General features: G+C 72.1%; 51 protein-coding genes (2 of these 51 running past the window's edge). 28 read left to right on the top strand and 23 right to left on the bottom strand.

Translation table 11 applies throughout. The features are described 5' to 3' along the window. The 5 genes from FB047_RS07370 to FB047_RS07350 all read right to left on the bottom strand — a co-directional run. A protein-coding gene (locus FB047_RS07370; protein ID WP_136586561.1) for a SixA phosphatase family protein crosses the window boundary here: on the bottom strand, nt 1-48 show its start. Its footprint begins 417 nt before the window's first position; 48 of the gene's 465 nt are visible here — the first part of the coding sequence; the start codon lies at nt 46-48; its stop codon lies off the left edge, out of view. Then, complete coding sequence (locus FB047_RS07365; RefSeq protein WP_136586560.1) at nt 45-1,082, bottom strand: arginase family protein; 1,038 nt, start codon at nt 1,080-1,082, stop codon at nt 45-47. The genes FB047_RS07370 and FB047_RS07365 overlap by 4 nt, the downstream gene beginning before the upstream one ends. Next, the gene (locus FB047_RS07360; protein WP_136586559.1) at nt 1,079-1,432 is read right to left on the bottom strand and encodes a gamma-glutamylcyclotransferase family protein; all 354 of its coding nucleotides are present in this window, start codon (nt 1,430-1,432) and stop codon (nt 1,079-1,081) included. The genes FB047_RS07365 and FB047_RS07360 overlap by 4 nt, the downstream gene beginning before the upstream one ends. Nucleotides 1,433-1,509: 77 nt before the next feature. Next, nucleotides 1,510-2,784: a DUF445 domain-containing protein gene (locus FB047_RS07355; RefSeq protein WP_136586558.1), complete on the bottom strand. Its 1,275-nt coding sequence runs from the start codon at nt 2,782-2,784 to the stop codon at nt 1,510-1,512. Next, on the bottom strand, nt 2,784-3,947 hold the full coding sequence (locus FB047_RS07350) for an acyl-CoA dehydrogenase family protein (RefSeq protein WP_136586557.1): 1,164 nt from the start codon (nt 3,945-3,947) through the stop codon (nt 2,784-2,786). The genes FB047_RS07355 and FB047_RS07350 overlap by 1 nt, the downstream gene beginning before the upstream one ends. A 93-nt stretch (nt 3,948-4,040) precedes the next feature. On the opposite strand from FB047_RS07350, the gene FB047_RS07345 reads away from it, so the two are divergent. After that, nucleotides 4,041-4,445 (top strand): pilus assembly protein CpaE, encoded by a 405-nt coding sequence (locus tag FB047_RS07345; protein ID WP_136586556.1) that lies wholly within the window; start codon nt 4,041-4,043, stop codon nt 4,443-4,445. An 88-nt stretch (nt 4,446-4,533) separates the two neighbouring features. Here FB047_RS07345 and FB047_RS07340 read toward each other — a convergent pair whose 3' ends face one another. Beyond that, a complete protein-coding gene (locus FB047_RS07340; RefSeq protein ID WP_136586555.1) occupies nt 4,534-5,739 on the bottom strand; it encodes an MFS transporter in 1,206 nt (401 codons plus the stop codon). A gap of 565 nt (nt 5,740-6,304) precedes the next feature. Between FB047_RS07340 and nrdH the strand changes: the two genes are divergently transcribed. The 6 genes from nrdH (at nt 6,305) to FB047_RS07310 (ending at nt 11,997) form a co-directional block, all read left to right on the top strand. Further along, nucleotides 6,305-6,538, top strand: a complete 234-nt coding sequence (gene nrdH, locus FB047_RS07335; protein WP_055838040.1) for a glutaredoxin-like protein NrdH — start codon at nt 6,305-6,307, stop codon at nt 6,536-6,538. A 28-nt stretch (nt 6,539-6,566) separates the two neighbouring features. Then, the gene (gene nrdI, locus FB047_RS07330; RefSeq protein WP_136586554.1) at nt 6,567-7,007 is read left to right on the top strand and encodes a class Ib ribonucleoside-diphosphate reductase assembly flavoprotein NrdI; all 441 of its coding nucleotides are present in this window, start codon (nt 6,567-6,569) and stop codon (nt 7,005-7,007) included. Beyond that, on the top strand, nt 6,989-9,145 hold the full coding sequence (gene nrdE / locus FB047_RS07325; protein ID WP_136586553.1) for a class 1b ribonucleoside-diphosphate reductase subunit alpha: 2,157 nt from the start codon (nt 6,989-6,991) through the stop codon (nt 9,143-9,145). The genes nrdI and nrdE overlap by 19 nt, the downstream gene beginning before the upstream one ends. Before the next feature lie 37 nt (nt 9,146-9,182). Continuing rightward, nucleotides 9,183-10,157, top strand: coding sequence for a class 1b ribonucleoside-diphosphate reductase subunit beta (gene nrdF, locus FB047_RS07320; protein WP_076676657.1), 975 nt, complete (start codon nt 9,183-9,185; stop codon nt 10,155-10,157). A 110-nt stretch (nt 10,158-10,267) separates the two neighbouring features. Continuing rightward, a complete protein-coding gene (locus FB047_RS07315; RefSeq protein WP_136586552.1) occupies nt 10,268-10,846 on the top strand; it encodes a TetR/AcrR family transcriptional regulator in 579 nt (192 codons plus the stop codon). Then, the gene (locus FB047_RS07310) at nt 10,843-11,997 is read left to right on the top strand and encodes a GDSL-type esterase/lipase family protein (RefSeq protein ID WP_136586551.1); all 1,155 of its coding nucleotides are present in this window, start codon (nt 10,843-10,845) and stop codon (nt 11,995-11,997) included. Before FB047_RS07315 ends, FB047_RS07310 begins: the two co-directional genes overlap by 4 nt. An 85-nt stretch (nt 11,998-12,082) precedes the next feature. Here the strand turns inward: FB047_RS07310 and FB047_RS07305 are convergent, their stop codons facing one another. The 4 genes from FB047_RS07305 to FB047_RS07290 are packed head-to-tail and all read right to left on the bottom strand — an operon-like array spanning nt 12,083 to nt 15,377. After that, nucleotides 12,083-13,009, bottom strand: coding sequence for a nucleoside hydrolase (locus tag FB047_RS07305; protein ID WP_136586550.1), 927 nt, complete (start codon nt 13,007-13,009; stop codon nt 12,083-12,085). Next, on the bottom strand, nt 13,006-13,842 hold the full coding sequence (locus FB047_RS07300) for a PfkB family carbohydrate kinase (protein WP_136586549.1): 837 nt from the start codon (nt 13,840-13,842) through the stop codon (nt 13,006-13,008). The genes FB047_RS07305 and FB047_RS07300 overlap by 4 nt, the downstream gene beginning before the upstream one ends. 18 nt (nt 13,843-13,860) lie before the next feature. Then, nucleotides 13,861-14,346 carry a hypothetical protein gene (locus FB047_RS07295; protein ID WP_136586548.1) on the bottom strand — a complete coding sequence of 162 codons (486 nt, stop codon included), beginning with the start codon at nt 14,344-14,346 and terminating at the stop codon, nt 13,861-13,863. Nucleotides 14,347-14,351: 5 nt separating this feature from the next. After that, nucleotides 14,352-15,377 (bottom strand): FUSC family protein, encoded by a 1,026-nt coding sequence (locus FB047_RS07290; protein ID WP_136586547.1) that lies wholly within the window; start codon nt 15,375-15,377, stop codon nt 14,352-14,354. 306 nt (nt 15,378-15,683) lie between these two features. Between FB047_RS07290 and FB047_RS07285 the strand changes: the two genes are divergently transcribed. Next, a complete protein-coding gene (locus FB047_RS07285; protein WP_136586546.1) occupies nt 15,684-16,148 on the top strand; it encodes a DUF3817 domain-containing protein in 465 nt (154 codons plus the stop codon). A 23-nt stretch (nt 16,149-16,171) separates the two neighbouring features. Here the strand turns inward: FB047_RS07285 and FB047_RS07280 are convergent, their stop codons facing one another. The 4 genes from FB047_RS07280 to FB047_RS07270 all read right to left on the bottom strand — a co-directional run bounded on the left by FB047_RS07280 (nt 16,172) and on the right by FB047_RS07270 (nt 19,214). Next, nucleotides 16,172-16,816 carry a hypothetical protein gene (locus tag FB047_RS07280; RefSeq protein ID WP_136586545.1) on the bottom strand — a complete coding sequence of 215 codons (645 nt, stop codon included), beginning with the start codon at nt 16,814-16,816 and terminating at the stop codon, nt 16,172-16,174. A 210-nt stretch (nt 16,817-17,026) separates the two neighbouring features. Then, the gene (locus FB047_RS07275) at nt 17,027-18,130 is read right to left on the bottom strand and encodes a class I SAM-dependent methyltransferase (protein WP_136586544.1); all 1,104 of its coding nucleotides are present in this window, start codon (nt 18,128-18,130) and stop codon (nt 17,027-17,029) included. A gap of 97 nt (nt 18,131-18,227) precedes the next feature. Next, the gene (locus FB047_RS16880) at nt 18,228-18,377 is read right to left on the bottom strand and encodes a hypothetical protein (RefSeq protein WP_167494175.1); all 150 of its coding nucleotides are present in this window, start codon (nt 18,375-18,377) and stop codon (nt 18,228-18,230) included. A 24-nt stretch (nt 18,378-18,401) separates the two neighbouring features. Next, a complete protein-coding gene (locus FB047_RS07270; RefSeq protein WP_136586543.1) occupies nt 18,402-19,214 on the bottom strand; it encodes an EI24 domain-containing protein in 813 nt (270 codons plus the stop codon). 76 nt (nt 19,215-19,290) lie between these two features. On the opposite strand from FB047_RS07270, the gene FB047_RS07265 reads away from it, so the two are divergent. The 5 genes from FB047_RS07265 (at nt 19,291) to FB047_RS07245 (ending at nt 25,326) form a co-directional block, all read left to right on the top strand. Further along, nucleotides 19,291-20,121 (top strand): hypothetical protein, encoded by an 831-nt coding sequence (locus tag FB047_RS07265; RefSeq protein ID WP_136586542.1) that lies wholly within the window; start codon nt 19,291-19,293, stop codon nt 20,119-20,121. Nucleotides 20,122-20,208: 87 nt separating this feature from the next. Continuing rightward, nucleotides 20,209-22,734, top strand: a complete 2,526-nt coding sequence (locus FB047_RS07260; protein WP_136586541.1) for an ATP-dependent Clp protease ATP-binding subunit — start codon at nt 20,209-20,211, stop codon at nt 22,732-22,734. Nucleotides 22,735-23,041: 307 nt separating this feature from the next. Next, nucleotides 23,042-23,923, top strand: coding sequence for an LLM class flavin-dependent oxidoreductase (locus FB047_RS07255; protein ID WP_136586540.1), 882 nt, complete (start codon nt 23,042-23,044; stop codon nt 23,921-23,923). Further along, entirely contained in the window at nt 23,920-24,711 is a 792-nt protein-coding gene (locus tag FB047_RS07250) for an LLM class flavin-dependent oxidoreductase (RefSeq protein WP_136586539.1), read from the top strand. Before FB047_RS07255 ends, FB047_RS07250 begins: the two co-directional genes overlap by 4 nt. Nucleotides 24,712-24,720: 9 nt before the next feature. Next, nucleotides 24,721-25,326, top strand: a complete 606-nt coding sequence (locus FB047_RS07245) for a DUF1349 domain-containing protein (protein WP_136586538.1) — start codon at nt 24,721-24,723, stop codon at nt 25,324-25,326. Between the two features lie 49 nt (nt 25,327-25,375). Here FB047_RS07245 and FB047_RS07240 read toward each other — a convergent pair whose 3' ends face one another. After that, a complete protein-coding gene (locus FB047_RS07240) occupies nt 25,376-25,870 on the bottom strand; it encodes a GNAT family N-acetyltransferase (RefSeq protein WP_136586537.1) in 495 nt (164 codons plus the stop codon). A 148-nt stretch (nt 25,871-26,018) separates the two neighbouring features. On the opposite strand from FB047_RS07240, the gene FB047_RS07235 reads away from it, so the two are divergent. Further along, nucleotides 26,019-26,426, top strand: a complete 408-nt coding sequence (locus FB047_RS07235; protein ID WP_136586536.1) for a DoxX family protein — start codon at nt 26,019-26,021, stop codon at nt 26,424-26,426. A gap of 473 nt (nt 26,427-26,899) precedes the next feature. On the opposite strand, the gene FB047_RS07230 is transcribed toward FB047_RS07235, so the two are convergent. After that, nucleotides 26,900-28,564, bottom strand: coding sequence for a RecQ family ATP-dependent DNA helicase (locus FB047_RS07230; RefSeq protein ID WP_240752665.1), 1,665 nt, complete (start codon nt 28,562-28,564; stop codon nt 26,900-26,902). A gap of 193 nt (nt 28,565-28,757) precedes the next feature. Between FB047_RS07230 and FB047_RS07225 the strand changes: the two genes are divergently transcribed. Both FB047_RS07225 and FB047_RS07220 read left to right on the top strand, forming a co-directional pair. Then, a complete protein-coding gene (locus tag FB047_RS07225) occupies nt 28,758-30,302 on the top strand; it encodes an ATP-dependent DNA ligase (RefSeq protein WP_136586535.1) in 1,545 nt (514 codons plus the stop codon). Nucleotides 30,303-30,306: 4 nt separating this feature from the next. Beyond that, nucleotides 30,307-30,933, top strand: coding sequence for a hypothetical protein (locus FB047_RS07220; RefSeq protein WP_136586534.1), 627 nt, complete (start codon nt 30,307-30,309; stop codon nt 30,931-30,933). A gap of 296 nt (nt 30,934-31,229) precedes the next feature. Here FB047_RS07220 and FB047_RS07215 read toward each other — a convergent pair whose 3' ends face one another. Both FB047_RS07215 and FB047_RS07205 read right to left on the bottom strand, forming a co-directional pair. After that, nucleotides 31,230-32,096, bottom strand: coding sequence for an NYN domain-containing protein (locus FB047_RS07215; protein ID WP_136586533.1), 867 nt, complete (start codon nt 32,094-32,096; stop codon nt 31,230-31,232). 354 nt (nt 32,097-32,450) lie between these two features. Then, nucleotides 32,451-33,434 carry a Gfo/Idh/MocA family protein gene (locus FB047_RS07205; protein WP_136586532.1) on the bottom strand — a complete coding sequence of 328 codons (984 nt, stop codon included), beginning with the start codon at nt 33,432-33,434 and terminating at the stop codon, nt 32,451-32,453. Nucleotides 33,435-33,598: 164 nt separating this feature from the next. On the opposite strand from FB047_RS07205, the gene FB047_RS07200 reads away from it, so the two are divergent. The 9 genes from FB047_RS07200 to FB047_RS07160 all read left to right on the top strand — a co-directional run bounded on the left by FB047_RS07200 (nt 33,599) and on the right by FB047_RS07160 (nt 44,858). Beyond that, nucleotides 33,599-34,921, top strand: a complete 1,323-nt coding sequence (locus FB047_RS07200) for a M20/M25/M40 family metallo-hydrolase (protein WP_136586531.1) — start codon at nt 33,599-33,601, stop codon at nt 34,919-34,921. Between the two features lie 320 nt (nt 34,922-35,241). Beyond that, nucleotides 35,242-36,267 (top strand): LacI family DNA-binding transcriptional regulator, encoded by a 1,026-nt coding sequence (locus FB047_RS07195; RefSeq protein ID WP_136586530.1) that lies wholly within the window; start codon nt 35,242-35,244, stop codon nt 36,265-36,267. Between the two features lie 318 nt (nt 36,268-36,585). Then, entirely contained in the window at nt 36,586-37,689 is a 1,104-nt protein-coding gene (gene chvE / locus FB047_RS07190; RefSeq protein WP_136586866.1) for a multiple monosaccharide ABC transporter substrate-binding protein, read from the top strand. A 166-nt stretch (nt 37,690-37,855) separates the two neighbouring features. Continuing rightward, the gene (mmsA, locus tag FB047_RS07185; RefSeq protein WP_136586864.1) at nt 37,856-39,382 is read left to right on the top strand and encodes a multiple monosaccharide ABC transporter ATP-binding protein; all 1,527 of its coding nucleotides are present in this window, start codon (nt 37,856-37,858) and stop codon (nt 39,380-39,382) included. After that, nucleotides 39,369-40,646, top strand: a complete 1,278-nt coding sequence (mmsB, locus tag FB047_RS07180; RefSeq protein ID WP_240752664.1) for a multiple monosaccharide ABC transporter permease — start codon at nt 39,369-39,371, stop codon at nt 40,644-40,646. Before mmsA ends, mmsB begins: the two co-directional genes overlap by 14 nt. Before the next feature lie 76 nt (nt 40,647-40,722). Further along, nucleotides 40,723-41,970 (top strand): substrate-binding domain-containing protein, encoded by a 1,248-nt coding sequence (locus FB047_RS07175; protein WP_167494174.1) that lies wholly within the window; start codon nt 40,723-40,725, stop codon nt 41,968-41,970. A 79-nt stretch (nt 41,971-42,049) separates the two neighbouring features. After that, the gene (locus FB047_RS07170; RefSeq protein WP_136586528.1) at nt 42,050-43,387 is read left to right on the top strand and encodes a sensor histidine kinase; all 1,338 of its coding nucleotides are present in this window, start codon (nt 42,050-42,052) and stop codon (nt 43,385-43,387) included. Beyond that, the gene (locus FB047_RS07165) at nt 43,375-44,040 is read left to right on the top strand and encodes a LuxR C-terminal-related transcriptional regulator (RefSeq protein ID WP_136586527.1); all 666 of its coding nucleotides are present in this window, start codon (nt 43,375-43,377) and stop codon (nt 44,038-44,040) included. Before FB047_RS07170 ends, FB047_RS07165 begins: the two co-directional genes overlap by 13 nt. Then, nucleotides 44,037-44,858, top strand: a complete 822-nt coding sequence (locus FB047_RS07160; protein WP_136586526.1) for a DUF4097 domain-containing protein — start codon at nt 44,037-44,039, stop codon at nt 44,856-44,858. The genes FB047_RS07165 and FB047_RS07160 overlap by 4 nt, the downstream gene beginning before the upstream one ends. Before the next feature lie 25 nt (nt 44,859-44,883). Here FB047_RS07160 and FB047_RS07155 read toward each other — a convergent pair whose 3' ends face one another. Further along, complete coding sequence (locus tag FB047_RS07155) at nt 44,884-45,783, bottom strand: DMT family transporter (protein WP_136586525.1); 900 nt, start codon at nt 45,781-45,783, stop codon at nt 44,884-44,886. A gap of 39 nt (nt 45,784-45,822) precedes the next feature. On the opposite strand from FB047_RS07155, the gene FB047_RS07150 reads away from it, so the two are divergent. Beyond that, on the top strand, nt 45,823-46,317 hold the full coding sequence (locus FB047_RS07150) for a MarR family winged helix-turn-helix transcriptional regulator (RefSeq protein ID WP_136586524.1): 495 nt from the start codon (nt 45,823-45,825) through the stop codon (nt 46,315-46,317). 51 nt (nt 46,318-46,368) lie between these two features. Here the strand turns inward: FB047_RS07150 and FB047_RS07145 are convergent, their stop codons facing one another. From FB047_RS07145 to FB047_RS07135, 3 genes are all read right to left on the bottom strand, one after another. Next, a complete protein-coding gene (locus tag FB047_RS07145) occupies nt 46,369-50,655 on the bottom strand; it encodes a DUF3418 domain-containing protein (RefSeq protein ID WP_136586523.1) in 4,287 nt (1,428 codons plus the stop codon). A gap of 97 nt (nt 50,656-50,752) precedes the next feature. Next, nucleotides 50,753-51,922 (bottom strand): glycoside hydrolase family 3 N-terminal domain-containing protein, encoded by a 1,170-nt coding sequence (locus tag FB047_RS07140; RefSeq protein WP_240752663.1) that lies wholly within the window; start codon nt 51,920-51,922, stop codon nt 50,753-50,755. A 76-nt stretch (nt 51,923-51,998) separates the two neighbouring features. Beyond that, complete coding sequence (locus FB047_RS07135; RefSeq protein ID WP_136586521.1) at nt 51,999-53,252, bottom strand: LCP family protein; 1,254 nt, start codon at nt 53,250-53,252, stop codon at nt 51,999-52,001. 154 nt (nt 53,253-53,406) lie between these two features. Here FB047_RS07135 and FB047_RS07130 point away from each other — a divergent pair, with 154 nt between their 5' ends. Both FB047_RS07130 and FB047_RS07125 read left to right on the top strand, forming a co-directional pair. After that, nucleotides 53,407-54,243, top strand: coding sequence for an aldo/keto reductase (locus tag FB047_RS07130; RefSeq protein ID WP_136586520.1), 837 nt, complete (start codon nt 53,407-53,409; stop codon nt 54,241-54,243). 19 nt (nt 54,244-54,262) lie between these two features. Next, on the top strand, nt 54,263-56,080 hold the full coding sequence (locus FB047_RS07125) for a thioredoxin domain-containing protein (protein ID WP_136586519.1): 1,818 nt from the start codon (nt 54,263-54,265) through the stop codon (nt 56,078-56,080). A 135-nt stretch (nt 56,081-56,215) separates the two neighbouring features. Here FB047_RS07125 and FB047_RS07120 read toward each other — a convergent pair whose 3' ends face one another. Continuing rightward, nucleotides 56,216-56,445: the 3' end of an AAA family ATPase gene (locus FB047_RS07120; RefSeq protein WP_136586518.1), read on the bottom strand. The gene runs 532 nt beyond the window's last position; 230 of the gene's 762 nt are visible here — the last part of the coding sequence; its start codon lies beyond the right edge, outside the window; it ends in the stop codon at nt 56,216-56,218.

Here is a 56,445-nt window from a genome sequence, read left to right as displayed (position 1 = left end):
GTCGGCCCAGTCCGACTTCGCATGTCGTGCGAGCGCCAGTTGGATCATCGTCGTTCCGCCTTTCCTGCCAGGAGTTCCAGAACGCACAGGGCGGCCAGTCGCACCGTGCGGCCGTCGTCGGTGTCGGCCGTGGCATCCACCTCGACGATGTCGGCGCTGGTCACACCGGGGTCTCGAGCGAGGCCGCGCACCAGGGCGCGCAGCTCCCACGCGGCGAGTCCGCCCGGGACGCTCGCGGGACACCCGGGGGCGACGGAGCGGTCGCACACGTCGACGTCGATGTCGAGGTGGATGCCGCCGTGGTCTCCGTCGATCGAACGGGGGGCCGCGAGGGCCTCGGGGTCCGCCGGGAGTCCGGCGACCGCGGCGGCGCCGTCGGCGCGGGACGCTGCGGCGGTGCCCGCGTCGTGCCCCGTGGTCGCGGCCGGCGTCGGGGTGCCGGCCGCGGGATCGGAGCCCCCGCCCGCGACGTGCAGGGCGTGCGCGATGACGTCGTCGATCCCGCGACGGCGCAGCTCGTCGAGGGTGATGACGGTGATCCCCGCCTCGGCGGCACGACGCGCGTAGGCCGCGGAGTTGGCGAAGTCGGCGATCCCGATCTGCACGATGCGGCGCGGATCCAGGCCGTCGGCGATGAGACGTCGCACGGGCGACCCGTTGGATTCGCCGTCGCGCAGGTCGAAGTGTGCATCGAGCGTGATCAGCCCGCGCGCGCCGCGCCCCTGGGCGACCGCGTAGGTCGCCGAGTTGTCGCCGCCGAGGGCGATGATCAGTCGGGCCGCGGAGAGCGCCAAGACCGCCGCACGCACGCGCCCCTCTCCGTCGCGACCGTCGGGCTCGTCGACGTCGCCCGCGTCGGCGACGCGCAGCACCTCCGTGAGATCGAGTGCGGGCGGCCCGATCAGGGTGGGCGAGAAACGGCGCAGGGCGGCGCGGACCGCCGCGGGGGTCTCACCGGCTCCGGTGGGCGACAGAGAGGTGCGCCAGGCGGGAACTCCGAGGAGCACGGCGTCCACGGTTCCGGTCGGCGGGGGCCAGTCACCGGCGCGCGGCCAGAGGGGATCGACGGACAGAGTGCTCATGCGGCCACGTAGACCCAGGCGCGCAGGCCGCTCGCGAGCGTCACAGCGGCGCGACGGTACAGCGCGACCTCGTACTCGTCGGCCGCGTCGAGCTCATCGGCGGTGAGCCGCAGGACCCGGCCGAAGACGCGGTCGCGGGGGTCGTCGGTGCGGCGGAGGATGGGGTGCTTGTCGAGGCCCGAGAGCTGGGCGACCCGCTCGTCTCCCACATCGGTCCACTCGAGGCGGAAGCCCGGGAGCGCATCTTCGGCCCCCTCGAGCAGGCGGCCGAACGTGTCGAGCTGCACGTCGGGCAGCTGCAACGTCCCATAGGAGAAGAGGCACTCCTGCGGCCCCGAACCGTCGCTCACGAGGCTCAGGCTACCGAGGGTCGCGCGTGGTCGGGCGGTGCGACGCGGGATCGATCCGCGCGTGCGTTCACGGACCGTCACGAGCCCCAGGCGAAATGCGCGACCGTGAAGATCACGAGTCCCGCCAGCGCCCCCACGATTGTGCCGTTCAGGCGGATGTACTGCAGGTCGCGGCCAACCATGAGCTCGATCTTCTCGGTCGTCTCCTCGGCATCCCACCGTTCCACGGTGTCGGTGATGATCGAGGCGATGTCGTGACGGTAGCGGCCGACGACGAACACGGCCGCATCGGTGACCCAGCCGTCGACCCGCTTCTGAAGCGTCTCGTCGTGCTGCAGGCGCTCGCCCACCTCGGCCAGCGCGGCGGCCGCGCGGCGGCGCAGGGCGCTGTCGGGGTCGGCGAGCGAGCGCAGCAGCCCGGCCTTGGCCGTGTTCCAGGCGTCGGCGGCCAGCTGGCGCACGCGCGGGCTGTCGAAGACGGCGGCCTTGGCCTCTTCGAGCCGCACCATCGTGGCCGGGTCGTGCTGCAGGTTGTCGGCGAGGCGGGCGAGATAGCCGTCGATCGCGCCGCGCGCCTGATGCCGGGGATCGGCGCGCACGGCGTCGACGAACTGCACCGCTTCGCGATAGACCGTGTCGTCGACGAGGCGAGCCGCCATGCTCGGCACCCACGAGGGCAGACGGCGCGAGACCAGTCCCTGGAAGGTGTCGCGGTTGTTGCCGAGCCAGACGGCGATGTTGTCGAGCGCGAGATCGACCGCGCCGTGGTGCGCTCCGGAGCCCACCACGCGCTGCAACCACCCGCCGATCGACGGACCCCAGTCGGGGGAGAGCAGGTGCTCGCGCGCGAGGTCTTCGATCAGGCCCTGCACGTCGTCGTCGTCGAGGGCGGTGAGCACGCTCGTCGCGAGCGTGGCGCCCTCCGCGGCGACGCGTTCGGCGTGCGGGGGATCGGCCAGCCACGCCCCGGCTCGCGCCGACAGCGGGGTCGACTCGAGCTTGGCGCGCACCACGTCGCCCTCGAGGAAGTTGGTCTCGACGAACTCGCCCAACTGGCGGCCGATCTCGTCTTTGCGGCGCGGGATGATCGCGGTGTGCGGAATGGGCAGGCCGAGCGGATGCCGGAACAGGGCGGTCACCGCGAACCAGTCGGCGAGCGCCCCCACCATGCCGCCCTCGGCCGCGGCGCGGACGTACTGCAGCCACTCGACCTCTCGCTGCAGCGGGAACGAGACGGCGAAGACGAGGGCCATCGCGAGGAGCGCGCCGAGGGCCACGCCCTTCATGATGCGCAGGGCGCGGCGCCGCTCCTGATCGGCCGGGCTCAGCGCGGCCGTGGGCGTGCGGGCCATCAGCTCGTCACCGGACCGAGCCAGGCGGCAGCGGCCGTCGCGTGCGCGGACTCCGGGTCGGAGGGGTGGAACATGCCGGCCAGCACGTCGCGGTACAGCCGGCTCAGCTCGGTGCGGGAGAAGTAGGACGAGCCTCCGCCCACCAGGATGGCGTCGTCGACCACGGACTTGGCCGTCGTCACCGCGCGGTGCTTGACCCCGGCCAGCAGCGAGAACCAGCGTCCCCCGTGGTCGACCAGGGTGTCGACGTCGTGCGAGAGCACGGCGAGCTGCGGAGGAAGGGCGTCGTAGGCGAGCACCATGCCCGCCACACGGCGGCGGATGTCGGGATCGTCGGCGTAGACGGCGCCCGTCTTCTTCGACCGACGCACGGTCGCGGCCTCGACCGCGAGATCGAGGGCGCGGCGGGCGATGCCGGTGTAGACCGAGGCGAGCAGGATCTCGAACACCGCGAAGATCCCGAACACCAGCGCGTCGGGCTGCGGGCCCGGGTCGAGCCGCCGCACCACGCGATGCGCGGGTGCGTGCGCCCCGCGCAGCTCGGTGGTGCGGCTCTGCGTCCCGCGCATGCCGAGGGTGTCCCAGTCGTCGCGCGCGACGACGGCGTCGTCGTCGCGGTCGAGGAACGCGAACACCATCTTGGGCCCGTCGGCGGAGGTGCTGTCGAGCCCGTGCACGCCGAGGTGGTCCCACGCGGGGGAGAGGGAGGTGAAGATCTTCGTGCCCGTGAACCGGTACCCGCCCTCGCCGTCGGGCTCGGCGGTGGTGTCGCTGCCGAACAGCACGAGGTCGTTGCCGGCCTCGCTGATGCCGAACGCGAAGACCTCGCCGGCGGCAGCGCCCTGCGCGACGAACGCGAGGTCGTCGATGCCGCGGTCGTGGAGCACCTTGGCCACGCCCGTCCACACGAGATGCATGTTGATAGCGAGCGCGGTCGCGGGCGCGGCTCCGGCCAGGCGCTGCTGCAGCACCGAGGCCTGGGCCAGGCTCAACCCCGCTCCGCCCTGCTCCGTCGGGACGAGGATGCCGAGGTACCCCGCCGCACGCAGGTCGTCGAGGTCGTCGTGCGGGAACGTGTTCTCGCGGTCGTGCACCACCGCGCGCTCGCGGATGCGCGCGAGCAGATCGTCGGGCAGGTACCGAGCCGGATCGAACGAGGTCATGGCATCCATTCTGCTCGTGCCCACCGACATCGCGGCCGTGCGCCTGCCGCGGCGGCGACGCCCCGCCCGTCGATCGCCCCCAGAATGGATGCCATGATCTCGACCGAGATGGCCCTGGCCCTGCGCGAGGCGGGTCTGGTGTGGCATCCGCGTTCCGGCGACCGGTTCCAGCTCGACGAGCCCGAGTTCGAGGCCGACGTGTTCACCGTCAGCGACATGACCGTCGAGCCTCGGGATTATCCGACCGGACGCATCCTCGCGTTCAACGGCACCACCGAGTGGGCGTTGGACTCGGTCGCGACCGAGGAAGCGCTGTGGCTGCCGTCGGAGCTGCAGTTGCGCGAGATGCTGCGCTCGACCTTCCGCTCGCTGCGCCGGCTCTCGGACACGTACGAGGTCGAGATCTCGGTCGGCGGATCGACCCTCGTCTTCGACCACCCCTCGCCCGAGGACGCCTACGCGCTCGCCGTGCTGGAGCTGCTGCGCCGGACGCACTGAGCGGGAACCGGCGCCGCGGCGCCGGGACACGCGTCCTCGGAGCGTACGGGCCGGAAGGGGAGCGGATGCCGGGGTGCCCGGCATCCGGTCAGGTGATCGTCTCGACGGGTTCGGTGTCGGGGATCGGGCTCGAGTCGCGGTGGCGCAGGTCGGGGAAGCCGCGCACGAACACCGCGGCGACGACGAAGCCGGCCACGGCGAACGCCGCGGCGGCGATGTACGCGCCGGTGGGGCCGATGCCGTCGACGAGGAACCCCGCGACGGCCGACCCCGCGGCGGCGCCGATGAGCTGGCCCGTGCTGATCCAGCCGTAGGCCTCGGCGGTCTCGCTGAAGCGGACGCTCGCGGAGGTCATCGCGAACATCACGGCGAGGGCGGGCGCGATGCCGGCGCCCGCGACGAGCAGGGTCGCCCCCAGCCACCACGCGTTGAGGGAGACGATCGTGAGGGAGAGGCCGAGGGCGACGATCGCGAGACGGCGCGCCATGGCCCACGGGCCGATCGGGATGTGACCGAACGAGAGCCCGCCGGCCAGGCTGCCCACCGCGAAGACCGCCAGGATCAGGCCGGCCTCGAGACCGCCGTGGTCGAAGGTGGCGACGACACCGGCCTCGACCGCGGCGCACGCGCCGATGAGAAGGAACCCGGTGGCGGTGGCGAGGATGACCGGCGGCTTCGTGAGCACGCGCCCCAGGCCGCGGCGGCTGCGCGGGATGCGCACGCGACCGACCTCGGGGCTGAGGATGAACCACGCACCGCCGCCGAGCAGGATGACGACCACCAGCAGCAGCCCGGGGACCGTGCCGACCTGCGTCGCGACGAGCGTGATGAGCACCGGCGCGAGCACCCAGATGATCTCCTGCAGGGAGGCGTCGAGGGAGTACAGCGGGGTCAGCTGCTTCGAGTTGACCATCTTGGGGTAGATGGTGCGCACCGCCGACTGGATCGGCGGGGTCGAGAGTCCGGCGACGAGACCGAGGGTCATGTACAGCGGCAGGGGCATCTCGATCAGCGCGAGGGTCGCGATCGCCGCCGCGCACACCAGGAGCGTGACGGTCAGTACCCGGCGCATGCCCCAGCGGCCCATCCAGCGGCTCGTGACGGGACCCGCCACGGCCTGTCCGATGCTCGTGGCGGCCAGCACGAGGCCCGCGGCGCCGTACGAACCCGTGACGTGCTCGATGTGCAGGAGAACGGCGAGGCTCGTCATCCCGTTGGGGAAGCGCGCGGTCAGCTGCGCGGCGATGATGCGCCCCACGCCAGGGGTTCGAAGGAGTTCGCGGTAGCCGGCCACCGGTCAACGTTACAGCCGACCTCCCACATCCGTGCCGACGGGCGGTGTCGTGCCGGGGCCGGTCCGACGCGGATGCCGCGGCGCGCTGCGCCGTGCCGCGCTGCGCCGTGCCGCGGTCGGGGAGCGGATGCCGCGAGGTCACACGATCGGCGCGAGATCACACGGTGGGTGGGCGGCGGATGCGGTGTTCTCGCGCCGATCGCGTGATCTCGACGGGGCGGACGGTGCGCCCGGTCGGCGACACGCCGCGACACGCCGGAGGACGAATTCCACCGCCTGTGCAATGTCGGAACCCCCGTCTAGCGTCCGGTCTGTGGACAGATGGGCTCGACCGCGACGACAACCGCGGAATCGCGCCTGTTAACGACATCCGGGAAGGGGGTCGATCTGTGGATGGAATCGTGGACAACCTGTGTTGTACATGGGGAGAGACGGTGGAAAATCACACGGATGTAACTACTACCCCTTGTGGTTACTCCCGATGTCCGTCCCCATATGTAGTATTGAGGTCCCGGCGAGCCCTGCCCGCCCGGACGACGATTTTCCAGGGGAGAGAGAGAACGACATGGCGATCACGGTCTACACCAAGCCGTCCTGCGTCCAGTGCACCGCGACCTACCGCGCACTCGACTCGAAGGGCATCGAGTACAACGTGCTCGACCTGTCCGAAGACCCGTCGGCGCTCGAGCAGGTCAAGTCGCTCGGGTACCTGCAGGCCCCCGTCGTCATCACCGACGAGGACCACTGGTCGGGCTTCCGTCCCGACAAGATCGACGAGCTCGCGTCGCGCCTCGCCTGATCCGGCGACAGGCTCTCAGACCCCCGTCATGAGCGCTGTCGTGTCGGCGACCGAGGCCCCTCTGCTGGTCTACTTCTCGAGCGTGTCGGGCAACACCGCGCGTTTCATCGAGAAGCTCGGCAAGCGGGCCGTGCGCATCCCGCTGCGGCCGACCGATCCGCCCCTCCACATCGACGAGCCCTTCGTGCTGGTCACCCCCACCTATGGCGGGGGTGCCGGCCGGGGCGTCGAGAAGGGCGCGGTCCCCAAGCAGGTCATCCGCTTCCTCAACGAGGAACGCAACCGACGCAACATCCGCGGAGTCATCTCCGCGGGGAACACGAACTTCGGCGACGCCTTCTGCCTCGCCGGCGACATCGTCGCGCGCAAGTGCGCGGTGCCGCATCTATACCGACTGGAAGTTTTCGGCACCCCCGACGATGTCGAGCGGGTCACCGAGGGATTGGAACGATGGTGGAAGTTGAGCTGACCGACGTGGACTTCAAGACCGAAGCGCGGTTCGAGGGGCTGGATTACCACGCCCTCAACGCGATGCTGAACCTGTACGACGCCGACGGCAAGATCCAGTTCGACGCCGACAAGCGCGCGGCGCGGGAGTACTTCCTGCAGCACGTCAACCAGAACACCGTGTTCTTCCACTCGCTCAAGGAGCGCCTCGACTACCTCGTCGAGAAGGAGTACTACGAGCCCACCGTGCTCGCGAAGTACTCGATGGAGTTCATCCAGGAGCTCAACGACCGCGCGTACGGCGCGAAGTTCCGCTTCGAGACCTTCCTCGGCGCGTTCAAGTACTACACGAGCTACACGCTCAAGACCTTCGACGGGAAGCGCTACCTCGAGCGTTTCGAGGACCGCGTCGTCATGACCGCCCTCGCCCTCGCCGACGGCGACCAGCGCCTCGCGGTGCAGCTGGTCGACGAGATCATCTCCGGTCGGTTCCAGCCCGCGACCCCCACGTTCCTCAACGCCGGCAAGGCGCAGCGCGGCGAGCTCGTGTCGTGCTTCCTGCTGCGCATCGAAGACAACATGGAGTCGATCGCGCGCGGCATCAACTCCGCCCTGCAGCTGTCCAAGCGCGGTGGCGGCGTGGCCCTGCTGCTGTCGAACATCCGTGAGTCGGGTGCGCCCATCAAGCAGATCGAGAACCAGTCGTCGGGCATCATCCCCGTCATGAAGCTGCTCGAAGACAGCTTCAGCTACGCCAACCAGCTCGGCGCGCGTCAGGGCGCGGGCGCGGTGTACCTCAACGCGCACCACCCCGACATCCTGCGCTTCCTCGACACCAAGCGCGAGAACGCCGATGAGAAGATCCGCATCAAGACGCTGTCGCTGGGTGTCGTCATCCCCGACATCACGTTCGAGCTCGCCAAGAACGGCGAGGACATGTACCTCTTCTCGCCGTACGACGTCGAGCGCGTGTACATGAAGCCGTTCGGCGACATCTCGGTGACCGAGAAGTATCGCGAGATGGTCGACGACCCGCGCATCAAGAAGACGAAGATCAACGCGCGCGAGTTCTTCCAGACCCTCGCCGAGATCCAGTTCGAGTCGGGTTACCCGTACATCATGTTCGAAGACACGGTGAACAAGGCGAACCCCATCGCCGGACGCATCAACATGTCGAACCTGTGCTCCGAGATCCTGCAGGTCAACACGCCGACTACGTACAACGAGGACCTCTCGTACGACAACATCGGCAAAGACATCAGCTGCAACCTCGGCTCGATGAACATCGCCCTGGCGATGGACGGCCGCGATCTGGGCCTGACGGTCGAGACCGCGATCCGCGCCCTCACCGCCGTGAGCGACCAGAGCCACATCGCCTCGGTCCGCTCGATCGAGGACGGCAACGACCGTTCGCACGCCATCGGCCTCGGGCAGATGAACCTGCACGGCTACCTCGCTCGCGAGCACGTCTACTACGGCTCCGAAGAGGGCATCGACTTCACGAACATCTACTTCTACACGGTGCTGTTCCACGCGCTGCGGGCCTCGAACCGCCTCGCGATCGAGCGCGGCACCTCGTTCGACGGCTTCGAGAACTCCACCTACGCGTCGGGCGAGTTCTTCGACAAGTACACCGACCAGGTGTGGGCTCCCGCGACCGAGAAGACGAAGGAGCTGTTCGCCGGCATCCAGATCCCGACGCAGGACGACTGGCGCGAGCTGAAGGCCTCGGTGCAGGCCCACGGCATCTACAACCAGAACCTGCAGGCGGTGCCCCCGACCGGTTCGATCTCGTACATCAACAACTCGACGAGCTCGATCCACCCGATCGCCTCGAAGATCGAGATCCGCAAGGAAGGCAAGCTCGGCCGCGTCTACTACCCGGCGCCGTTCATGACGAACGAGAACCTGGAGTACTACCAGGACGCGTACGAGATCGGTTACGAGAAGGTCATCGACACGTACGCCGCCGCCACGCAGCACGTCGACCAGGGACTGTCGCTGACGCTGTTCTTCAAGGACACCGTCACCACGCGCGACATCAACAAGGCCCAGATCTACGCCTGGCGCAAGGGCATCAAGACCATCTACTACATCCGTCTGCGTCAGCTGGCACTCGAGGGCACCGACATGACCGAGTGCGTCTCGTGCATGCTCTGACCCGCTGACCACCATCGATCAAGGACACAGGAACGACATGGCTGAGAAGCTGCAGTTGCTGAACCACGTGCAGGCCATCAACTGGAACCGCATCCAGGACGACAAGGACCTCGAGGTCTGGAACCGTCTGGTGAACAACTTCTGGCTGCCCGAGAAGGTGCCGCTGTCGAACGACATCCAGTCGTGGAACACGCTCACCCCCGAGGAGCAGACCCTCACGATGCGCGTGTTCACGGGGCTCACGCTCCTCGACACGATCCAGGGCACGGTCGGCGCGGTCTCGCTCATCCCCGACGCGATCACCCCGCACGAGGAGGCCGTCTACACGAACATCGCGTTCATGGAGTCGGTGCACGCTAAGAGCTACTCGTCGATCTTCTCGACGCTGTGCTCCACGAAGGAGATCGACGAGGCGTTCCGCTGGTCGACCGAGAACGAGTTCCTTCAGAAGAAGGCGCGCATCGTCATGGACTACTACCGTGGCGACGACCCGCTCAAGCGCAAGGTCGCCTCGACGCTGCTCGAGTCGTTCCTGTTCTACTCGGGCTTCTACCTGCCGATGCACTGGTCGAGCCGAGCGAAGCTCACCAACACGGCCGACCTGATCCGCCTCATCATCCGCGACGAGGCCGTGCACGGCTACTACATCGGCTACAAGTTCCAGCGTGGTCTCGAGACCGTCGACGAGGCGCGGCGCCAGGACATCAAGGACTACACGTTCTCGCTGATGTACGAGCTCTACGACAACGAAGTGGGCTACACGCAGAGCCTCTACGACTCGGTCGGACTGAGCGAGGACGTCAAGAAGTTCCTGCACTACAACGCCAACAAGGCGCTGATGAACCTCGGCTACGAGGCGATGTTCCCCGCCTCGGTCACGAACGTGAACCCGGCGATCCTGTCGGCCCTGTCGCCCAACGCCGACGAGAACCACGATTTCTTCAGTGGCTCGGGTTCGTCGTACGTCATCGGCAAGGCCGAGGCGACGGAAGACGACGACTGGGACTTCTGACCGCACCTTCATCGAGAGCCCCGCGCGAGTAATCGCGCGGGGCTCTTCTCGTCGGCGTTCACTCGTCCTATGAGGTAAAGCTCATTGCCTATTGCCTATAGGATGACATCATGAAACGCCCCCCGCTCACCCCGCGCTCCGTCATCGTCACGGCCGCCGACCTCGCCGATGTCCACGGCCTCACCGAGGTGACGCTCTCGGCCGTCGCCCGCGTCCTCGACGTGCGCACGCCGAGTCTGTACGGACACGTGCGCGACCTCGCCGCCCTGCGTGACGGGGTGACGATCCTCGCCCTCGGCGAACTCGCCGACCGCGCGGGCGAGGCGATCGCCGGGCGGTCGGGGCGCGAGGCCCTGCGCGCGCTGTGCGACGCGCACCGCGACTACGCGCGCACCCACCCCGGCCGCTGGGAGAGCCTTCAGCGCCGCGCCGCCGACGCCGTCGTGCGCAGCGACGAGGCCGCCCGATCGAGCCGGGCGCTCGCCGCGGTCCTGCGCGGCTACGGCATCGACGAGAGCGACCGCGTCCACGCGACGCGGCTGGTGGGGTCGTTCCTCAACGGCTTCCTGCACCTCGAGCACGTCGGCAGCTTCGCGCACAGCGCCCCACCGGCCGACGACTCCTGGGCACTGCTCATCGACCGCCTCGACGGGCTGCTGGCCCACTGGCACACGAAAGACGCGAAATGATCACCACCCCCCTGACCCTCGATCTCGTCCGCGGCGGCGCCGAGCTCGAACCGATCGAGCATGGCTCGCGCCTGCGCCTGCACCGACTGCCGCTGCCGTACCGGTCGCGCGAGGCCGACGCCCAGTTGACGATGGTGGAGCGCCAGCCGTCCGGCATCCATCTGCGCTTCCGCACGACCGCGACCGCGATCGTCCTGCGCCTGCACGCGACGCGGGTATCGTACCGGGGTCTCGAACGCGCGCGCGGCCAGGTCGACGTCCTCGTCGACGACGTGCTCGTGCAGCGACGGCCGCTCGAGGCCGGCGACGCCCTCGAGCTCGACCTGTCCACCGGCGACGCGACCCCGCGGCCCGGCGAGGACGACGTCGTGACGGTGGGCGCGCTCGCACCCGCGGAGAAGACCGTCGAGATCTGGCTGCCGCACAACGAGCAGGTCGACCTCGTCTCGCTCGACTCCGATGCCCCGCTCGCCCCCATCGACGACCCGCGACCGGTGTGGGTGCACCACGGCAGTTCGATCAGTCACGGCTCGAACGCCGCCGCGCCCACCGAGATCTGGCCGGTCGTCGCTGCCCGCGCCGCGGGCGTGCAGCTGCGCAACCTCGGCTTCGGCGGGAGCGCCATGGTCGACCCGTTCCTGGCCCGCGTGATCCGGGATCAGGATGCCGACCTCATCAGCGTCAAACTCGGCATCAACGTCGTGAACGCCGACGCGATGCGCGCCCGCGCGTTCGTTCCCGCGGTCCACGGTTTCCTCGACACCATCCGCGAGGGGCACCCCGACACCCCGCTCCTGGTGGTGTCACCGATCCACAGCGGCATCCACGAGAAGACCCCCGGACCGGGGGCGTTTGATCCCGACAGCCTGCGCGACGGGGCCGCCCGGTTCGTCGCGACGGGTTCGGCCGCCGAGGTCGCCCGGGGCGCGCTCACGCTCGAGGTCGTGCGCGATCTGCTGGCGGGGGTCGTCGCCGCACGGGCGGATGATCCGGCTCTGCACTACCTCGACGGCCTGTCGCTGTACGGCGCCGACGACGCGGTCGCCCATCCGCTGCCGGACGGTCTGCACCCCGACACGGAGACGCACCGGCTGATCGGCGAGCGTTTCGCGGCGGCAGCGTTCGCGGCGGGCGCGCCCCTCGGTCGCTAGGGGGAGCGAGGGTCCGGCCGACCACGCGCGCTGTCGGCGCGGGCACCGAGAGGGGAGCGCGGACGGATGACGCGGGGCGGTCGGTTCAGGCCGGCCACTCCCGGGCCTCGAGCCGCTCGAGCAGCAGCTCGACCGCCGAGCCCTCCATGCCGCGCACCCAGCGCTGCGTCTCGGAACCGCGCGACGACACGGTGCGCCCGCGTTCGCCGCGCTCGAGCCGCACCTCGACCTTCCCTGATGCGACGCCGACCCCGCGCAGCACGCCGGCGGCGACCATCGCGGCGAGGGGATCGTGCAGGGCGCACCGACGGTCGGGGAAGACGCGACCGGCGTAGAAGTCGAGGTACAGCGGCAGCATCGCGGCGAGCGCCTGCGGAAGGGCGCCGGGGATCGCCGCCAGACGCACGAGGTCCGCTTCGTCGAGCGTCTGCGTCATCGTGACGTCCAGCGGCACGAGCGTGGTGTCCCACTCCTGCTCGAACACGAGGGCCGCGGCTTCGGGATCGTTGTGGATGTTCGCCTCGGCCCACGGCGTGACGTTCCCCGAGTGCGCGAAAGCGCCGCCCATCACGACGAGGTGGTCGAAGGCGGCGACGCCCGGAGCTTCGGCGTAGGCCGCGAGATTCGTGAGCGGGCCGAGGGCGAGAACGACGAGATCCGGATGCCGCGTCGCCAGGTGATCGATGAGCTCGACCGCGGGGCGCGCGTCGTGGGCCCGCGCGGCGGCGGTCAGGGCGATCCCGCCGACGCCGTCGTCACCGTGCACGTGCGGAGCGCCTCCTGCGTACGCGCGCTCGCGGAAGTCGTGCGCACCCACGGCGACGGGGATGTCGTGCACCCCGGCGAGCTCGAACAGCGAGAGCGTGTTCGCGGCCGCGCGGGCGGCATCCGTGTTCCCCGACACCGTCGTGACCCCCACGACCTCGACGGCCGGCTCGGCCAGCAGATAGGCCAGGGCGAGGGCGTCGTCGATGCCGGTGTCGCAGTCGACGAGGATCGGGCGGCGGGTCATGCGCCCGCTCCGTAGGTGTCGAGGTGCGAGAGGCGGGGCTGCGACGCCGGGTCGGCGACCGCGGCCGCCCCCACCGCGCAGGCCCGCGCGAGGGCCTCTTCTTCGCCGTCACCGCGCAGGATCCCGCAGACCAGGGCGGCGCAGAACGCGTCCCCGGCGCCGACGGTGTTGACGACGGTCGCGGGGACGCCGGGGGCGGATGCCACGAGCTCGCCGTAGCGGTACAGGCGCGCCCCCGCGGCACCGAGGGTCACGCACAGCAGTTGGGCGTCGTGCAGCTCGGGGAGCTGGGCGTACTCGGTCTCGTTGACGATCACGAGATCGCATGCGTCGATCACCGACCGGGGGAGCGGGCGGGCGGGGGCGGCGTTGACGGCGAGGAAGCTCGACACCCGCGCGGCGGCGATCACCACGTCGTCCGCGACCTCGAGCTGGAGCAGGACCGCGCTGTCGGGCTCGATGCCGAGCCGCGATGCGTCGATCTCGGCGTTGGCTCCCGGGCACACCACGATCGAGTTCTCACCCGTCGCGTCGACGACGATCAACGCCGTCCCGGTCGCGGCCCGCACCGTCTGCACGCCCGACGCGTCGATGCCGTCGGCCGCGAGCTGCGCGCGGATGCCGCGCCCGTCGAGGTCGTCGCCCACCGCGCCGATCAGTCGGACCGCGGCGCCCAGACGCGCCGCGGCGACCGCCTGGTTCGCGCCCTTGCCGCCCGGGCCGCGCTGCAGCACGCCGTCGGCGACGGTCTCTCCCTCCGCGGGGGCGCGCTCGACGCGCGCGGTGAGGTCGACGTTGATCGCGCCGACGACGGTGAGGGAGGGGGAAGCCATGCGCGGCTCCTTTCGAGGTCAGTGCAGCAGCAGCTTCGCCACGATCAGCAGCGCCGACACCAGTGCGGCCCCGATCGCCGTCAGGACCACGCCGACGGGGGAGTATCCCCGCAGGCGCGCGCCCGCCGTCGCCACGACCACCAGGTACATCATCGCTACGCCGACGCCCCACAGGAGCGCGGTGGGCAGGTCGACGCCGAACGCCACGAGGAGGACGACCACCAGCAACGGAAGGAACGTCACCGACACCATCGGCGCGCTCACCGCGAGATGGTGGCGGAAGATCGCCCACGGGCGTTCCGCCGAGGTGTCGCCGAGGCAGTACGCGAACACGTGGGTCGCGAAGTAGACGAGGTTGGTCAGGGCGACCACCGCAACGACGACTCCGAGGTCGGATCCACTGAGGCCGATGAGCGTCGACGCCGAGACGAGCGCGCCGTAACAGCCGGCGCTGATCCGCTCGGCGGCGTCGTGTCCGAGTCTGCGCGGGGCCGTGGCATCCATCGCCGTCATCCTCTCGCCGCGCGCCGACGCAGGCCCGCCGACACGATCGCGACCACCGTACCGACCGCGACGCCGATCACCGTCTCGATCACGCGGTCGCGCAGCAGCAGGTCGGGGGAGGCGGGCGAGGCGAGCGAGATCATGAGCAGAGCGAGCGGGGTGATGAAGAGCATCGCGATGCCGTAGTTGCGTCCGACGAACAGCTCCGCTCCGGCCTGCAGCACCACCGCGACCACGATGACGAGCCACGGCGGGAGGTGCAGGGCCAGCAGCCCCGCCGCGATCAGCACCCCGAGCAGGGTGCCGACGAGTCGTTGGACGCCGCGGATCAGACGGGCCGTCACGTGCGCGCCGCCCACGGCCGCGACCGCGCCCACCATCGCCCAGTACCAGTGCGTGCCGACCAGCAGGGCCCCCGCGACGCCCGCGAGCAGGGCCGCGGTGCCGACGGTGGCCGTCATCTCCCACGCGACCGAGCCGATCGGCGGTCGCGGTCGGGTCGGGCGCGCCCACGACCCGCGGCGGGCGAGCACGAACACCACGGTGACGAGGAGGCTCCACAGCACGCTGGCCCCGCCGACCGCGACGACGGTCGCGAAGGTGGAGGCCGTCGCCGGGAAGCTGGCGGTGGCGCCGGCGGCGAACACGGAGAAGAGGGCACCGGGCGGATGCCACTGGGCCCGGTAGGCGAAGAGCGTCACGACCGCGGCGACCACGGCGACGACCGCGACGCTGACCAGCGCCGGGGTCGACAGGGCCGAGAGCGCCGTGCCCACGATCATCGAACCGACGAGGATCGCCCCCGCCGTCGCCTGCATGCGCACGCGGGTCCGCGGAGCGTCCGTGCGGCCGTAGAGGGCGGCGAACGCGCCGAAGCTGGCGTAGACCGCCAGGTCGAGGCGGTTCAGCAGCAGAAGAGCGATCAGGGGGATGCCGACGCTGAGCACAGCCCGCACCGCGACCCGGTGGTCACCGCGATGGGGTCCGACCCGGATGACACCGGTCCACACGCGCCCCCGGGATTCCGCCACCGGTCCAGCCTACGCGTCCGACGGTGCGTGCCCCGCTCTCCGTCGCGGCGTCAAGGCCGTGGCATCCGCGGCTTCATCTGGTGGGGTGGAGGAATGGATGCCGACCGCGAGAAGGGCCCCATCGAGCCCGGTCCCGAGCCCGACACGTCGACGGCTGCCGAGGGCGAGCGGTCCGACCCGACCCTGGACGGCGACGACCAGCCGGTCGAGTGAGCGACGGCGGGGTCGTCTCGACGTCGAACGGAGCAACGGGGCCGCGCACGCGCCCTGCGTAGGGTGGGAAGCCCCGACCGATCGAGGAGAGACGTGTTCCGCACGCCCCTGACCCTGTTCCGCACCCTCGCGATCGCCGAGGCGATCTCGTGGACGCTGCTCATCGCCGGCCTGATCCTGCGTGCCACGGCCGACCTGTCGGTGGCGGTGTCGATCGGTGGCGGCATCCACGGCTTCGTCTTCCTCGCCTACGGCGCGACGGCCGTGCTCGTGGCGCTGAATCAGCGCTGGGGTGTCGGCCCGGCCGCGGTCGCGATCGTCAGCGCGGTCATCCCCTACGCCACCGTGCCGACCGAGATCTGGCTGCACCGCACGGGACGGCTGCGCGGCGCGTGGCGCCTCGACGAGAGCGAGGATCCGCGCGACCGGCGCCCGCTCGACCGCCTGCTGCGGTTCTTCCTGCGGCGCCCCGCGATGCTGGGCCTGATCCTCGTGGCCGTCGTCGCGGTGGTCTTCGCGGTGCTGCTGATCCTGGGCCCTCCCGGCGGGAAGGGCTGACGCCTCCTTCGCCGTCGCGGGTTTCAGCGCACGTGGATGCGCACGCTCGCGGGGGCGATGCGGCACGTCGCGAGGAACGTCTCGACGGTGCCCGAGACGGTCGCCGCGGCCCGGCCGACGCCGAGGAACGCGACCGCGCTCTGGCGGGCGCGCTGACTCGCCGCGTGATCGATGAAACGCCGCATGACGCCTCCCGCGCGGCCCGAGTACGACACGTCCAGTTCGACGCCCAGCACCGGGCCGGTGACCGACTCGACCCTCCACTCGACCGCGGCGACGCCTCCGCCGCGGCTGGTCATGACGAGCGAGATCGACCCGCATTCCTCCCCGCCGACTTGCTCGGTGCGCAGAGGCTCGGATGCCGGGGTCGTGTCGGCCCCGCACAGTGAGATGGCGTGCAGTCGTGCGTACTCGCGGCCGGTCGCGGTGATGCTGGAGCAGTCGGCGAGCATCGGGGTCGAGGCGGTGTCGTCGAGGGGGTCGGCTCCGGTGGCGGCGCGGACCGGGGCGATGCCCGCGGCCAGGGGCGCCGTGCGGACCGCGGCGGTGGGGCCGGCACCGGGGGCGGAGGCGCCCTCGACCGCGCTCGCGCCGATCGGGGCGGGGGCGAGGCCCGCAGCCACGATAGCGGCGACGATCAGCGGGGTCGTGACGGCACGAGAGCGCACGGTCCTCACCTCCTCGTCGAGCGAGGTCGAATCTACGCCGCTGAGCTGAGGCGGCGCCATGGCATGGGTCGGGCGTCACGGGTCGGGCGTCACAGGTCGGAGGTCTCCGGTCGGACGTCGCGAGCTGGGCGAGGCGGGCCGGGCGGGGCGGGCCCGGGCACGGCGAGCCCGAGCGGGAGCGGCGTCGCGCGTCGAGCGTCGCCGCCGGCGTCACCGCGCGGTCGACGCCGTCACGGTGAACTTGCGGTCGCGGGCGATCTGCCGCGTGGGACCCACGATGCGCTCGAGGGCGGGGCGGTACTGCAGGGCGGAGTTCCACACCGTCCACAGTTCGCCGCCCGGTCGCAGCACGCGGGCCGCATCCGCGAACATGCGGGGAGCGAGACCGTCGGCGAGGGCCGCTCCGGCGTGGAACGGCGGGTTCAGCGCGATGAACGACGCGGAGTCATCGGCGTGCTTCGACAGCACGTCGTCGCGCTGCACGCGCACGCGGTCGGCGACGCCGTTGGCCGCGGCGGTGGCGCGCGCCGAGGCGACGGCGACGGCCGACTGATCGCACGCCAGGACGCGCAGGGAGGGATGCCGCACGGCCAGAGCGCTGGCGACCACGCCGGTACCGCACGCGAGGTCGATCGCCTCCGCGGCGCGGGGCTCCGGAAGGTGCGCGAGCAGCAGACGCGTACCGATGTCGATCGAGGCGCCCGCGAAGGCGCCGCCGAAAGCGCGCACGTGGATGCCGTCGACCTCCGCGGCTTCCGGGGTCGGTGCGGCCCCGTCGTGGGGTCCGCGCGCGAAGAGGACGCGCGACTTCTGGCGCGCGTGCGAGACGTCGACCCGGTCGAAGCGGTCGCGCAGCACGTCGTTCATCGCGAGGGTCATGTGCTTGAGACGACCGCCCGCGACCACGACGACCTCGGGGTCGGCGTGCAGGGCGATCAGCCCGGCGATGTCGGCCAGCGCGCGCAGCGATCGCGGCAGCCGCAGCAGCACGACGCGCGCGCCGCTCACGAGGTTCGCGTCGAGCGGGAGCGAGGCGTAGGTGCCGTCGAGCCCCGTGTCGGCCGCATTGGCGGCGAGGGCCCGCTCGCCGAGCAGTTCGTCCTGGTGCACCCGGATGCCGCGTGCTCCGGCAGCGGCGGAGGCCAGGGTGAGCGCTCCGTGCGTGTCGCCGATCACGACGAGCGCTCCCTGTGGAAGGTCGGCGCGCGCGGCATCCGACTCGTCGAGGATCAGCCGGTCGGCGGCATCGACGGCCCCCAGATCGGGGCCCTCGAGATCGGGGCGGCGACGGAGGGCGTCGAACGAGAAGGGCACCGTGCAACGGTACCGGGCGGGTCGGTTCGGTTCGCGCCTGAGCGCGCGTGCACGCACCGCGTCGGGAACGAGGGGGCGCGACCCGCGCCGGGAGCGCTTACCGGGTGCCGAAGTGGAAGGGCAGGGCCAGCGACGCCGACACCAGCAGGATGCCGAGGGCGAAGAACAGCGCGGGGGCCGCGAGCGAGAACGACAGTCCGGTCAGCAGCATGCCGCCGACGAACAGGATGAGCGAGACGATGAACATGGGGATCCCTTCGGTCGGTCCAGGCTATCGTGCCGCGTCACCCGAACCGGCCGCGCGACGGGCGGGTTGCGTCGCGGGGACCGCGGCATCCGCTCCCCGCGAAGGGGATGTCACGCGGCCGAGGGCGGCGTGCACCCACAGCGTGCTGCCCGCGACGGCGGCGGGCATGACCGCCACCGCCCCGAGCGGCACGAGGAAGCAGAGCTGCGTGGCGACGCCGAAGCCGAGCGCGCGGGCGCGGTGCGCGCGAATGATCGCGCGGCGGGCGCGACGGTCGAGGCCTCGAGCGGAGAGCGCCCGGGAGGTGAGCTCGTCGGCGAGCAGCCAGCCGGTCAGCAGCACTCCCGCGACGAAGCCCAGGGCCCCGCCGACGAAGGGGATGAGACCCAGGAGCCACGCGAGGAGGGCCGCCGGGATGCCGCGCAGGACGAGCAGGGCGCTGTCGCCCACCGCGCGCCAGAAGCCGTACTCGGCGTCGGGGACCTCACCGGTCGCGCTGTACTCGGTCGCGCGCCAGATGCGGTCGTAGAAGGGCTCGCCGACGGCGAGGGTCACGGCCGTGAACGACACGACGGCCAGCAGGAGGGCCGCACCGAACGACGCGACGCCGATCGCGGTGCGCAGCGCCCCCGCCCAGAACGGGACCCACCCGTCGGCGAACGGCGTCCAGTCGTCGACGAGGCCGGGGAGGGCGATGCCCCACGCCACCAGCGCGGCACCGAACACGAGACCCACGAGCGTCCCGGGGATGAGGCCGAGCGCCATGGCCCCCGGGGTGCGTCGCCACTGGCCGAGGCCGCGGAGCAGCAGGCCTGCCCCGGCGAGGAATTCGCGCATGCGGGAAGTCTGGCAGAGGCCACCGACACCGCGCGGTCGGTGCCCGGGTGTCGGAGGCCCCTGCCAGGATGCGGGTATGCGCATCCGCACGACCTCGACCCAGCGCACGTATCGCTACGTGCGTCTCGCGATCATCGGGGCGACGGTGTTCCTCGCGGTGGGCGTGGGGATCGAGCTGGTCGCCGGCGGCGCCCTCCCCTCGGTCAGTGCGTCGTACTACACCGCCGCGGGGCCGGTCTTCGTGGGGGCGCTCACCGCGATCGCCCTCGCGCTCCTCGCCCTCTCGGGCCGCAGCGTGGAGCAGGGGCTGCTCGACGTCGCCGCGGTGCTCGCGCTCGTGATCGCCTACGTGCCGACATCGGTCTCGTGCGGCACGGTCACGCGGTGCGTGCCCGTCGCGGTGCGCGCGACCGTGGCGAACAACGCCGCGGCGGTGGCATCCGTGGTGCTCCTGGGGGTGGTCGTGGCGCTGATCCTCGCGCGGGTGCAGGGCACGCTGAGTCGGGGAGTCGTGCTGACGGCCGCGGTGATCGCGGCGATCGTGGTCGCCGGAATCGTCTTCGGGGCGATGGCGCCCGAGGTCTTCTTCGCGGGGGCGCACGAGGTGGCGGCCGTCGCCTTCTTCGTGCTCATCGCGGTGGTCGCCGGCCTCGCGGCGTGGCGGCCGCAGTCGCGCGCCGCCGCGCACGGGCGGTTCCGGGCGGTCTACGCCGTCGTGGCCGCGGGGATCGCCGTGACGCTCCTGGCGCTGGTCGGGGGAGTCCTCGCGGGGGTGGATCGACGCGGTTTCCCTGTGGTGCTGGTGGGGGAGTCGGTCGCCCTGGTGCTGTTCGCGGTGTTCTGGATCGTGCAGACGGCCGAGCTCTGGCGCGAGGTCGACCCGGCGATCACGGCGCCGCGGGAATAGCCGCGAGGGTCAGGCGTTGAACTTGATACGACGGTGCTCAAGTTGCAGACTTGAGTCCACCGCACTCACGTATCACAGGAGACGGAATTGCCCGACAACTTCACCCCCGGCGCCGGGGAAGACGGCGCCCAGTCGTTCGACGAGTTCCTCGCGCGCTACCTCGCGGGCGAGCAGGCGCGTGCCGAGCGGTCGATCGATCTGAGCCGCTTCCTCAGCGCCCGCACGCAGGACGCCCTGCAAGAGGCCGGTCGCTTCGCGCTCGGCCGCGGTCAGCGCGAACTCGACGCCCTTCACGTGCTTCACGTGCTCGTGGGTCGCTCGCCCGCGAAGGACGCCGTCGCGCGCCTCGGGGCCGACCCCGCCGCGATCGCGCGGGCGGCCGAGAGCCGCCTCCCCGCCGCCGGTGCCCCGGCGCACGTCGACGGCGCCGTGGTGGCCGGATCCGTGCAGCGGGCCCTCTTCCACGCGTTCCAGGTCGCCCGCGCGGCCGGATCCACCTACGTCGACCCCGACCACCTGTTCTTCGCCCTGGTGCTCGCGCAGGACGCCCCCGCCGGGCAGATCCTCGCGCAGGCGGGCGTGACCGCCGAGGCCCTCACGCAGGGCGTGCGCGAGACGGTCGTGGGCGGCGAGCAGCCGGAGGCCCCGAGCGAGGCGGCATCCGCCACCCCGAACCTCGACCGCTTCGGCACCGACCTCACCGCGCGCGCCGCGGCCGGAGAACTTGACCCGGTCATCGGCCGTGCCGACGAGATCGAGCAGACCATCGAGATCCTCAGTCGTCGCACGAAGAACAACCCCGTGCTCATCGGCGAGGCCGGTGTCGGCAAGACCGCGGTCGTCGAGGGACTCGCGCGCGCCATCGTCGCCGACGAGGTCCCCGAGCAGCTCCGCGGCACCCGCGTGGTCGCCATCGACCTCGCCGCGATGCTCGCGGGCGCCCGCTACCGCGGCGACTTCGAAGAGCGCCTCACCCAGACGATGGACGAGATCTCGGCATCCGAGAAGCTCGTCGTCTTCATCGACGAGGTGCACACCCTCGTCGGCGCGGGCGGGAGCGGCGACGGATCGATGGACGCCGGCAACATCCTCAAGCCCCGACTCGCCCGCGGCGACGTGCACCTCATCGGTGCGACGACCCTGCGCGAGTACCGCACGATCGAGAAGGATCCCGCCCTCGAGCGGCGCCTGCAGCCCGTGCGCGTGGGCGAGCCCTCGATCACGGATGCCGTGGAGATCCTGCGCGGCCTGCGTCCGGCGTACGAGCAGCACCACGCCGTCACCTACACCGATGACGCCCTGCGCGCCGCGGTGGAGCTGAGCGACCGCTACCTCTCCGACCGCGTGCTGCCCGACAAGGCGATCGACCTCATCGACCAGGCCGGGGCGCGCCTGCGTCTGCGTCTGGGCGTCACGGTCGACACATCGGCGCTGCTCGAGCGTCTCGCGACCCTCGAGGCCGACAAGAACGCCGCCGTCTCGGCCGAGCACTACGAGGAGGCCTCGCGCCTGCGCGACGAGATCGCCGCGGTGCAGAGCCGGCTCGACGACGCCACGACCGCCCCGCGCGGTGCCGCGGTGGTGGACGAACCCGAGATCGCCGCGGTGATCAGCCGGGCGACCGGCATCCCCGTCGCCCGGCTCACCGCGACCGAGCGCGGTCGCCTCGCCGAGCTCGAGACCGAGCTGCACGCCCGTGTGATCGGGCAGGACGACGCGGTCGCCGCCGTCGCCAAGGCCGTGCGCCGCAACCGCACCGGCATGGGCGACGAGAACCGGCCCGTCGGATCGTTCCTGTTCCTCGGCCCGACCGGCGTCGGCAAGACCGAGCTCGCCAAGGCCCTGGCCGGCTCGCTCTTCGACGACGACGGAGCCGTGATCCGCTTCGACATGAGCGAGTTCGGCGAGCGGCACACCGTGTCGCGCCTGATCGGTGCCCCTCCGGGATACGTCGGTTATGACGAGGCCGGACAGCTCACCGAGCGCGTGCGTCGCAACCCCTACGCGGTCGTGCTGTTCGACGAGATCGAGAAGGCGCACCCCGACGTGTTCACCCTGCTGCTGCAGGTTCTCGACGACGGGCGCCTCACCGACGGCCAGGGACGCACGGTCGACTTCCGCAACACCGTGATCGTCATGACCTCGAACCTGGGCGCCGAGGTGCTGGCATCCCGCTCCGGAGCCATCGGCTTCACCACCACGGGACGCGAGTTCGCCGACGACGACCTGCGCGACCGCGTGATGGGCAAGCTGCGCGAGGCCATGCGGCCGGAGTTCCTCAACCGCATCGACGACATCGTGCTCTTCCGCAAGCTCGAGAAGGCGCAACTGCGCGAGATCGTCCGGCTGCTGCTGGGTGCCACCTCGCGTCGTCTGTCCGCGCGCGAGGTCACCCTCGAGGTGACGGATGCCGCCGTCGACCGTCTCGCCGAGGTCGGGTACGAGCCCGAGTACGGCGCGCGCCCCCTGCGTCGCGTCATCCAGCGCGAGATCGACGACCGCATCGCCGACCTCTTCGTCTCCGGCGAACTGAGCGACGGCGGGACGGTGACGGTGGATGCCACCGCCTCGGGCTTCGTGGTGATGCCCGTCGTGTCGGCGCTCGCGGCCTGACCCGGTTCCGTGGTCGACGCCCCCGGTGCTTCGGCGCCGGGGGCGTCGTCGTCGGTGGTCACGGTTGTGCCGCTCTGCCGTCGTGCGGAGGTGGGGGCTGTCGTGCCCGCTTTGGCGGCTCCGCGGCGGCGTGTCGTCGCTCGACTCCGCGGGACGGAGGAACGGGCGGGCCGGATGCCGCGGGCTCGGCGGCGTGTCGTCGCTCGACTCCGCGGGACGGAGGAACGGGCGGGCCGGATGCAGCGGGCGGAATGCCGGATGCCGCCGGCCCTGCCGCGATGTCGGAGGTTCGGGGCAGAGTAGACCCATGAGTCGCATCGGCACGATCTTCAGCCCGTACCCGCACCCGCCCGAACAGCTGCGCGATGCCGCGCGCGCGGCGGAGGACGCCGGCGTCGAGGAGCTCTGGCTGTGGGAGGACTGCTTCCGGTCGTCGGCGTGGGCGGCTGCCGCCGCGGCGCTCGCCGTGACCGATCACCTGCGGATCGGCGTCGGCATCGCGCCGCTCCCGCTGCGCAACGTCGCCGCCTCCGCCATGGAGGTCGCCACCATCGAGCGGATGTTCCCCGGCCGCCTGCTGCCGGGTTTCGGTCACGGCGTGCAGGACTGGATGCGGCAGGTCGGAGCCAAGGCGGCCTCGCCCCTCACCCTCATGCGGGAGCAGCTCCCCGCCCTCCGCGGGCTCCTCGCCGGCGAGACCGTGAGCGCCGAAGGGAGGTACGTGCGCCTGCGCGACGTCACTCTCGACTGGCCGCCCGCTTCGGCGCCCCTGGTCTACGCCGCCGCCGAGGGTCCGAAGACGCTCGCTCTGGCGGGAGAGGTGGCCGACGGCGTGGTGCTCGACAGCCGTCACACGGTGGCCGAGATCGCCGCCGCCGTCGAGACCGTGCAGGCCGCGCGTCGCGTCGCGGGCCGCGAGGGCCGAGCCGATGTCGTGGCCTACGTGCTGACGGCCTTCGGGCCCGGAGCGGGGGAGAGGGCCACGGCCACGCTGCGCGATCGTCCCGACGCGCACGATCGCGTGCTGGCCGGGTCGGTGAGCGACGTGGCCGAGGGTGTCGCCCGTTTCCAGGAGGCCGGGGTCGACGACGTCGTGCTGCTGCCCACCGACGATGCGGATCTCGGGGCGTTCTTCTCCGCGGTCGGACAGGTCTCCCTCGAGATCCCGGCTGCCGGAGGCGTGTCGTGACCGGGGTCGTCTCTCTGGGCGTCGCCGGATCGCTCGGGCCCGACGCGATCGCCGCCTTCGCGCCCGCTGTCGAAGAGGCCGGATTCCACACGCTCTGGGTCAACGACACCCCCGACGGCGACGCCCTCGCGGCGCTCGCCGCGGCCGCGCGCGTCACCGAACGGCTACATCTCTCCACCGGCGTCGTGCCCGTCGACCGGCGTCCCGCGGGCGAGATCGCCGAGCACGCGGCATCCCTGGGTCTCCCTCTCGAGCGTGTGACGATCGGCATCGGCTCGGGCATCGCCCGGCAGGGCGCCCTCGCCCGCGTGCGCGAAGCCACCGATGCCCTCCACGACGCCGGGCTGCCGCGCGTGCTCGTCGGGGCGCTCGGGCCCAGAATGCGTCGACTCGCCGCCGAGCGCGCCGACGGGGTGCTGCTCAACTGGGTCCCTCCGCGCGAGACCCGCGAGCAGGCGGCCGCGCTGCACGCGATCGCGCCGCGCACCCGCGTCGCCGTGTACGTGCGCACCGCGCTCGACCCGGAGGCCCGCGAACGCCTCGAGGCCGAGACGGCCCGCTACGCCGCTTTCCCGAATTACGCCGCGAACTTCGAACGGATGGGGGTGGATGCCATCGACACGACCATCCGCGACGGCGCCGACCTCGCCGCGGCCGTCGATGCGTACACCGCCGCCGCCGACGAGGTCGTGCTCCGCGCGATCGTGCCGCACGACACGGTCGAGGCGTACGTGGACTTCGTCCGGCGGGCGGCGCCGACGGCCGGGAGAGGGGAGCGGCGCCCCTAGGGTCGTGGCATGAGCATCTCGATCGCCGGACTGCCGCCCCTCGCATGGACCGGGAGCCACGGGCAGGCGGAGTACGACGCCCCCTCGGGCGAGCTGACCCTGCGGGCACGGGCGGGCGTCGACTGGACGAACGACGCGACCGGGGGACCGGCTCAGCACGAGGCGACGGCCCTCGCGTTCGACGCCCCCGCGGGCGACTTCGTGCTGTCGGCCCGCGTCGGGGTGCGCGGAGAGCGCGGGACGTTCGACGCCGGAGCCCTCGCGGTGTGGAGCGGCAGCGCGCACTGGGCCAAGCTGTGCAACGAGTACTCGCCCCAGGACGAGGCGATGGTCGTCAGCGTCGTGACGAACGAGTTCTCCGACGATGCGAACGGTCCGCTGCTCGACGCCGACGCGGTCTTCCTGCGGGTGGCGCGCGTCGGAGAGGCCTTCGCCTTCCACTTCTCCCGCGACGGCCTCGCCTGGCACTTCGTCCGCGTCTTCCGCCTGCACAGCCCCGCCCCTCTCGCGGTCGGGTTCCTCGCTCAGGCGCCCCTCGGCGACGGGGCGACGGCGGTGTTCGACCGGATCTCCTTTGCGACGACGACCCTGTCCGACCTGCGTGATCTGAGCTGAGCCACCCGCGGGACCGGTGAGGTCGGCGGCGTCGGGTGGAGCTCCGGGGTCAGCGCACCAGGCGGACGGTCTCCTCCATCGGCCCGAACGACGACTGCGCCCCGTCGGGGGTGAACCCGTTGCGACGGTAGAACGCACGGGCGCGGGGATTGTCGGCCGCCACCCACAGCGAGGCCGGGCGTTCGCCCAGCACCGCGTCGAGCAGGCCCTGCCCCGCGCCGGTGCCGTGCGTGGCCGCGAGGACGTACAGCATCGTCAGTTCCTCCGGCCGCACGGCGTCGGCATCCGTCGTCTGCTGCACGGCGGCGAACCCGACGATGCGATCCCCGGCGACGGCGACCATCGTCGAGAAGACGTCTTCGGCGAGGTTGGAGCGCCACATCCCGATCCGCGGCCCGACGGCGAACCACGGGCTCGTGTCCGGATCCTCGACGAAGCGACCGTACGTCTCGCGCCACGACGTGGCGTGCACGAACGCGATCCCCTCGGCATCCTCGGGTCGCGCGGGCCGGATGGTGATGCTCTCCTCAGCGGGCGGCGTCATGCCGGGAGCCTAGAAGACCCGGATGCCGCGCCGCCGAGGACGCGCGGGAGTCGTGCCCTCCGGCCCGGAGAGACGTCCGTCTTGCAAGAACCTTTCGCGGGCGCCGTGAATTGGCCCCGCGCCGAGGCGGCGGTGGCAGACTGACCGGATGCCACGACGTCGAGGACTCACGCTCCGCTCGATCTCCCGCGGGGTCCTGGCCCTGCTGCTGGTGGCGGCGGGCGTCGGTCACCTCACCTGGGGGCGGCGCGGATACCGCATCGTCGTGCCGGGATGGGCCACGCGACTGCTGCACACCGACAAGGACGCGATCGTCGTGGCATCCGGTGCCGTCGAGGTGGTGCTGGGGGTCGCGCTCATCGGGCTCCCCGCCGAGCGTCGACGCATCGGGGCCGCGATCGCGGCGTTCTTCGTCGCGGTGTTCCCGGGCAACGTGCACCAGTGGCGCACCGGACGTTCGGCACCCGGTCTGAACACCGACCGCTCGCGCTTCCTGCGGCTGTTCCTCCAGCCCCCGCTCGTCGCGTGGGCGTGGTGGGCGACGCGCGAGCGGTGACGCTCGGGGCGGTGCGCGCCTGTCGTCACCCGTCTCGGGGGGGCCGGTGCCGAGACCTTGTCCCACTTATGGTCGGTTGCGGGGGCGAAGACCGGCGATAAGTGGGACGAGCACCGCCATATTGGGGACGAGGTCGGCCGCCGTCGCCGCGGCTCGCTTCGCCCTGTGGCGGTGTGCGCGCGTTGTGACCCGGCGGCGGGCCGGTGCCGAGACCTTGTCCCACTTATGGTCGGTGGCGGGGGCGTGAACCGGCGATAAGTGGGACGAGCACCGCCATATTCGGGACGAGGTCGGCCGCCGTCGTCACAACCCGCACTGCCTTACGCCGTCGCGCGAACACCGCCCCGCAGCACCCCGCGCCAGAGCGCCCCACGCCAAGCGCCCCGCGACAGAGCCGCTCGGCCCCACCCCCCAGCGCCCCACGCCCGAGCCGCTCCGCCCCACGCCGCAGCGCCCCACCCCGGGGCCGCGCCTCAGGCCGCTTCGTCCAGCCCCATTACCCCGGTTTCGAAGGCGGCGCGGGCCAGGACCTTGTATCCGTGCTCGGGGAAGAACACCGTGAGGCGATCCTCCTCGACCCCCATCACCGTGCCGGTACCGAACTCGCCGTGGTGGACCGTGGAATCGATCCGGATGCCGTCGGCGTCGGCCGCAGCGGCATCCGGGGCCTCCGTCTCGATCGGCGCAGGAGCGACAGACCCCGCGTCGCAGCGGTCGCACGAGCCGCACTGCGCGGGGGTGTCGACCCCGAAGTACTCGAGCAGCGCGCGGCGGCGGCAGTGGGTGGTCTCGGCGTAGCCCCGCATGATCTCGATGCGCGAGGCGCGGATGCGCTCCTCGGCCTCGTCGCGGTCGCGGACGGCGGCCACGGCGTCTCCGGCCGACGCCTTAGTGCGCGCCGACACCCCGTCGGGGCCCGACTCGGCGAGCTCGCAGGCGACGAGCTGGTTGAGCACGCGTCCGATCGCGCGGGTGGAGCGGCCCGAGGCCGCGGCGATGTCCTTCGCGCGCAGCGGCGTCTTCGACCGCCGCAGTTCGTCCCACACCCCGGCGACGTCGGCCCGCTTGCTGTGCCCGCCGGCGAAGAAGGACCGCAGCGAGAAGTCCTCGGCGCGGTAGTGCAGGATCGCCCGCGCGGGTCGACCGTCGCGCGCGGCGCGGCCGATCTCCTGCGCGTACGAGTCGAGCGACTCGGTCACGTCGGCGTGGACGACGAGCCGCACGTCGCTCTTGTCGACGCCCATGCCGAACGCCGACGTCGCCACCACGACGTCGAGCTCTCCCGCGCTCCACGCCCCGTGCACCTCGTCGCGCCTCTTCTGCGCCATGGCACCGTGATACGCCGCCGCGCGCAGGCCGAGGGCGGCGAGCTCGTCGGCGTAGGCGTCGGTCTCTTTGCGCGTCGCCACGTACAGCAGCGCCGGGCCGCCGGCATCCTGCACATCGGCGATCACCGCGCGGCGCTTGTCGTCGTCGTGCTCGTGCCGGCGCACGGACATGTGGATCTCGGGGCGGTCCATGCCGCGCACCTCGAGGTGCGGATCGCGCATGCCCAGGCTCGAGACGATGTCGTCGCGGACGGGAGCGGATGCCGTGGCGGTGAGGGCCAGCACGGGCGGGCGCCCGAGCGCCTCGACCGCGTCGCCGATGCGCGCGTAGTCGGGACGGAAGTCGTGCCCCCACGCCGAGACGCAGTGGGCCTCGTCGACCACGACGAGGCGCACGTCGGCGCGCGCCAGCCGGTCGAAGACCTCGCTGTTGGCCAGCTGCTCCGGGGCGAGGAAGGCGTAGACCGCGTCGCCGCCCTCGATGGCCGCCCACGCATCGCGCTTCGCGCGGGCGCTCGTGCGGGAGTTGAGGGCGACGGCGGCGGGAGCGTCGGGAGCGCGGTCGATCGAGTCGATCTGGTCGCGCTGCAGCGCAAGGAGAGGCGAGATGACGACGGTCACCCCACCCAGCTCGCACCCCGCGATCTGGTAGACCGCGGACTTGCCCGCCCCGGTGGGGAAGACGACGAGGGTGTCGCGTCCGCTCACGACGGCGTCGATGGCCTCGGCCTGGCCCGGGAGGAGGTCGTCCCACCCGAAGACCTCGCGGGCGGTGCGAGCGGACTGCTCGAGGGTGGCGGGAGCGTTCACGTGGACCTCATTCCTGGGGGAGGCTCCCCAGCACACCCCAGACCTCCGACATCGGATCGGGGGTTGCGGGCGGGGCCGCCGTGTGGTCTGCGTTCTCCGTCGCCGCCGCGGATTCGTTTCGAGTGGGATGCCACGCGACTGACGCCGACGCAAGCGTCGGAGCGATGTCGGAGGGGGATGCCAGGATGCCGACATGCTCTTCGGCGACATCGAGACGACCCTCGCGGCGGTCACCGCGACCCGGTCGCGCCTCGCGAAGGTCGATGCTCTCTCGACCCTGCTGCGCGGACTCGCACCCGACGAGATCGTCCCCGCGGTGGGAATGCTCACGGCCTCCCCGCGACAGGGGCGGCTCGGGGTCGGATGGAAGACGCTGTCGAGTCGGGGCGGCTCCCACGCCGAGACCGCGTCGCTGAGCGTGTCCGACGTCGACGGGGCATTCGAGCGGCTCGCCGCTCTCGGGGGCAGCGGCTCGGCGGCGCAGCGCACCGCGCTGCTCGACGACCTCGCCGGTCGGGCCACCCCGGGGGAGTGGAACCTCCTCGTCCGCGTCATGACGGGGGAGCTGCGCACCGGGGCGCTCGAGGGCGTGCTCGTCGACGCGATCGCCGCGGCATCCGATCGCGAGGGGGCGGCGGTGCGTCGCGCGGCCATGCTGTCGGGCGACCTGGGAGAGACGGCGCTCGTCGCCCTCACCGGTTCGCCCGCCGACCTCGACGCCGTCGGCCTCGTCGTCGGCCGCGGGGTGCAGCCGATGCTCGCCTCCACCGCGACCTCGGTCGCCGACGCGGTGGCCGTCACGGGGCGCGCGTCGGTGGAGTACAAGCTCGACGGCGCGCGCGTGCAGGTGCACCGCCGGGGCGACGAGGTGCACGTCTACACCCGCACTCTCGCCGACGTCACGCACCGCGTCCCCGAGATCGTCGAGGTGGTCCGTTCGCTCCCGGTCTCCTCCGTGATCCTCGACGGCGAGACCCTCTCGCTCGACGACGACGGAGCGCCCCGGCCCTTCCAAGACACGATGGCGCGCTTCGGTGCCGAGGCCGCGCGCGAGATCGCCCTGCGACCGTGGTTCTTCGACATCCTGCACCTCGACGGGCGCGATCTCGTCGACGAGCCCCTCGCCGACCGGCTGACGCAGTTGGATCGCATCGCTTCCGCATGGCGCATCCCCGCGGTGGTCACCGACGACGTCGAGGCCGCCGATGCCTTCGCCCGCGCCGCTCTCGCCGCGGGCCACGAGGGCGTCATGGTGAAGGGGCTCGACGCTCCTTACACCGCGGGGCGGCGCGGCAAGAGCTGGCTCAAGGTGAAGCCGGTGCACACGTTCGACCTCGTGGTGCTGGGCGTCGAGCGCGGGTCGGGGCGACGGTCGGGGTGGTACTCCAACCTGCACCTGGGCGCCCGCGATCCCGAGGGGCGGTTCGGTGAGCCCGGTGGTTTCGTCATGGTGGGTAAGACGTTCAAGGGGCTCACCGACGAGCTGCTGCAGTGGCAGACGGCGCATTTCGCGGAGCGTGAGAACGGCGAGATCCCCGGTGGCATCCGTGTGGCCCCCGACACGGTCGTCGAGATCGCGATCGACGGCGTGCAGCGCTCGGTGCGCTATCCCGGCGGCGTGGCGCTGCGCTTCGCCCGCGTGAAGACGTACCGTCCCGACAAACCCGCGGCCGAGGCCGACACGATCGACACCCTGCGCGCGATGCTCCCGGGCGGCGCCGCAGCGACGGAAGGATGACGCGATGAGTCTGGCCCCCTGGCTCGACGGCGAGCTCGGCTACCGCAGCTTCGGCACCCCCGGTGCCCCGCGTGCGGTGTTCGTCCTGCGCACGGGTGACGTCGCGACGACCGATCCCGACGCGCGCGTGACGTCGGGGTTCGACGTGCGCGTGGTCGCCGTGGGGCTCGACGCCCCCGAACTCGAGGACCCTCCCGTCTTCGGCGGGCAGACACCGGCCGGTCTCACGGTCGACGCGCTGCGGGAGCTGCTGGAGCGCGAGGCGCCCGGCGCGACGGTCGGCCTGGTGGGCGAACGATCGGCCGGTCCGATCGCGATCTATCTGGCGGCGGCGATGGGTCCGGTGGTCGACCGTCTCGCGATCGTCGGCGTCGAGAGCCCCGTCGACCCCCTGAGCCGCGACCTGCGCACTCCGCTGCTCGACCACCTCGACGCCGAAGCGCTCGTCATCGTGGGCGGCCAGGGCCCGGCGGGGCACGACGACGCCCGCTGGTATGTCGACCGCATGCGCGCGGCCGAGCTGCAGGTCGTCCCCGACGACGAGATCGGCTCGGTGAACGGGCACGTCACGCTCACGTCGGTCTGGCAGCGCGTCCTCGCCCACGTCGCGCCCGGCACCGAGCGGCGCTGACCCGCCACGCCTCGCCGCGCGCCGCGCGCCGCCCCGCGCCTGCCGCGCCACGCGAAGTCGCGCCGCGGGCAGCCCCGCGCCTACCGCGCCACGCGCAGCCGCGCGACCGAACGCCCCGCCGCGCTCCGCGCAGTCGCGCGACCCGACGCCCCGCCGCGCTCCGCGCAGTCGCGCGATGCAACGCCCCGCCGCGCTCCGCGCAGCCGCGCGATGCAACGCCCCGCGGCGCTCCGCGCAGCCGCGCGACCCAACGCCCCGCGGCGCTCCGCGCAGCCCGGCGCCCGCCGCGCCCCGGCTCAGCCCCGCGCGACGGCGCGCACCTGCACGACGTTCGACTCCTCGTCGACCTCGACGTGATCGGTCTGGGCCTTGAGGAAGTCCGAGAAGCTGCGGAACCCGAGGGCCTTCTCGCTGAACGAGGGGTCGAGGCGCTTCATGAGGTCCTTGACCGCCGACGCGTGCAGCCACTCGCCGTCGGCGCGCTCCGCCTCGAGCTGCATCGCCCGCTCGAGCAGGTCGACCGCCGGGTCCTTCGAGCGCTTGCGGGCCCGCGGACGCGAGGGCGCGGCATCCTTGTCCTTCTTCGTCTCGGAGAGCTTCGGGATGCCCGGCAGGGAATCGTACGCATCGAAGCGGTCGCACGCGGCGGCGAGCGACTTCGCCGTCGAGCCGGCCACGCCCACGCCGACGACGTAGCGCCCCAGCCGCTTGCAGCGCTGCGCGAGGGGGACGTAGTCGCTGTCTCCTGCGACGATGACGACGTGCGTCAGGTCGGGCAGGCGGAACATGTCCTCCACGGCATCCACCGCGAGACGGATGTCGGCGCCGTTCTTCGCGTACGCCGCGGCGGGGAAGAGCTGCACGAGGTCGACCGCGCGCGCCACCAGTTGGGAGCGGTACTCGGCGTTGACCGGCGCCGACCAGTCGGCGTAGGCGCGCGTGAGCACGAGGGTGCCGAACGACGCGGCGTAGTCGATCACGGCGCCGACGTCGATCGTGGCCTTCGTCAGACGCTCGGCGATCTCGGGGTCCATCGGGTTCTCGGCGATCTTCTGCCGGTCGCGCGAGTAGGCGTTGCGCCCGTGCACCCGGTCGTACCACGACATCACGATGTTGTCGAAGTCGAGGTAGACGGCGACGCGGGCGCTCTGGGTGTCGGGCATGACTCCAGTCTGACCCGTGGCGAGGCCTGCGGGTAGCCACGGCGCGCGTCGACCGCTCGTTACGGGCGCGCGAAGCAGATCCCGGATGCCGCCGGGCCGCGGCCGCGCAGACCCCACGGCGGTCGGCTCGCCGGCGTCAACTCGCCCGCACCGACCACGCGGACGGTCGGCTCGCCCGCAAAGCCCCGCCCGCACAGCCCCGCCCGCGCCGACCCCGCGCCGCGCCCGCGCCGGCCCAGCGGCGCCGCCCTGCCCGCAACGCCCTGCCCGCGCAAACCCCGCGCCGCCGCGCCCCGCCGCCCCGGCCGCGCGGGCGGAGGGACAGGGCTCAGGCAGGAACTGACGCGGCGGGTGTCAGCGCTCGCCGGGGTAGACGACGCCGATCTGGCGGCGCACCTCGTCGAGGACGCCCATGATCGCCACGGTCTCGTCGATCGGGAGGACGTCGCTCGAGATCGCGCCGTCGGCGACGAGACGTTCGGCCGCGAGCGCCTGGTACTGCATCCCGCGTCCCTCGACCTCGCTCGTGTACTCCTCGGCGACCTTCTCGTCGGGCGTGATGACCCGGAACGAGGTGGGGGAGTACCAGACCCGGTCGATCTCGATGCGGGCCTCGGTGCCGACGATCTGCGCCGAGGTGGCGCCGGCCGCACGCGACGACGACACGGTGGTCGACATCGCGCCCCTGGCGTGGACGAACATCGTCGCCACCTCGGCGTCGCTGTCGGCGTCCGAGAGGCGCGCGAGGGCCGAGATGCGCTCGGGCAGTCCGAGCACGTCGACCGCGAACGAGATCGGGTAGATCCCGAGGTCGAGGAGGGCCCCGCCGCCGAGGGCGAGGTCGTTCAGTCGGTGGGCGGGGTCGGTCGAGATCTTCTGCGTGTGGTCGGCGGAGACGAGGCGGATCTCGCCCAGGGTGCCCGCGGCGAGGATCTCGCGGATGCGGACCATGTGGGGCAGGTAGCGCGTCCACATCGCCTCCATCGCGAGCAGGCCCTTCTCGGCGGCCTTGTCGCGGATCGCGGCGGCCTCGGCGGCATTGAGGGTGAACGGCTTCTCCACGAGGACGTGCTTGCCGTGCTCGAGGGCGAGCAGGGCGTTGTCGACGTGCGAGGGATGCGGCGTGGCGATGTAGACGATGTCGACGTCGGGATCGGCGACGAGCTCCTCGTACGACCCGTGGGCGTGCGGGATGTCGTACTGCGCCGCGAAAGCGCGAGCGCTGTCGAGGCTGCGCGAGCCGACGGCGGTGACGTCGAGTCCCGCCGTGCGCAGGTCGGAGGTGAAGGCGTGCGCGATGCCGCCCGTTGCGAGGATGCCCCAGTGCAGTCCGGTCATGCGCTCCACCGTATCCGTGGTCGCAGCCCCGCGGCGCGGGCGGGCCGCTGTGCGAAGATCTCCTCCGTCCCGCTGCGGGCAGCGGCTCGCCGCCTGCGCGGCCCGTTCGTCCGCCCCGCGATCCCCGCCTATCCGGCCGGCGCGCGCGGTCCTAGGCTCGGGGCATGACGCCCGTCGACCGCTTCCGCGAGCTCCTGGCCATCCCGACGGTGTCTCGGCCCGATCCGTCCGAGACCGACGCGTCGGCCTTCGCGCTGTTCCGCGCGGCCCTCGAGCGCCTCTACCCGCTGACCCACGCGCACCTCGAACGCGAGATCGTCGCCGGAGACTCCCTGCTGTACCGCTGGAGGGGCGCGACGCCCGATGCTCCGCTGCTGCTGCTCGCGCACCAGGACGTCGTGCCCGTCGACGGTCAACCCTGGCATCACGACCCCTTCGCCGCCGAGATCGTCGGAGAGGGGGCGGATGCCACGATCCACGCGCGCGGGGCGATCGACGACAAGGGCGCCCTCGTCGCCATCTTCGAGGCGGTCGAGGCCGCGCTCGCCGAGGGGGTGGTGCCGCGCACCGACGTCTGGTTGGCGTTCGGCCACGACGAGGAGACGCGCGGCGCGGGCGCGCGGGCGATGGCCGGGGTGCTCGCGGAGCGGGGTGTCCGGCCGGCCCTGGTGCTCGACGAGGGCGGGGCGGTCGTCGACGGCGCCGTGCCCGGGGTCGCGGCTCCCACCGCGATGATCGGGGTCGCCGAGCGCGGGGTGGCGACGTTCGACCTCGTCACCCGGGAGGCCGGAGGACACGCCTCGACGCCGCCCGCGCTGCCCGCCACCGCTCGACTCGCCCGGGCGATCGACCGTCTGCGGCGCCGCCCGTTCCCGCGGCGCCTGGCTCCGCCCGTGCGGGCGATGCTCGCCACCGCGGCGGCCCATGTCGGCGAGCCCCTGGCGACGGCGTTCCGCCGCTCGCGCAAGACGGCTCCGGTGCTGACGAGCGTCCTGTCGGCCCTCGGTCCCGAGACGAACGCGCTCGTGCGCACCACCGCCGTGGTGACGCGCCTCGAGGGCTCCGCCGGCGAGAACGTGCTGGCCACCACGGCGCGCGCGAGCGTGAACGTGCGGCTGCTGACCGGCGACACCCTCGCCGACGTCGCGATCCACCTCCGCCGGGCGGTGCGCGACCCGCTGGTCGACATCGAGCTGCGCCACGGCGACGACCCGTCACCGGTCTCGCCGTGGCGGGGCGAGCCGTGGCGACGCCTGTCGCGAGCGGTGTCGGCGACCCTCGGGGACGACGTCGTGCCCCTCCCGTACCTGCAGCTGGGGGCGAGCGACAGCCGGTTCTACACGGGGCTGACCGATGCGGTGTACCGCTTCGCGCCGTTCCACCTCACGCGGAGCGAGCGCGACGCCCTGCACGCTCCGGACGAGCGCATCCGCGTCGACGTCTGGCTCCGCGGCATCCGGTTCTACGGTTCTCTCCTGCGCTCCTGACGCGCTCGTCCCCTCTCTCCCGCCCGCCCCGCCCGCCGAGACTGCACGTAGCTGACATCTCGGTTGCGGTCTGCAACCGTCTCGTCACACGGCTGGCGTCTCGCGGTGCCAACGTCGCCGCCACCCCTCTCGAGTCGCGAGACCGCACGCGGCTGACATCCCGGTCGCCGCCGGCAGCCGTCTCGTCACGCGGATGCCGTCTCGCCGCGCGCGCAGGGCCGTCAGGGCGCGGCGCGAACGACGGTGAGGGGGACGCGCGACGTCGGTTATCCTCGTGTGACCGGTCACGCAACCGCGCGCGACCCGCAATGAGGCGGCTGATGAGCGACACCGACATCCCGGAGGCGGCGGGGCGCGCCCCGAGCATCCGCGACGTCGCGCGACTCGCGGGCGTGTCGTACCAGACGGTCTCCCGCGTCATCAACAACAGCCCGGCGCTGCGCCCCGAGACGGCGGCGAAGGTGCGTTCGGCGATCGCCGAGCTGAAGTTCGTGCCGAATCAGGCGGCGCGGGCCCTCGCCACCAGCCGGTCCAAGCTCATCGGGGTGCTCGGGCCCCGCACGCCCACGCACGGCGTCGCCTCGATGGTGCAGGCGATCGAGTCGGCCGCGCGGGCCGCCGGGTATCGCTTGACGGTGACGAACCTCGCCACGAGCGCGGCCGACGACGTGCGCTCGTCGATCGACCACCTCATGCAGCAGTCGATCGAGGGACTGATCGCCGTGGCGCCGCAGACGCGGGTCGTGCCGATCCTCGACGAGCTGAAGCTTCCCGTGCCGGTGCAGATCATCGCCTCCAGCGGCACCTCGAGCTCGTACAACGACCAGACGGCGGGAGCCCGCGCGGCCGTGCGGCATCTCATCGAGCTGGGGCACACCCGCATCCTGCACATCGCCGGTCCCCGCGACTGGGTCGAGGCCGATCACCGCATGCGCGGTTATCTCGCCGAGATGGATGCCAACGACCTCTCGCCCCGCCCGCCGGTGCTGGGGGACTGGAGTGCGCAGTTCGGGTTCGAGGCGGGTCTGGAGCTCTTGCGCACCGAGGACGCCACCGCGGTCTTCGCGGGCAACGACCATATGGCGCTGGGGTTCATGCATGCCGTTCGGGCCATAGGTCGCTCGGTGCCCGAGGACATCTCGGTGGTGGGCTTCGACGACGTCCCCGAGTCCGCGCACCTCTGGCCCCCGCTCACGACGGTGCGTCAGGACTTCTCCGGGATCGGAACGCGGGCGGTGACGGATCTGCTCGCCGCCCTGGGCGAGTCGCCGGGAGAGGGCGCGCCCTCCGAGCCTGATCATCTGCGCCTGATCGTGCGGTCGTCGACGGCTCCGCCCTCTCGGTGAATTCGTCACGTTTCGGCAACGGCTGGTCATCTCGCGCACCGGGACTTGACAGATTCTCCCGAGCGCGAGGTAGCATCACACACACGATGTGAACGGTCACATGACCGGTCGCACAGGCCGACGGGACTCGCTGCGGAGCGGATCCGTCGAGACGAAGAGGTTTCGAACGACGCGGGTGGCCCGCCTCGCCGAACGGCTTCGTTTCGCCCCGTCGCCGCGTGCGTCCGATCGGTGCCTCGCTCGCAGGACGCGGTGGGCTCCATGGGGAGAGACCGCACCACATACCCAACGGAGGGAACCAGAGTGAAGAAGCACAGCATGCTCAAGGCGGTCGCGGGAGCGGGCGTCCTCGCGCTCGGCATCGGCCTCGCCGGTTGCGCGGGAGACCGCACCGGCGGCGGCGCCGGCGACTCGCAGGAGGCGGGCGGCACCATCGGTGTGGCCATGCCGACGCAGCAGTCGGAGCGGTGGATCGCCGACGGCAACAACGTCAAGTCGCAGCTCGAGGAGCTCGGCTACCAGGTCGACCTGCAGTACGCCAACGACGACATCCCCACGCAGGTCTCGCAGATCGAGAACATGATCACCACGGGTGCCAAGGCCCTGATCATCGCCTCGATCGACGGCACCACGCTGACCGACGTGCTGCAGCAGGCCAAGGACGCGAACATCCCCGTCATCGCGTACGACCGCCTCATCAACGGCACCGAGAACGTCGACTACTACACGACGTTCGACAACTACAAGGTCGGCGTGCAGCAGGCCACCTCGCTCCTCACGGGCCTGGGCGTCCTCGACGCCTCGGGCAAGGAGACCGGCGCGACCGGTCCCTTCAACGTCGAGCTGTTCGCCGGAAGCCCCGACGACAACAACGCGACGTTCTTCTGGAAGGGTGCGATGGACACCCTGCAGCCGTACATGGACAAGGGCACGCTCGTCGTCCCCTCCGGCCAGACCGAGTTCGGCCAGGCGGCCATCCTCCGCTGGCTGCCCGAGACGGCGCAGAAGCGCATGGAGAACATCCTCACCGTCATCGGCGGCACCAAGCTCGACGGCGTGCTCTCGCCCTACGACGGCCTGTCGATCGGCATCATCTCGGCCCTCACCTCGGGCGGCTACTCGGCCTCCGACCTGCCGGTCATCACCGGTCAGGACGCCGAGGTCGGCTCGATCAAGTCGATCATCGCGGGTGAGCAGTACTCGACGATCTTCAAGGACACGCGCGAGCTCGCCAAGCAGGCCGTGACCATGGTCGACGACATCCGCAAGGGCGAGAAGCCCGAGGTCAACGACACCGAGACGTACGACAACGGCAAGAAGGTCGTCCCCTCGTACCTGCTCGAGTCGACGATCGTGACGAAGGACAACTACAAGGAGATCCTCGTCGACAGCGGTTACTACACCGAGGCCGACCTGGGCTGATCCACCCCGGGAGGGCGTTACCCCGCCCTCCCGCCCCGCCTCCGCCGCGACCCGCCCGGGTCGCGGCGGAGGCTCCCGCGGGTCTGCGGCATCCGCACCCGCCCCACCATCCCGACCGGCCACGAGCCGGTTCTGCAAGGAGGACCTCGTGAGCACCATCCTCGAGATGCGCTCGATCACCAAGGAGTTCCCCGGCGTCATCGCGCTCGCCGACGTGTCGCTGACCGTCGAGCGCGGAACGGTTCACGCCATCTGCGGCGAGAACGGCGCCGGCAAGTCGACCCTCATGAAGGTGCTCAGCGGTGTGTATCCCGCGGGCGACTACCGCGGAGAGATCGTCTTCGACGGCAACACCGTCGAGTTCAAAGACATCCGCGACAGCGAAGCGGCCGGCATCGTCATCATCCACCAGGAGCTCGCCCTGAGCCCCTATCTCTCGATCGCCGAGAACATCTTCCTCGGCAACGAGATCACCCACCGCGGACTCATCGACTGGGATGCCACGAACCGCGAGGCCGCGAAGCTGCTCGCGCGCGTGGGACTCGGCGACAGCCCCGACGTTCCGGTCAACGAGATCGGCGTCGGCAAGCAGCAGCTCGTCGAGATCGCCAAGGCCCTGTCGAAGGACGTCAAGCTCCTCATCCTCGACGAGCCGACCGCGGCGCTGAACGACGACGACTCCGAGCACCTGCTCGATCTGATCCGCCACCTGCGCGGCCAGAACATCACCTGCATCATCATCAGCCACAAGCTCAACGAGATCCGCGCGATCGCCGACGAGGTCACGATCATCCGCGACGGCCGCACCATCGAGACGCTCGACGTCGCGACCGGCGGAACGAGCGAGGACCGCATCATCCGCGGCATGGTGGGTCGTGAGCTCGAAAATCGCTACCCCGACCGCGACGTCGAGATCGGCGACGAGGTCCTGCGCATCGAGGACTGGAACGTCAGCCACCCCACCGACGCCAACCGCACCGTCATCCACCAGGCCAACCTGAACGTGCGCGCCGGCGAGGTCGTCGGCATCGCGGGTCTCATGGGCGCCGGACGCACGGAGCTGGCGATGAGCGTGTTCGGCAAGAGCTTCGGCTCGCGGATCTCGGGCAACGTCTACATCCGGGGGAAGAAGGCCGACACCTCGACCGTGCCCGCCGCCATCCGCAGCGGCCTGGCCTACGTGACCGAGGACCGAAAGGGCGCCGGTCTCAACCTCATCGACACGATCAAGCGCAACATCTCGCTCGCCGGCATGCGCAAGCTCGTCAAGGGCGGCTGGGTCGACGGCGACGAGGAGTACCTGGTCGCCAACCGCTACCGCAAGTCGATGAACATCAAGGCGCCCAGCGTCGACGTGGTCGTGGGCAAGCTCTCGGGCGGCAACCAGCAGAAGGTCGTGCTGTCGCAGTGGCTGTTCTCCGACCCCGAGGTGCTCATCCTCGACGAGCCGACGCGAGGCATCGACGTCGGCGCGAAGTACGAGATCTACACGATCATCAACTCCCTCGCGGCGCAGGGGAAGGGGGTGCTCGTCATCTCCTCGGAGCTGCCCGAGCTCCTCGGCATCTGCGATCGCATCTACACCCTCAGCGAAGGCCACATCACCGGCCAGCTGCCCATCGAAGAGGCCACTCCGGAGGCCCTCATGGTGCTCATGACGAAGGAAAAGGAAGCCGACCATGTCAGCGCTTGACAACACCGTGACCCCGCAGGGGCCCGCAACCCCGAAGGGTCCCGTCGGCGGGGGCGCCGGCAGTGGCAGTGCGGGCGGCGCCGGCGGCCTCGTGCAGTTCTTCACCTCGCGCCTGCGCGAGATCGGCATCTTCATCGCGCTGATCGTGATCGTGCTGCTGTTCCAGGCTCTCACCGGCGGGCGCCTGCTCACGGCCGGCAACGTGTCGAACATCATCGTCCAGAACAGCTACATCCTGATCCTCGCGATCGGCATGGTGATGATCATCATCGCCGGTCACATCGACCTCTCGGTCGGTTCGGTCGCCGCCTTCGTCGGCGCCGTGTCGGGTGTACTGATCGTGCAGTGGGGCCTGCCCTGGTGGCTCGGCATCCTGCTCTCGCTCGTCCTGGGCGCGGTGGTCGGCATGTGGCAGGGCTTCTGGGTCGCCTACATCGGCATCCCGGCGTTCATCGTCACCCTGGCGGGCATGCTCCTGTTCCGCGGTCTCACGCAGATGACCCTCGGCAACACCCAGATCACGCCCTTCCCGACCGAGTACCGCGCGCTCGGCGGCGGCTACCTCTTCCCCGATCTCTTCCCGGCGGCCACCTCGCCCGCGGAGTGGATCACCGTCGCCCTGGGCGCCCTGACCCTCGTGCTGTTCGTCTTCTCGCAGGTGCGTCAGCGCGCCAAGCGTGCGGCCCTCGAGCTGCAGAACGAGCCCACCGCGGCGTTCCTGGTGAAGGTCATCGGCGGCGGCGCGCTCATCGCGTACCTGACCTACCTGCTGGGTGTCGCTCCCGGTTCGCGTGGCACGCCCATCGTGCTCGTCGTGCTCGCGGTGCTGATCATCGGCTACTCCACGGTCATGAGCCGCAGCGTCTTCGGTCGCCACATCTACGCGATCGGCGGCAACCGCACCGCCGCGAAGCTCTCGGGCATCAACACCCGTCGCGTGGACTTCATGCTCTTCGTGAACATGGGCGTCCTGGCGGCCCTCGCCGGCATCGTCTTCACGGGGCGTCTGAACTCCGCCGGTCCCGGCGCCGGAAACCTCTTCGAGCTGGATGCCATCGCGGCATCCTTCATCGGTGGAGCCGCGGTGCAGGGTGGCGTCGGCCGCGTGGTCGGCGCGATCGCCGGTGGTCTGGTCATGGGTGTGCTCAACAACGGCATGTCGCTTATGGGCATCTCGACCGACGTGCAGCAGTTCATCAAGGGTCTCGTGCTGCTGCTGGCCGTGGCCTTCGACGTGTGGAACAAGAACCGCACCCGCGGTTGAGTCCCCGCTCCTCCGGTAACGCCCCGTCGCTTCGAGCGGCGGGGCGTTGCCCGTTCTCCGGGGGAGGATGGAGGGGATGACACGCTCCCACGCCCTCCGCGCCGCCGCGGCGCTGCTCGCCCTGACCCTCGGCCTCGCCGCGTGCGCCCCGGCGCAGGGGAGCGCCGCGGGCTCGAGCGACGGGTCGAGCGACGGGGCGGGAGTGGTCGGGGTGGCCCTGCCGACGACGGCCGACGCCCTGTGGAGCCGCGGCGGCGACGCCCTGCGCCGGGAACTCGTCGTGCGCGGCTACCGCGTCGACCTGCAGTTCGCCGCCTCCGACCCGCGGACGCAGGCCGCGCAGGTGCAGAACATGCTCACGAAGAGCGCGGATGCCGTGGTCGTCGCGCCGTGGGCATCGGAGGAGCTGGCGCCGGCCCTGGCCGTCGCCGCCGATGACGGCGTCCCCGTCGTGGAGTTCGGCCCGTCGCCGGCGGACGCCGCTGATCTCGGCCGCGCCCAGGCCCAGGCGCTCCTCGCGGACCTCGCCGACGCCCCGAGCGCCGTGGATCCGTCGCCCGAGGCGACGCCGACCACCACGGCATCCGGGCCGACGCCGTCGGGGGACGCGTCGCCCGACGCCGTGCCCGGGACGGACGCCGCGCTCGAGACGGACGCGGTGCCCGGGGCCGACGCAGTGCCCGGGATCGACGCGGTGCCCGCGACCGCGCCGGTGCGCCTCGCGGTGCTGGCCGCCGGGGTCTCCGACGAGGGGGAGCAGAGCCGATACGAGGCAGCCCTCGCCACGTTGCAACCGGCTCTCGACGCGGGACGCATCGAGATCGTCTCGGGAGCCACCCTGGAGGCGGCGGAGGTGGGCGGCGACACCGCCGAGAGCCGCGCCTCCGCGGCCGAGAAGCGCCTCCGCGACCTGCGCGCGGGGGCCGCGGACGAGGCGCCGACCGCGGTGCTCGCCCTCGGCGACGCGGTCACCCGCGGAGTGGTGACGGCGCTCACCACGACGGCCCCGACCACCGAGGCCGAGACGGCGTCGCCCACCCCGACTCCGGCGACGACCGCCGCCGCGGTCGCCCCCGCGCCGCTCGTGGTCGGGTCGGGTGCCGATCCGGTCACCGTGCGCGCGCTGCGCGACGGCGCGATCGATGCGACGACCTTCGTCGATCCGCGCGCGCTCGTGCCCGCGACCGCCGACCTCGTCGAGGCGCTGCTCGCCGGCGACGACACCGCGGCCGATGAGACACCGGAGGTCTCGCCGAGCATCCTGCGCGCCGACGACGTCGAGGAGCTCATCGCCTCGGGATGGATCTCGGCCGACGAGCTGTGATCCGCTTTCGGGATAACCCGAATCGCGGCGGGGGCTGACCGGGCGGTGCCCGCGCCGACCGCGCCCTAGCGTGGAACGCATGACCACGGCATCCGTTGTTCCGCCTCCGCCCCCGAGACCCGGCGGGTACACCGCCCCGGCCGACCCCGCCTCGACCGAGACCACGACCGTCGTGCCGCAGAAGGTGCGCGTCGCCTCGCCCGGCCGCGTGGCCGGGGCCGCGGCGCACCTCGCCGCCCTGGGCGTGGTGGGTCCTGCGGTCTTCACGGGCCTGTTCAGCCTGCTCGGCTCGGGGTTCGGACTGCTCGCGGCCCTGCTGGTCGGGGTGCTCGTGCTCGTGGTCTTCGTCTACGCGCTCTTCGCCGTCGCGTGGTTCGAACGCGCGCGCGTCGACGGTCTCTACGACCTCGGGCTCGCCCCGCTGCGGCCGCGGCGCAGCCCCAAGCACGGGTTCGTCGGCGTGCTGCACACCATCTGGCTGCAGGCCATCGACCCGCTGCAGTGGCGGGCGGTGGCGTCGTTCACGATCGCGACCGTGCTCGGCATGGTGACGCTGACGGCCCTCGCGGGGTTCGCGTGGGGTCTCGCCCTCGCCGTCAGCCCGGTGTTCGGGTGGACGAACACCCGCTTGTTCGACCTCATCCCGCTCCACGGCGCCGCCGCCCCCTTCGTGGGGATGATCGCCGTCATCGGAGGCCTTGCCGTCGTCGTCGGCCTGGCGATCCTCGACGGTGTCATCGTGCGGGCGATCTTCGTCCCCTCGCGCGAGGCGCAGCTGCTCGAGCAGGCGCGCACCTCCGACACCCGGCGCGCGGGAGCGGTGCGTGCGGCCGAGGTGGAACGCACCCGCATCGAGCGCGACCTGCACGACGGCGTCCAGCCGCGCCTGGTCTCCATCGGCATGACCCTCGGCCTCGCGCAGACGAAGATCGACGACGACCCCGAAGCGGCGAAGGCCCTCGTCGCCGAGGCGCACGCCTCCACCAAGTCGGCCATCACCGAACTGCGGCAGCTGGCCCGCGGCATCCACGCGTCCGTCCTCGAGGATCGGGGGCTGGATGCCGCCCTCTCGGCCCTGGCGTCGCGCTCGCACATCCCCGTGACCCTCGACGTGCGGCTCCCGCGCCGCTGCGGTCGCGCGACCGAGGAAGCGGTGTACTTCGCGATCGCGGAGGCCCTCACCAATGCCGCGAAGCACTCCCGCGCCGCCGCCTGCCGCGTCGACGTGCGCGTGCGCGACGACGGCTCGCTCTGGGCCCGCGTCGAGGACGACGGCCTGGGCGGGGCGCGCATCGTGCCCGGCGGCGGTCTCGACGGCATCGTCAACCGCGTCACGGCGGCGGGCGGCGCGGCGCGCATCGACAGCCCGCAGGGCGGTCCGACGACGGTGGAGGTGACGGTCCCGTGCGCATCCTGATCTGCGAGGACTCCGTCCTTCTGCGCGAGGGCCTCGTGCGCCTCCTCGCCGACGATGGTCACGAGGTGGTCGCCGCACTCGCCGACGCCGGCGGTCTCGACGCCGCCGTCGTCGAGACCGCGCCGGAGCTGTGCATCCTCGACGTCCGGCTGCCGCCGACCTGGACCGACGAGGGCATCCGCGCGGCCATCGCGCTGCGGTCGCGGCATCCGGGGCTGGCCGTGCTCGTGCTGTCGCAGTACGTCGAGGAGCGCTACGCGAGCGACCTCATCGCCGACGGACAGGGCGCCCTGGGATACCTGCTGAAGGACCGCGTGGCCGACGTCGCCGACTTCCTCGCCGCCGTCGCCTCGATCGCGGCCGGTGCCACCGTGCTCGACCCCGAGGTCGTGGCGCAGCTGCTCACCCGGCGGCGGCGCGACGAGCGCCTGCAGAGCCTCACCGAGCGCGAGCGGGCCGTGCTCGCGCTCATCGCCGAGGGACGCTCCAATCAGGCCATCGCCGCCGCCCTGTTCGTCAGCGAGGCGAGCGTCGAGAAGTACATCACCGCCATCTTCACCAAGCTCGGACTGGAGCAGGACGAGACCGGCAACCGCCGCGTCATCGCCGCTCTCGTGCACCTGGGCCACGACCACACCGGAGCGACCTCATGACCGCGAACGCCCCCCTCCCCGCCCCCCACCGACCGCGACGACGCGGCTCCGCCTTCGCCGTGTCGATCGCCACGATCGTGGTCGGCGCGTGCGTCGCCCTCGGCACGGTGGCCGGAACCGGCGCCTCGGCGGTCGTCGTTCTGCGCGACGCCGACCGCAGCTCGAGCCGGGTCGACGACGCGGAGCAGGCCGCGGGTTACATCGACATCGACATCACCGGGGGAGCGCTCACGATCGCGTACGGCGACGTCGCGAGCGCGCGTCTCGACGCCGCGCAGAACCGGTCGGGGTGGACGTTCGAACGGCGCGGCGATTCCCTGCGCGTGGCCTCGCCGAACGGGACCTTCGTCGGGTGGGGAACGGGATCGTCGGCCACGCTCACCCTGCCGCGGGAGTGGGCCGTCAGGGGCGTCGGTGTCGACGCGCAGGTGAGCGGGGGCACGCTCGACCTGCAGGGCGACTACGGCACGGTGTCGGTCCGGGTCGCGGGCGGGACGACCTCGCTGAGCGGCGCGGCCTCTGAGATCGATCTGAACGTGTCGGGGGGATCGGCCTCGGCGCAGCTGCGCGATGTCGGAACCGCCACGTTCGAGGTGGCCGGGGGAGAGGTGACGGCGCAGCTGCGCGGCTCCACCCCGTCGCGCACCGACGTCGAGCTCACCGCCGGATCGATCGACCTGCGGCTGCCCGACGACGATTACCGCGTGAGCGTCGACGACGGCCTCGGGCAGGTCGACAACGGCCTGCGCGAGAGCTCCACGGCCACGGCCGAGGTCGACGTCACGGCCACGATGGGCGAGGTGCGCCTGCGGTCGTGATCTCCCGCGTGCCGCCCGCCCCCGCTCACGCCGCGGGGACGGGCGGCTTCCGCGCGGGGGCGGAGACGGGCGCGGAGCCGCGGCGGCGGAGGTTGGTGATCGCGATGGCCGCCAGCACCAGCGCCATCCCGAGGGCCTGCGCGAGGGTGAGGGACTCCCCGCCGACGAGCACGCCGAGAGCGATCCCGGTGACCGGGTTGAGCAGGCCGATCAGTCCGACCGTTCCGGCCGGCAGGCGGCGGAGCCCGGTGAACCAGCAGACGAAGGCCAGGGCCGTCGCGACGACCGCGATCGCGGCGTAGGCGGCCACGCCCGCGGCATCCACTCGAGGGGGACTCCCCTCCACGACGGTGGCGACGAGGACGAGGGCGATCCCGCCGGCGGTGAGCTGCCAGGCCGTCATCGCGAGAAGCGGGGTCTCGTCGCGCCACCGGGTGGTGAGGATCGCCCCCAGCGACGAGGTGAGGAGGGCGAGCACCGACGCCGCGATGCCCAGGGGAGCGACGGCGCCCGCGCTCCAACCCACGACGAGAAGGACGCCCAGGATGCCGACGGCGCAGGCCAGCGCCCATCGCAGGCTCGGACGCTGCGCGAGCAGGGGCCACGCGAGACCCGCCAGGGCCAGGGGAGCCAACGCCATCACCGACGCCGCGATCGAGGACGGCAGCGCCTGCGCGGCGACGTAGACCAGCACGAAGAACGCTCCGAAGTTGAGCAGGCCGAGAAGCGGCGCCCGCCACCACCACGAACCGACCGGTCGACGCCGGGCCAGGGCCCACAGCAGGAGACCCGCGGGCAGGGCGCGCAGGGCGGCTCCCCACAGGGGGGCGTCGGCCGGCAGAAGGTGGCGGGTCACGACGTAGGTCGCGCCCCACGCGATCGGAGCGACGGCGGTGATCGCCACGGTACGCCAGGTGGTTTCCATGGAAGACACTTTAGCTTCCACGGAAGATAAAGTGGAGGGATGACCGCACCCGATCGCGTCGACACCCTCACCGCGCAGTGGCGCGCCGAGCGCCCCGACCTCGACCCGTCCCCGATGCAGGTGATCGGCCGCCTGCACCGCCTCGCCGACCACCTGCGCGAGGAGCTGACCGCCGTCTACCGGCGGTACGGCCTCGGCGAGGGGGAGTTCGACATCCTCGCCGCCCTCCGCCGTGCCGGAGAGCCGTTCGCCGCGGCCCCCGGAGAGCTCGCGCGCCACACGATGGTGACCAGCGGTGCGGTCACCAAGCGCGTCGACCGGCTCGTGGCATCCGGTCTCGTCGTGCGCGACGACGACACCGACGACGGACGCGCGCGCGTCATCCGCCTGACGGCTGCGGGGCGCCGCGTGATCGACGAGGCCTTCGCCGCCCACCTCGCGAACGAGGAGCGGCTGCTCGCGGGCCTCGATGCGGCGCAGCGCCGCGGCCTCGAGGCGCTGCTGCGCGCGTGGGGCGGTGCGCTGGGCGTCTGAGATCGGGATCCGACGCGGAGCCGGGGATCGGAAGCGACGATCCCCGGCGACTCACGCGCCCTTGAGCGCCTTCGCGATGCGCTGCGGCGAGACCGGTTCGGCGGTACCGAGACGCTGGGCGAAGAGGCTCACGCGCAGTTCCTCGAGCAGCCAGCGCGTCTGAACGAGGTTCGCGGGCGCGTCGGCGGGCAGGGGGATGACACCGCCCGCCTCCGTGAACGCGGTTGCGGAGCGCTCGTACTCGGTCATGCGCTGACGGTCGCGCCCGGGGTTGTCCGACAGGGTCGTCACGCGCTCGAGCGCCCCCGCGAGGTAGCGGGGGTAGTGCTGCAGGCGGTGCAGGCCGGTTCGCGCGAGGAACCCCGGGAAGATCAGCCCCGATACCTGACCCCGCACGTCGTTGAGCGCGCCCAGGAGCGTGATGGATGCGGCATCCTTCATCGCCCTCTCGACCTCGCGCTGCGCGAGCAGGATCTTCGCCGCGAGCGAGACCGTCTGGAAGGTGCGATCGACCGAGACGGCCGAGAACGCATCCCGTACCCGCTCGAAGTCGGCGCTCGTGCGCACCACCCCGGCCGGCGCCTCGCGCAGCAGCACGTCGTCGGCCAGGGCCACGCGCGCATCCTCGATCAGCGCCTTCGCGTTCTGGTACGGGGATGCCGCGAGCGCGAGCTTCTCGTTCGCGGTGAGGTGGTCGAGGACGTAGGTGGCGGGGGAGGGGACCGCGAGCAGCATCAGGCGGCGGATGCCGGCGCGGGTGAGGCGCGCGGCGTCCTCGGGGGTGGCTTCGACGCGCAGGGTGACGCTGTCGCCGTCGTCGACGAGCGCCGGGTAGCCGCGCACGACACCGCCGGCGACCGGGGTGTCGACGACCTCGGTGAGCTCGTCGAGATCCCACGTGGTCAGCTTCGCGCGGGCGGCGAATGCGGGGGAGGCCTCGGCGACCTTCGCGGCTTTCTGCGCCGGTCGCGCGATGGTCGATTCCACGCTCGACCGGGCCCTGTCGGCCAGACGCCGCTGGAGGGCCCGCAGGTCGCGGTCGCTCCCGATCGCCCGTCCGCGGGCGTCGACCGCGCGGAACGAGGGCAGCAGGTGCGCGGGGACGCGCTCGAGCTCGAAGTCGGTCGCGCTCACGCGCTGATTGGCGACCCGCTGCACCTGGGCCGCGAGGGCGTCGACGAGCGTCGTCTTCGGCAGACCGTTCGCGTGCTCGGGCCCCTTCTCGGCGAGCTCGGCCGAGAATTTCTCGGCCCAGTCGGCCGCGGGCACGACGTTGCGGCGGATCGTCTTCGGCAGGGCGCGCAACAGGGCCGTGACGAGCTCGTCGCGCATGCCGGGCACCTGCCAGTCGAAGCCGTCGGGGCGCAGCTGCGCCAGCAGCGGCAACGGCACGACGACCGTGACGCCGTCGTCGGGCGCCCCCGGCTCGAAGCGGTAGGCGAGGTTCAGCGTCTGATCGCCCTGGCGCCATCGCGCGGGGAACGCGCGGTCGTCGCCCTGCGCCCGATCGCCGGTGAGGTCGGACTCGCGCAGGTCGAGCAGGTGGGGCGTGCGGTGGACGGCATCCTTCCACCACGCCTCGAACGAGCGCACGTCGGTGACGTCCGCGGGGATGCGGGCGTTGTAGAACGCGAAGACGGCCTCGTCGCCGACGAGGATGTCGCGGCGCCGCTCGCGCTCCTCGATCTTCTCGAGCAGGCGGCGCTGCTCGAGGTTGCGGCGGAGGAACGCCGTGAGGCGCTTGTCGAGCACCGAGGGGTCCCACTCGCCCTCGACCAGCGCGTGGCGCACGAACATCTCGCGCGCGAGCGGACGGTCGAACCGCGCGAGCTGCACGCGGCGTCGCCCGACGAGCTCGACCCCGAACAGGGTGACCTTCTCGTAGGCCGCGGCGGAGCCGGCATCCTTCGACCAGTGCGGCTCGCTCAGCGAGCGCTTCACGAGGTCGGGGGCGAGCTCTTCGGCCCATGCGGGGTCGACCGCGGCGACCGTGCGGGCGAACAGGCGCGAGGTCTCGACGAGCTCGGCCGCCATGACCGCGGAGGGACGCTTCTTCTTCAGCCCCGACCCGGGGAAGATCGCGAACCGCGCCCCCCGCGCGCCGATGTACTCGCCCTTGACGGGGCGGGTCTCGCCGGGAGCCTTGCGGTCCTTGGCCTGCGCCATCGTGCGGGGATCCAGGATGCCGAGGTGCGAGAGCAGTCCGGACAGGATCGCGCGGTGGATGGCATCGCCCGCGGCGTGCCCCTCCGGCGCGGTGTTTCCGGAGCCTCGTCCCACTTCTGTCGGTGCATGTCCCACTTCTTGCGGGTGGGAGCCGCTCGCACCGGCCATTTGTGGGACATGGTTCTTCGCGCCGCGCCCGGCACCGCCGCCGCCGCGCCCGCCCTCGCCGCCGCGCCCGGCACCGCCGTCGCCGCGCTCCGCGCCGAGCGACCGCAGTTGCCGGTGCACGTCCATCCACTCGCGCACGCGCACGTAGTTGAGGTGCTCGCTGCGGCACAGGCGCCGGAAGGCGCTCGAGCCGAGCTCGGCCTGCTTCTCCTGCAGGTACTCCCACAGGTTCAGCAGCGACAGGAAGTCGCTGGTCGGATCGGTGAACCGCGCGTGGAAGCGGTCGGCCTCCTCGCGGCGCTCCTCGGGACGCTCGCGCACGTCCTGGATCGACATGCCCGACACGATCGCGAGCACCTCGGACGTGACGTCGCCGCGCCGCGCCTCGATCAGCATGCGGGCGAAGCGCGGGTCGATCGGCAGCCGCGCGATCTCGCGGCCGATCTCGGTGAGGCGGGGGCCGCGATCGTCGCCGCGCCCGCGCGAGCGGTCGCCGCGGCCGTCCCGCTGCCGGGACGGATCGCCGTCGCCGCGCACCTCGCGCTCGCGCTCCGACGCGGCGGCGGGCCGCGACCCGGGCGCGGGCAGCTTCACCGCGCCGAGCTCCACGAGCAGGTCGAACGCCGCCTTCACGCCGCGCGAATCGGGCGGGGTGAGGAAGGGGAACGCCTGGATGTCGCCGAACCCGAGCGAGAGCATCTGCAGGATGACGGATGCCAGCGACGTGCGCAGGATCTCGGGCTCGGTGTACTCGGGGCGCCGGGTGAAGTCGTCTTCGGAGTAGAGGCGGATCGCGACACCGGGCGAGGTGCGGCCGGCGCGGCCGGATCGCTGCTGCGCCGACGCCTGCGACACGGCCTCGATCGGCAGGCGCTGGATCTTCGAGCGGTTGCTGTACCGCGAGATGCGCGCGGTGCCGGTGTCGACGACGTAGCGGATGCCGGGGACGGTGAGGCTCGTCTCGGCGACGTTGGTGGCCAGGATGACGCGGCGGCGCACGCCCGCGACGGTGGAGCGCTCGAAGACGCGGTGCTGCTCCGCGGCGGAGAGGCGGCCGTACAGCGGCAGGACCTCGGTGGGGGCGGCGTCCTTCTGGTACGCCCCGCGGATGGCATCCGCCGCGTCGCGGATCTCGGCCTCGCCCGGGAAGAAGACGAGCACGTCACCCGCGGGCTCCCGGTCGAGCTCCCGCAGGGCCGCCACGACGGCTCCGACCTCGTCGGCGTCGTCGCCAGGGCCCCCGGTCTTGGCGGCGGCGCGTGCAGAACTCCTGACTTTCTGAGGCCCCGGCCCCGTGCGACCGCGCGATGACGGGACGGCCGGGTCGTCGGCATCCCGAATCTCAGGAGTTTCGCCCGCGCCGCCCGCGTCCTCCGCGCCGTCCAGCGGGCGGTACCGGATCTCGACCGGGTACGTCCGCCCCGACACCTCGATCACCGGCGCGGGCGTCGGCTCGCCACCGGGCTCTGCGGGGGCGGCGGCGAAGTGCCGCGCGAAGCTCTCGGGGTCGATCGTCGCCGAGGTGACGATGACCTTGAGGTCGGGGCGCTTCGGCAGGATGCGCCGCAGATACCCCAGCAGGAAGTCGATGTTGAGCGAGCGCTCGTGCGCCTCGTCGACGATGATCGTGTCGTAGCGGCGGAGCAGCCGGTCGCGGTGGATCTCGTTGAGCAGGATGCCGTCGGTCACCAGCGCCACGCGCGTGTCGGCCGAGACCTTGTCGGTGAAGCGCACCTTGTAGCCGACGGTCGAGCCGAGCGGCACCTGCATCTCGTCGGCGATGCGCTCGGCGATCGTGCGCGCGGCGATGCGGCGGGGCTGGGTGTGCGCGATCGAGGTGCGGCCGAGCTCGAGGCAGATCTTGGGCAGCTGCGTCGTCTTTCCCGAGCCGGTCGCGCCGGCGACGATCACGACCTGGTGGTCGCGGATCGCGCGCGCGATCTCGTCCCGCGCCGCGCTGACGGGCAGCTCGGGCGGGTAGACGATGACGGGTTCGACAGACACAGCCTTCCAGCGTATCGTCCGCGGCCGGCATGAGTCGCCAGGATCTGTCGCTTCGCCGGTGTCGGAGGCGACGAATGCTGGCGACTCGCGCGAGGGCTCAGGGCATCGAGGCCTTCTGGTCGAGGATCCGGCGGGCTGCGGCATCCACCTTGGCGGCGAAGGCCGGATCGGTCCGAGCGCGCGAGAGCACCGCCTGCTGCATCTCGGGATACACCGAGGGGTCGGCCGAGACGAGCAGAAGATCGACGCCGGCGTCGATCGCGAGGGTCGCGCGATCGGCGGGCGACCAGGGCTGCACCTGGCGCGCGGCGGAGAGGTCGTCGACCGTGACCACCCCGTCGAAACCGACGCGGTCGCGCAGCACGCCCACCACCGCGGGCGAGAAGGCGGCCGGCGCCGAGGGGTCGATCTGCGCGTAGATCGCCGTCGAGAGCATGACCACCGCGTCTCCCTGCGGCAGCACCGCGGAGTACACGCCCACATCGGGCCCGTCGGCGGTGACCGTCTGGTCGGTCACGCCGGTGGAGTAGTCGGTGTTGTCGTCGACGTGCCCCAGCCCCGGGAAGTGCTTGAGGGTCGGCAGCACGCCGCCGTCGCGCATCCCCGCGGCGAAGGCGCCCGACTTCGCGGCGACGGTCGCCTCGTCATAGCCGTACTCGCGCGCCAGTTCGCCGATCGGGGGATTGGATGCCGCGAACTCGGCGCTCGTGACGATGTCGGCCACGGGCGCGAGGTTCATGTCCACCCCGGCCGCGGCGAGCTGGGCGCCCCAGGCTCCCGCGCTCGCGCGGAGAGCGGCGTCGTCGGACCGTGCCTGATCGAGCGCGGAGGGGATGCCGTCGAACCCGGGGCCCGACAGCACCTGCACGGTGCCGCCCTCCTGGTCGGTCGCGACCCACAGCGGGGGCCGACCGGCGGGCACGGTCGAGGTGAACCCGCTCACGAGCTGCGTGATCGCGTCGGTTCCGGCATCCGATCGCCCGTGCAGGAAGATCCCGCCGATGTGGTCGTTCTGCACCGCCGCGAGCGTCGTGGGGTTCGCCCCCTCGACGGAGGTGCCCACCATGAACAGTTGCCCGACCTTGTCTTCGAGGCTCATCCCCGCGAGCGGGTCGAGCGTGGGAGTGGGGGTGGGCGTCGGCGTGGAGGTGGGTGTGGGGGTGGGGGATGCCGAGGGGGTAGCGGGCGCGTCGGCGGCCGGTGCGCAGCCGGCCAGGGCCAGCGCGGCGGTCGCCACCAGCAGCGGGAAGCGGGCGGGGGTCTTCACCCCTCGATGCTCGCCCATCGACCTGAACGTCCGGTCCCCGCGGGCGAGCGGCTGCGCCCCGCCCGTCGTGACCTGCTCAGCCGTTGCCGGCCGAGCAGGTCGCCTGATCCGCCTTGGTGCCCTTGATGTTCTCGGGCAGTTCGACGACGGGCGCGGCGCTCGTGTCGGGGGAGGCACTGGCATCCGGGGCGGGCGTCTCCTCGGCCGGGGCGGTGGGCTCCTCCGTCGGTGCGGACGGATCGGCGATCACGCCGCCGTTGGATCCTTCGGCGCCCGTGATGGCGAGGGGGGCGTTGGCGGCGAGCGCCTCGAACAGCACCTGCGCCGAGGCCTCGTCGGGGGCGACGCGGTTGCTGTCGTAGGGGTCGTCGACCACGGGGTACTGCACGAACGTGATGTCGGAGAACGGCACGTCCTTCAGCGTGTAGGCGAGCTGGGCGATGCGGACGGGGTCCGCGAGGCTCTCGCTCGGCTGGATGTTGTTCACGGCGGTGTTCGCCAGGCCGATGAGGGTGCCGGGGTTGGAGAGCACCTCGTCACTGCGCAGCTTGTTGACCAGTCGCGACATGTACTGCTGCTGGTTGCCGATGCGGGCGAGGTCGCTGCCGTCGCCGATGCCCTTGCGCGTGCGCAGGAAGGCGAGGGCGTCGAAACCCTTCACCACGCGGGGTCCGGGTTCCCACTGGATGCCGGCATCCGGGTCGTCGATCCCCTCGCCGCCGATGCAGACTTCGATCCCGCCGATCGCGTCGGTGATGTTGACGACGTTGCCGAAGCTCACCTTCGCGGCGAAGGGGATGCTCTGCCCGGTCAGATTCGAGATCGTGTCGGCGACGCAGGGCAGGCCGCCGTCCTCGTACGCCGTGTTGATGGAGGCGCGGTCGGTGCCGCCGAAGACCGTGCCGTCCGTGCCGACGCACTCCGGGATCGCGACCTGCAGATCGCGGGGGAACGACACCACGGTCGCGCGCCGCGGGTTGGCCGAGACGTGCAGCAGCATGTTGACGTCGTTGCGTGCGCCGTCGTTCTCGGGGTCGGAGCAGCGCGGTCCGAAGGCGGCCGCGACGACGTCGTCGCACTCGTCGGTGCCGACCACGAGCACCGTGAACGGCTCGGCGTATTCGCTGAGGGCGGGCGGCTCGGCCGGGGCGTCCTTGAGCGGGACCGCGGCCTCCTGCAGGCGGTTGGTCAGCGACCACGCGTAGAAGCCGCCCACGGCCACCCCGGCCACGACGATCACGGCGGCAGCGATCGCGAGCAGGCTGAGGCCGCGGCGGATACCGGATGCCGGCCGGCGGCGCGCGTGCTTCGGGGAGGGGGTGGCGTGCATGGGGTCAGTCAACCACGCGTGAGCGGGCGCGTCTCGGCGGCGGGCCGGTCGCGCCGGGGTGCGGGCGCGCCCGTGCACCGGCGTGCTCGCAGCGCACGGAGGAGGGGCGTCAACCCCCGGCCCGGTGTCGCAGGGGGCTCCTAGGCTTGTCGTCATGACCGTTCCTTCTGTTCAGCTCAACGACGGAAACTCCATCCCCCAGCTCGGCTACGGCGTGTTCCTCGTGCCCGCCGACGACGCCGAGCGCGCCGTGTCGGAGGCCCTCGAGGTCGGCTACCGCCACATCGACACCGCCGCCATCTACAAGAACGAAGAGGGTGTCGGCCGCGCCATCGCCGCGAGCGGCATCCCGCGCGACGAGCTCTTCATCACGACCAAGCTCTGGAACGACCGCCACGACGGCGACGAGCCGCTCGCCGCGATCGACGAGAGCCTGCAGAAGCTGCAGCTCGACGCCGTCGACCTGTACCTGATCCACTGGCCGACGCCGAAGAACGACAACTACGTGCACGCGTGGCAGAAGATGATCGAGATCCGCGAGGCGGGCAAGACCCGCTCGATCGGCGTCTCGAACTTCCTCGTCCCGCACCTCGACCGCATCGTCGCCGAGACCGGTGTGACCCCCGTGGTCGACCAGATCGAGCTGCACCCCGCCCTCAGCCAGCGCGAGATCGCGGCCTGGGGCCAGGAGCACGACATGCACATCGAGTCGTGGGGCCCGCTCGGCCAGGGCAAGTACGACCTGTTCGAGCTGCCCGCGGTGAAGGATGCCGCCGAAGCGCACGGCAAGAGCCCGGCTCAGGCGGTGCTGCGCTGGCACATCCAGCACGGCTTCATCGTGTTCCCCAAGTCGGTGCGCCGCGAGCGCCTCGAAGAGAACTTCGACCTGTTCGACTTCGAGCTCACCGCCGATGAGATGGCCGCGATCGACGCCGTCGACCCCGGTGACGGCTCGGGCCGCGTGGGCACGCACCCCGACGACCTCAACTGAGGTCGGCGCACCCGCGCGCATGAACCGCCTCGCGAACGCCTCGAGCCCCTACCTGCGGGCCCACGCCGACAATCCCGTCGCGTGGTTCCCCTGGGGGCGCGAGGCGTTCGCGCTCGCGGCCGAGAGAGACGTCCCCGTGATGATCTCGATCGGCTACAGCACCTGCCACTGGTGCCACGTCATGGCGCGCGAGTCGTTCCAGGATGCCGAGACCGCCGGCATCCTGAACGACGGCTTCGTGTCGATCAAGGTCGACCGCGAGGAGCATCCCGACGTGGACGCCGCGTACCTCGACGCCGCGAGCGCGTTCACCCCGCACCTGGGGTGGCCGCTGACCGTGTTCGCGAGTCCCGAGGGGCGCGTCTTCTACGCCGGCACCTACTTTCCGCCGACGCCCCGCCCGCCGCAGCCGTCGTTCCGTCAGGTTCTCGCCGCGGTCCGCGAGGCGTGGACCGAGCGGCGCAGCGAAGTGGATGCCACGGGCGCATCCCTCCGCGACGCCCTCGCCGCCGCGGCGACGGCGCCCGCCGACGCGGCGCCGACCCTCGATCAGCTCGCCACCGCGGCGCGCTCCGTCGCCGCGCGCGAGGATCGCGAGTACGGCGGGTTCGCCGCCGGACCCGCCTTCGAGACGCCGAAGTTCCCGAACACGCCCGTGCTGCGGTTCCTGCAGCACCCGGCGCTGAGCCCCGACGTTCCCGAGGCCGCAGACGTGGCATCCCGGGCGCTGGTGGCGATGGTCGCGTCCGACCTGCACGATCCCGTCGAGGGCGGCTTCTTCCGCTACGCCACGCGTCGCGACTGGAGCGTGCCGCACTACGAGCGCATGCTCACCGACAACGCCGGACTGGTCGAGGTGGCCCTCGCCGCGGGTGACGAGGCCACCGCCGTCGACGCCGCCCGTTTTCTCGTCGACGTGCTGCAGCTGCCGTCGGGAGGGATCGCCGCGGCCCAGGATTCCGAGTCGATCATCGACGGCGTCCGCAACGAGGGCGGGTACTACCGCGTCGCCGACCGTTCCGAGCTGCAGCCCCCGGCTCTGGATGCCAAGGTCGTCACGGGATGGAACGGGCACGCGATCGCCGCCCTCGCCGCCGCCGGCGCGCGCGCCGATCCGCGCTTCCTCGAGGCCGCGCGCTGGGCCGCCGACGCCGTGCTCGAGAGCAACGTCGCCGACGACGGCACCCTCCGCCGCGCGTCTCTCGACGAGATCCGCTCCGCCGCTCCCGCCACGCTCGAGGACTACGGCGGACTCGCGCGCGGTCTCCTCGCCCTCGCCCGGGCGACCGGCGAGGCGGCCTACGCCTCGCGGGCGCGCGCGTTGGTCGACCTGTGCCTCGGCGACGACGGCATCCACCCGCCCGGTGGGGGCGATGCCGTGCTCGTCGCCCAGGGGATGCAGCCGCACGGCGTGCCCACCGACGGCGCCTCGCCCTCGGGCCCCTCCATCTTCGCCGCCGCCGCCCTCGACCTGTGGCGCTTGGGTGCGGGGGAGCGCTACCGCGACGCCGCCGATGAGCTGGTGCGCGCCGCCGCCGATGTCGCCCTCGCGTCGCCGCTCGCCCACGGAGCGATCCTCGAGGTGGCCGCGGGGCTCGCGACCGCTCCCCGTCAGATCGTGGTCGTCGGCGAGAAGGATACCGAGATCGCCGACGCCGCGCGCCGCGTCACCGCCGACGTGCTCGCGGTGGTGTCGCCCACGCAGGCCGCCGCCTTCGCGGCCGCGGGTTTCGAGTTGTTCGAGGGCAAGGTCGCGCGGGGCGGCGAGGCCACCGCGTACGACTGCCGCGCGTTCGCGTGCGCCCTGCCGACGACGGATCCTTCGCGCGTGGTCTGACGCGGCTGAGGTGCGTCTCTGCGCGGCGCAGGCGCACCTCGCAGACCTGGCTCTCTGCGCTTCCCGCGGCCTCCCCGAGGAACCTCGCCCCGTCGCACCCTCCATCGCCACCCGCCCCTGCCGGGGCCCGCAGCGTCACTCCAGCAGGTGCCGCAGGAACCTCCCCGGCGCTTCCAGGAACCCCCGCTGCAGCCGCACCAGCTCCAGGTCGTCCCACGTGCTCTCGCGGATGCCCCACTCGCCCAGCTCGAGGATCGTCGCTCCCGGCAGAGCGGCGAGCACGGGGGAGTGGGTCGCGCAGATCACCTGGGTGCCGCGGGAGCGCATGCGATCGAGCGAGGCCAGCCAACGCAGGGTCGATGAGA

Origin of the sequence: Microbacterium hydrothermale (genome assembly GCF_004854025.1) — a bacterium.
Taxonomy (GTDB): domain Bacteria; phylum Actinomycetota; class Actinomycetes; order Actinomycetales; family Microbacteriaceae; genus Microbacterium; species Microbacterium hydrothermale.
This window is presented reverse-complemented; position numbering and strand designations above follow the sequence as displayed.

What these genes read in the sequence shown, in the direction of transcription:
- FB047_RS07365 (WP_136586560.1), bottom strand. Translation starts at nt 1,082, where the DNA reads ATGAGCACTCTGTCCGTCGATCCCCTCTGGCCGCGCGCCGGTGACTGG.
- FB047_RS07355 (WP_136586558.1), bottom strand. Translation starts at nt 2,784, where the DNA reads ATGGCCCGCACGCCCACGGCCGCGCTGAGCCCGGCCGATCAGGAGCGG.
- FB047_RS07350 (WP_136586557.1), bottom strand. Translation starts at nt 3,947, where the DNA reads ATGACCTCGTTCGATCCGGCTCGGTACCTGCCCGACGATCTGCTCGCG.
- FB047_RS07345 (WP_136586556.1), top strand. Translation starts at nt 4,041, where the DNA reads ATGATCTCGACCGAGATGGCCCTGGCCCTGCGCGAGGCGGGTCTGGTG.
- nrdH (WP_055838040.1), top strand. Translation starts at nt 6,305, where the DNA reads ATGGCGATCACGGTCTACACCAAGCCGTCCTGCGTCCAGTGCACCGCG.
- nrdI (WP_136586554.1), top strand. Translation starts at nt 6,567, where the DNA reads ATGAGCGCTGTCGTGTCGGCGACCGAGGCCCCTCTGCTGGTCTACTTC.
- nrdE (WP_136586553.1), top strand. Translation starts at nt 6,989, where the DNA reads ATGGTGGAAGTTGAGCTGACCGACGTGGACTTCAAGACCGAAGCGCGG.
- nrdF (WP_076676657.1), top strand. Translation starts at nt 9,183, where the DNA reads ATGGCTGAGAAGCTGCAGTTGCTGAACCACGTGCAGGCCATCAACTGG.
- FB047_RS07315 (WP_136586552.1), top strand. Translation starts at nt 10,268, where the DNA reads ATGAAACGCCCCCCGCTCACCCCGCGCTCCGTCATCGTCACGGCCGCC.
- FB047_RS07310 (WP_136586551.1), top strand. Translation starts at nt 10,843, where the DNA reads ATGATCACCACCCCCCTGACCCTCGATCTCGTCCGCGGCGGCGCCGAG.
- FB047_RS07305 (WP_136586550.1), bottom strand. Translation starts at nt 13,009, where the DNA reads ATGACCCGCCGCCCGATCCTCGTCGACTGCGACACCGGCATCGACGAC.
- FB047_RS07300 (WP_136586549.1), bottom strand. Translation starts at nt 13,842, where the DNA reads ATGGCTTCCCCCTCCCTCACCGTCGTCGGCGCGATCAACGTCGACCTC.
- FB047_RS07295 (WP_136586548.1), bottom strand. Translation starts at nt 14,346, where the DNA reads ATGGATGCCACGGCCCCGCGCAGACTCGGACACGACGCCGCCGAGCGG.
- FB047_RS16880 (WP_167494175.1), bottom strand. Translation starts at nt 18,377, where the DNA reads ATGTTCATCGTCTCGCTCATCCTGTTCGTCGGCGGCATGCTGCTGACC.
- FB047_RS07270 (WP_136586543.1), bottom strand. Translation starts at nt 19,214, where the DNA reads ATGCGCGAATTCCTCGCCGGGGCAGGCCTGCTGCTCCGCGGCCTCGGC.
- FB047_RS07265 (WP_136586542.1), top strand. Translation starts at nt 19,291, where the DNA reads ATGCGCATCCGCACGACCTCGACCCAGCGCACGTATCGCTACGTGCGT.
- FB047_RS07255 (WP_136586540.1), top strand. Translation starts at nt 23,042, where the DNA reads ATGAGTCGCATCGGCACGATCTTCAGCCCGTACCCGCACCCGCCCGAA.
- FB047_RS07245 (WP_136586538.1), top strand. Translation starts at nt 24,721, where the DNA reads ATGAGCATCTCGATCGCCGGACTGCCGCCCCTCGCATGGACCGGGAGC.
- FB047_RS07240 (WP_136586537.1), bottom strand. Translation starts at nt 25,870, where the DNA reads ATGACGCCGCCCGCTGAGGAGAGCATCACCATCCGGCCCGCGCGACCC.
- FB047_RS07235 (WP_136586536.1), top strand. Translation starts at nt 26,019, where the DNA reads ATGCCACGACGTCGAGGACTCACGCTCCGCTCGATCTCCCGCGGGGTC.
- FB047_RS07225 (WP_136586535.1), top strand. Translation starts at nt 28,758, where the DNA reads ATGCTCTTCGGCGACATCGAGACGACCCTCGCGGCGGTCACCGCGACC.
- FB047_RS07220 (WP_136586534.1), top strand. Translation starts at nt 30,307, where the DNA reads ATGAGTCTGGCCCCCTGGCTCGACGGCGAGCTCGGCTACCGCAGCTTC.
- FB047_RS07215 (WP_136586533.1), bottom strand. Translation starts at nt 32,096, where the DNA reads ATGCCCGACACCCAGAGCGCCCGCGTCGCCGTCTACCTCGACTTCGAC.
- FB047_RS07205 (WP_136586532.1), bottom strand. Translation starts at nt 33,434, where the DNA reads ATGACCGGACTGCACTGGGGCATCCTCGCAACGGGCGGCATCGCGCAC.
- FB047_RS07200 (WP_136586531.1), top strand. Translation starts at nt 33,599, where the DNA reads ATGACGCCCGTCGACCGCTTCCGCGAGCTCCTGGCCATCCCGACGGTG.
- FB047_RS07195 (WP_136586530.1), top strand. Translation starts at nt 35,242, where the DNA reads ATGAGCGACACCGACATCCCGGAGGCGGCGGGGCGCGCCCCGAGCATC.
- chvE (WP_136586866.1), top strand. Translation starts at nt 36,586, where the DNA reads ATGCTCAAGGCGGTCGCGGGAGCGGGCGTCCTCGCGCTCGGCATCGGC.
- mmsA (WP_136586864.1), top strand. Translation starts at nt 37,856, where the DNA reads ATGCGCTCGATCACCAAGGAGTTCCCCGGCGTCATCGCGCTCGCCGAC.
- mmsB (WP_240752664.1), top strand. Translation starts at nt 39,369, where the DNA reads ATGTCAGCGCTTGACAACACCGTGACCCCGCAGGGGCCCGCAACCCCG.
- FB047_RS07175 (WP_167494174.1), top strand. Translation starts at nt 40,723, where the DNA reads ATGACACGCTCCCACGCCCTCCGCGCCGCCGCGGCGCTGCTCGCCCTG.
- FB047_RS07170 (WP_136586528.1), top strand. Translation starts at nt 42,050, where the DNA reads ATGACCACGGCATCCGTTGTTCCGCCTCCGCCCCCGAGACCCGGCGGG.
- FB047_RS07160 (WP_136586526.1), top strand. Translation starts at nt 44,037, where the DNA reads ATGACCGCGAACGCCCCCCTCCCCGCCCCCCACCGACCGCGACGACGC.
- FB047_RS07155 (WP_136586525.1), bottom strand. Translation starts at nt 45,783, where the DNA reads ATGGAAACCACCTGGCGTACCGTGGCGATCACCGCCGTCGCTCCGATC.
- FB047_RS07150 (WP_136586524.1), top strand. Translation starts at nt 45,823, where the DNA reads ATGACCGCACCCGATCGCGTCGACACCCTCACCGCGCAGTGGCGCGCC.
- FB047_RS07135 (WP_136586521.1), bottom strand. Translation starts at nt 53,252, where the DNA reads ATGCACGCCACCCCCTCCCCGAAGCACGCGCGCCGCCGGCCGGCATCC.
- FB047_RS07130 (WP_136586520.1), top strand. Translation starts at nt 53,407, where the DNA reads ATGACCGTTCCTTCTGTTCAGCTCAACGACGGAAACTCCATCCCCCAG.
- FB047_RS07125 (WP_136586519.1), top strand. Translation starts at nt 54,263, where the DNA reads ATGAACCGCCTCGCGAACGCCTCGAGCCCCTACCTGCGGGCCCACGCC.